56 protein-coding genes, 3 tRNA genes and 4 riboswitches (2 of these 63 running past the window's edge) are annotated in these 56,405 nt (G+C 60.0%); of the genes, 37 read left to right on the top strand and 22 right to left on the bottom strand.

Features of this window, described 5'->3' with window-relative positions:
- The 3 genes from PQQ95_RS15860 to PQQ95_RS15870 form a co-directional block, all read right to left on the bottom strand.
- Positions 1-107: the start of an acyl-CoA dehydrogenase family protein gene (locus tag PQQ95_RS15860; protein WP_408438329.1), read on the bottom strand. It extends 1,093 nt beyond the left edge of the window; the window shows 107 of its 1,200 coding nt (coding positions 1-107); it begins with the start codon at positions 105-107; the stop codon falls past the left edge of the window.
- Positions 108-120: 13 nt separating this feature from the next.
- The gene (locus tag PQQ95_RS15865) at positions 121-1,302 is read right to left on the bottom strand and encodes a lipid-transfer protein (RefSeq protein WP_408438330.1); all 1,182 of its coding nucleotides are present in this window, start codon (positions 1,300-1,302) and stop codon (positions 121-123) included.
- Positions 1,303-1,503: 201 nt separating this feature from the next.
- Positions 1,504-2,646: an acyl-CoA dehydrogenase family protein gene (locus PQQ95_RS15870; RefSeq protein ID WP_408438331.1), complete on the bottom strand. Its 1,143-nt coding sequence runs from the start codon at positions 2,644-2,646 to the stop codon at positions 1,504-1,506.
- Positions 2,647-3,057: 411 nt separating this feature from the next.
- Between PQQ95_RS15870 and PQQ95_RS15875 the strand changes: the two genes are divergently transcribed.
- Entirely contained in the window at positions 3,058-5,760 is a 2,703-nt protein-coding gene (locus PQQ95_RS15875) for a winged helix-turn-helix domain-containing protein (protein ID WP_408438332.1), read from the top strand.
- Positions 5,761-5,873: 113 nt separating this feature from the next.
- On the opposite strand, the gene PQQ95_RS15880 is transcribed toward PQQ95_RS15875, so the two are convergent.
- On the bottom strand, positions 5,874-7,589 hold the full coding sequence (locus PQQ95_RS15880) for an AMP-binding protein (protein ID WP_408438333.1): 1,716 nt from the start codon (positions 7,587-7,589) through the stop codon (positions 5,874-5,876).
- 442 nt (positions 7,590-8,031) lie between these two features.
- Positions 8,032-8,094: riboswitch (Fluoride riboswitch) on the top strand.
- Positions 8,095-8,353: 259 nt separating this feature from the next.
- On the opposite strand from PQQ95_RS15880, the gene PQQ95_RS15885 reads away from it, so the two are divergent.
- The 12 genes from PQQ95_RS15885 to PQQ95_RS15940 all read left to right on the top strand — a co-directional run bounded on the left by PQQ95_RS15885 (position 8,354) and on the right by PQQ95_RS15940 (position 22,419).
- Entirely contained in the window at positions 8,354-9,889 is a 1,536-nt protein-coding gene (locus PQQ95_RS15885; protein ID WP_408438334.1) for a MutS-related protein, read from the top strand.
- Entirely contained in the window at positions 9,886-11,418 is a 1,533-nt protein-coding gene (locus PQQ95_RS15890) for a MutS-related protein (protein ID WP_408438335.1), read from the top strand. The genes PQQ95_RS15885 and PQQ95_RS15890 overlap by 4 nt, the downstream gene beginning before the upstream one ends.
- A 138-nt stretch (positions 11,419-11,556) precedes the next feature.
- Positions 11,557-11,624, top strand: a riboswitch (Fluoride riboswitch).
- 196 nt (positions 11,625-11,820) lie between these two features.
- A complete protein-coding gene (locus PQQ95_RS15895) occupies positions 11,821-12,186 on the top strand; it encodes a DUF190 domain-containing protein (protein ID WP_408438336.1) in 366 nt (121 codons plus the stop codon).
- A 207-nt stretch (positions 12,187-12,393) separates the two neighbouring features.
- Entirely contained in the window at positions 12,394-12,762 is a 369-nt protein-coding gene (locus tag PQQ95_RS15900) for a DUF190 domain-containing protein (RefSeq protein ID WP_408438337.1), read from the top strand.
- A 50-nt stretch (positions 12,763-12,812) separates the two neighbouring features.
- A riboswitch (Fluoride riboswitch) is annotated at positions 12,813-12,883 on the top strand.
- A gap of 245 nt (positions 12,884-13,128) precedes the next feature.
- Entirely contained in the window at positions 13,129-14,076 is a 948-nt protein-coding gene (locus PQQ95_RS15905) for a respiratory chain complex I subunit 1 family protein (RefSeq protein ID WP_408438338.1), read from the top strand.
- 6 nt (positions 14,077-14,082) lie between these two features.
- Positions 14,083-14,763, top strand: coding sequence for a hydrogenase (locus PQQ95_RS15910; RefSeq protein WP_408438339.1), 681 nt, complete (start codon positions 14,083-14,085; stop codon positions 14,761-14,763).
- Between the two features lie 2 nt (positions 14,764-14,765).
- Positions 14,766-16,241 (top strand): proton-conducting transporter transmembrane domain-containing protein, encoded by a 1,476-nt coding sequence (locus PQQ95_RS15915; protein ID WP_408438340.1) that lies wholly within the window; start codon positions 14,766-14,768, stop codon positions 16,239-16,241.
- Positions 16,238-17,725 (top strand): hydrogenase large subunit, encoded by a 1,488-nt coding sequence (locus tag PQQ95_RS15920; RefSeq protein WP_408438341.1) that lies wholly within the window; start codon positions 16,238-16,240, stop codon positions 17,723-17,725. The genes PQQ95_RS15915 and PQQ95_RS15920 overlap by 4 nt, the downstream gene beginning before the upstream one ends.
- A gap of 12 nt (positions 17,726-17,737) precedes the next feature.
- Positions 17,738-18,547, top strand: coding sequence for an NADH-quinone oxidoreductase subunit B family protein (locus PQQ95_RS15925; protein ID WP_408438342.1), 810 nt, complete (start codon positions 17,738-17,740; stop codon positions 18,545-18,547).
- Complete coding sequence (locus tag PQQ95_RS15930; RefSeq protein ID WP_408438343.1) at positions 18,537-20,528, top strand: proton-conducting transporter transmembrane domain-containing protein; 1,992 nt, start codon at positions 18,537-18,539, stop codon at positions 20,526-20,528. The genes PQQ95_RS15925 and PQQ95_RS15930 overlap by 11 nt, the downstream gene beginning before the upstream one ends.
- Before the next feature lie 61 nt (positions 20,529-20,589).
- Positions 20,590-20,656, top strand: a riboswitch (Fluoride riboswitch).
- A gap of 76 nt (positions 20,657-20,732) precedes the next feature.
- Complete coding sequence (locus tag PQQ95_RS15935; protein ID WP_408438344.1) at positions 20,733-22,043, top strand: voltage-gated chloride channel family protein; 1,311 nt, start codon at positions 20,733-20,735, stop codon at positions 22,041-22,043.
- Positions 22,044-22,071: 28 nt separating this feature from the next.
- The gene (locus PQQ95_RS15940; RefSeq protein WP_408438345.1) at positions 22,072-22,419 is read left to right on the top strand and encodes a DUF190 domain-containing protein; all 348 of its coding nucleotides are present in this window, start codon (positions 22,072-22,074) and stop codon (positions 22,417-22,419) included.
- 139 nt (positions 22,420-22,558) lie between these two features.
- Here the strand turns inward: PQQ95_RS15940 and PQQ95_RS15945 are convergent, their stop codons facing one another.
- The 4 genes from PQQ95_RS15945 to PQQ95_RS15960 form a co-directional block, all read right to left on the bottom strand.
- Positions 22,559-23,194 carry a riboflavin synthase gene (locus tag PQQ95_RS15945; RefSeq protein WP_408438346.1) on the bottom strand — a complete coding sequence of 212 codons (636 nt, stop codon included), beginning with the start codon at positions 23,192-23,194 and terminating at the stop codon, positions 22,559-22,561.
- 15 nt (positions 23,195-23,209) lie between these two features.
- Positions 23,210-24,379 carry a bifunctional diaminohydroxyphosphoribosylaminopyrimidine deaminase/5-amino-6-(5-phosphoribosylamino)uracil reductase RibD gene (gene ribD, locus PQQ95_RS15950; RefSeq protein ID WP_408438347.1) on the bottom strand — a complete coding sequence of 390 codons (1,170 nt, stop codon included), beginning with the start codon at positions 24,377-24,379 and terminating at the stop codon, positions 23,210-23,212.
- Positions 24,380-24,451: 72 nt separating this feature from the next.
- Positions 24,452-25,735, bottom strand: a complete 1,284-nt coding sequence (gene hemL, locus PQQ95_RS15955) for a glutamate-1-semialdehyde 2,1-aminomutase (RefSeq protein ID WP_408438348.1) — start codon at positions 25,733-25,735, stop codon at positions 24,452-24,454.
- A 139-nt stretch (positions 25,736-25,874) separates the two neighbouring features.
- Entirely contained in the window at positions 25,875-26,474 is a 600-nt protein-coding gene (locus PQQ95_RS15960) for a hypothetical protein (protein ID WP_408438349.1), read from the bottom strand.
- 248 nt (positions 26,475-26,722) lie between these two features.
- Here PQQ95_RS15960 and PQQ95_RS15965 point away from each other — a divergent pair, with 248 nt between their 5' ends.
- From PQQ95_RS15965 to PQQ95_RS15975, 3 genes are all read left to right on the top strand, one after another.
- The gene (locus PQQ95_RS15965) at positions 26,723-27,943 is read left to right on the top strand and encodes a Bcr/CflA family multidrug efflux MFS transporter (RefSeq protein ID WP_408438350.1); all 1,221 of its coding nucleotides are present in this window, start codon (positions 26,723-26,725) and stop codon (positions 27,941-27,943) included.
- A gap of 210 nt (positions 27,944-28,153) precedes the next feature.
- Positions 28,154-28,381: a hypothetical protein gene (locus PQQ95_RS15970; RefSeq protein WP_074285855.1), complete on the top strand. Its 228-nt coding sequence runs from the start codon at positions 28,154-28,156 to the stop codon at positions 28,379-28,381.
- Positions 28,382-28,486: 105 nt separating this feature from the next.
- The gene (locus tag PQQ95_RS15975; RefSeq protein WP_408438351.1) at positions 28,487-28,891 is read left to right on the top strand and encodes a RidA family protein; all 405 of its coding nucleotides are present in this window, start codon (positions 28,487-28,489) and stop codon (positions 28,889-28,891) included.
- 28 nt (positions 28,892-28,919) lie between these two features.
- Here the strand turns inward: PQQ95_RS15975 and PQQ95_RS15980 are convergent, their stop codons facing one another.
- From PQQ95_RS15980 to PQQ95_RS16000, 5 genes are all read right to left on the bottom strand, one after another.
- On the bottom strand, positions 28,920-29,378 hold the full coding sequence (locus tag PQQ95_RS15980; RefSeq protein ID WP_408438352.1) for a FapB/FapC family functional amyloid domain-containing protein: 459 nt from the start codon (positions 29,376-29,378) through the stop codon (positions 28,920-28,922).
- A gap of 486 nt (positions 29,379-29,864) precedes the next feature.
- On the bottom strand, positions 29,865-31,466 hold the full coding sequence (locus PQQ95_RS15985) for an FAD-dependent monooxygenase (protein WP_408438353.1): 1,602 nt from the start codon (positions 31,464-31,466) through the stop codon (positions 29,865-29,867).
- A 516-nt stretch (positions 31,467-31,982) separates the two neighbouring features.
- Positions 31,983-32,276, bottom strand: coding sequence for a hypothetical protein (locus PQQ95_RS15990; RefSeq protein ID WP_408438354.1), 294 nt, complete (start codon positions 32,274-32,276; stop codon positions 31,983-31,985).
- 45 nt (positions 32,277-32,321) lie between these two features.
- Positions 32,322-32,681, bottom strand: coding sequence for a hypothetical protein (locus PQQ95_RS15995; RefSeq protein ID WP_408438355.1), 360 nt, complete (start codon positions 32,679-32,681; stop codon positions 32,322-32,324).
- Complete coding sequence (locus PQQ95_RS16000; protein WP_408438356.1) at positions 32,674-33,120, bottom strand: hypothetical protein; 447 nt, start codon at positions 33,118-33,120, stop codon at positions 32,674-32,676. The genes PQQ95_RS15995 and PQQ95_RS16000 overlap by 8 nt, the downstream gene beginning before the upstream one ends.
- Before the next feature lie 717 nt (positions 33,121-33,837).
- On the opposite strand from PQQ95_RS16000, the gene PQQ95_RS16005 reads away from it, so the two are divergent.
- The 15 genes from PQQ95_RS16005 (at position 33,838) to PQQ95_RS16075 (ending at position 43,936) form a co-directional block, all read left to right on the top strand.
- Positions 33,838-35,469, top strand: a complete 1,632-nt coding sequence (locus tag PQQ95_RS16005) for a hypothetical protein (protein WP_408438357.1) — start codon at positions 33,838-33,840, stop codon at positions 35,467-35,469.
- Positions 35,470-35,730: 261 nt separating this feature from the next.
- A complete protein-coding gene (locus PQQ95_RS16010) occupies positions 35,731-35,928 on the top strand; it encodes a terminase small subunit-like protein (RefSeq protein ID WP_408438456.1) in 198 nt (65 codons plus the stop codon).
- Positions 35,929-35,935: 7 nt separating this feature from the next.
- Complete coding sequence (locus tag PQQ95_RS16015) at positions 35,936-36,130, top strand: hypothetical protein (protein ID WP_408438358.1); 195 nt, start codon at positions 35,936-35,938, stop codon at positions 36,128-36,130.
- 10 nt (positions 36,131-36,140) lie between these two features.
- Positions 36,141-36,356: a hypothetical protein gene (locus PQQ95_RS16020; RefSeq protein ID WP_408438359.1), complete on the top strand. Its 216-nt coding sequence runs from the start codon at positions 36,141-36,143 to the stop codon at positions 36,354-36,356.
- Position 36,357: 1 nt separating this feature from the next.
- Positions 36,358-36,921 (top strand): hypothetical protein, encoded by a 564-nt coding sequence (locus PQQ95_RS16025; protein WP_408438360.1) that lies wholly within the window; start codon positions 36,358-36,360, stop codon positions 36,919-36,921.
- Positions 36,918-37,343 (top strand): hypothetical protein, encoded by a 426-nt coding sequence (locus tag PQQ95_RS16030; RefSeq protein ID WP_408438361.1) that lies wholly within the window; start codon positions 36,918-36,920, stop codon positions 37,341-37,343. Before PQQ95_RS16025 ends, PQQ95_RS16030 begins: the two co-directional genes overlap by 4 nt.
- A gap of 879 nt (positions 37,344-38,222) precedes the next feature.
- The gene (locus tag PQQ95_RS16035) at positions 38,223-38,663 is read left to right on the top strand and encodes a DUF2280 domain-containing protein (RefSeq protein WP_408438362.1); all 441 of its coding nucleotides are present in this window, start codon (positions 38,223-38,225) and stop codon (positions 38,661-38,663) included.
- Positions 38,648-38,965, top strand: a complete 318-nt coding sequence (locus PQQ95_RS16040; protein WP_408438363.1) for a hypothetical protein — start codon at positions 38,648-38,650, stop codon at positions 38,963-38,965. The genes PQQ95_RS16035 and PQQ95_RS16040 overlap by 16 nt, the downstream gene beginning before the upstream one ends.
- Positions 38,962-39,153, top strand: a complete 192-nt coding sequence (locus PQQ95_RS16045) for a hypothetical protein (RefSeq protein ID WP_408438364.1) — start codon at positions 38,962-38,964, stop codon at positions 39,151-39,153. The genes PQQ95_RS16040 and PQQ95_RS16045 overlap by 4 nt, the downstream gene beginning before the upstream one ends.
- 9 nt (positions 39,154-39,162) lie before the next feature.
- Positions 39,163-39,405, top strand: a complete 243-nt coding sequence (locus PQQ95_RS16050; protein ID WP_408438365.1) for a hypothetical protein — start codon at positions 39,163-39,165, stop codon at positions 39,403-39,405.
- A gap of 367 nt (positions 39,406-39,772) precedes the next feature.
- Complete coding sequence (locus tag PQQ95_RS16055) at positions 39,773-40,018, top strand: hypothetical protein (RefSeq protein ID WP_408438366.1); 246 nt, start codon at positions 39,773-39,775, stop codon at positions 40,016-40,018.
- Positions 40,019-40,816: 798 nt separating this feature from the next.
- On the top strand, positions 40,817-41,404 hold the full coding sequence (locus PQQ95_RS16060) for a recombinase family protein (protein ID WP_408438367.1): 588 nt from the start codon (positions 40,817-40,819) through the stop codon (positions 41,402-41,404).
- A gap of 516 nt (positions 41,405-41,920) precedes the next feature.
- Positions 41,921-42,232, top strand: a complete 312-nt coding sequence (locus PQQ95_RS16065) for a hypothetical protein (protein WP_408438368.1) — start codon at positions 41,921-41,923, stop codon at positions 42,230-42,232.
- A 90-nt stretch (positions 42,233-42,322) separates the two neighbouring features.
- On the top strand, positions 42,323-43,096 hold the full coding sequence (locus PQQ95_RS16070; RefSeq protein WP_408438369.1) for a TIGR02391 family protein: 774 nt from the start codon (positions 42,323-42,325) through the stop codon (positions 43,094-43,096).
- A 96-nt stretch (positions 43,097-43,192) separates the two neighbouring features.
- Positions 43,193-43,936 (top strand): hypothetical protein, encoded by a 744-nt coding sequence (locus tag PQQ95_RS16075; RefSeq protein WP_408438370.1) that lies wholly within the window; start codon positions 43,193-43,195, stop codon positions 43,934-43,936.
- Positions 43,937-44,365: 429 nt separating this feature from the next.
- Here the strand turns inward: PQQ95_RS16075 and PQQ95_RS16080 are convergent, their stop codons facing one another.
- The 6 genes from PQQ95_RS16080 to rph all read right to left on the bottom strand — a co-directional run bounded on the left by PQQ95_RS16080 (position 44,366) and on the right by rph (position 49,637).
- Positions 44,366-45,136 (bottom strand): hypothetical protein, encoded by a 771-nt coding sequence (locus PQQ95_RS16080; protein ID WP_408438371.1) that lies wholly within the window; start codon positions 45,134-45,136, stop codon positions 44,366-44,368.
- Positions 45,137-45,451: 315 nt separating this feature from the next.
- Positions 45,452-46,723: a tyrosine-type recombinase/integrase gene (locus PQQ95_RS16085; protein ID WP_408438372.1), complete on the bottom strand. Its 1,272-nt coding sequence runs from the start codon at positions 46,721-46,723 to the stop codon at positions 45,452-45,454.
- A gap of 162 nt (positions 46,724-46,885) precedes the next feature.
- Positions 46,886-46,975, bottom strand: a tRNA-Ser gene (locus PQQ95_RS16090).
- Between the two features lie 55 nt (positions 46,976-47,030).
- Positions 47,031-48,260 (bottom strand): radical SAM family heme chaperone HemW, encoded by a 1,230-nt coding sequence (hemW, locus tag PQQ95_RS16095; protein WP_408438373.1) that lies wholly within the window; start codon positions 48,258-48,260, stop codon positions 47,031-47,033.
- The gene (rdgB, locus tag PQQ95_RS16100; protein ID WP_408438374.1) at positions 48,257-48,904 is read right to left on the bottom strand and encodes an RdgB/HAM1 family non-canonical purine NTP pyrophosphatase; all 648 of its coding nucleotides are present in this window, start codon (positions 48,902-48,904) and stop codon (positions 48,257-48,259) included. Before rdgB ends, hemW begins: the two co-directional genes overlap by 4 nt.
- Entirely contained in the window at positions 48,897-49,637 is a 741-nt protein-coding gene (rph, locus tag PQQ95_RS16105; protein ID WP_408438375.1) for a ribonuclease PH, read from the bottom strand. The genes rdgB and rph overlap by 8 nt, the downstream gene beginning before the upstream one ends.
- Before the next feature lie 290 nt (positions 49,638-49,927).
- Here rph and PQQ95_RS16110 point away from each other — a divergent pair, with 290 nt between their 5' ends.
- The 5 genes from PQQ95_RS16110 to PQQ95_RS16130 all read left to right on the top strand — a co-directional run bounded on the left by PQQ95_RS16110 (position 49,928) and on the right by PQQ95_RS16130 (position 54,991).
- Positions 49,928-50,851, top strand: a complete 924-nt coding sequence (locus PQQ95_RS16110; RefSeq protein ID WP_408438376.1) for a YicC/YloC family endoribonuclease — start codon at positions 49,928-49,930, stop codon at positions 50,849-50,851.
- An 18-nt stretch (positions 50,852-50,869) separates the two neighbouring features.
- Positions 50,870-51,550 (top strand): guanylate kinase, encoded by a 681-nt coding sequence (gene gmk, locus PQQ95_RS16115; RefSeq protein WP_408438377.1) that lies wholly within the window; start codon positions 50,870-50,872, stop codon positions 51,548-51,550.
- Between the two features lie 141 nt (positions 51,551-51,691).
- Entirely contained in the window at positions 51,692-51,895 is a 204-nt protein-coding gene (rpoZ, locus tag PQQ95_RS16120) for a DNA-directed RNA polymerase subunit omega (protein ID WP_006025620.1), read from the top strand.
- Between the two features lie 119 nt (positions 51,896-52,014).
- On the top strand, positions 52,015-54,369 hold the full coding sequence (locus tag PQQ95_RS16125; RefSeq protein WP_408438378.1) for a RelA/SpoT family protein: 2,355 nt from the start codon (positions 52,015-52,017) through the stop codon (positions 54,367-54,369).
- Between the two features lie 133 nt (positions 54,370-54,502).
- On the top strand, positions 54,503-54,991 hold the full coding sequence (locus tag PQQ95_RS16130; RefSeq protein ID WP_408438379.1) for a phage protein NinX family protein: 489 nt from the start codon (positions 54,503-54,505) through the stop codon (positions 54,989-54,991).
- A gap of 120 nt (positions 54,992-55,111) precedes the next feature.
- Here the strand turns inward: PQQ95_RS16130 and PQQ95_RS16135 are convergent.
- Both PQQ95_RS16135 and PQQ95_RS16140 read right to left on the bottom strand, forming a co-directional pair.
- Positions 55,112-55,188, bottom strand: a tRNA-Arg gene (locus PQQ95_RS16135).
- Positions 55,189-55,277: 89 nt separating this feature from the next.
- A tRNA-Arg gene (locus PQQ95_RS16140) sits at positions 55,278-55,354 on the bottom strand.
- Positions 55,355-55,474: 120 nt separating this feature from the next.
- On the opposite strand from PQQ95_RS16140, the gene greB reads away from it, so the two are divergent.
- Positions 55,475-56,053, top strand: coding sequence for a transcription elongation factor GreB (greB, locus tag PQQ95_RS16145; RefSeq protein ID WP_093639053.1), 579 nt, complete (start codon positions 55,475-55,477; stop codon positions 56,051-56,053).
- A gap of 51 nt (positions 56,054-56,104) precedes the next feature.
- Here the strand turns inward: greB and PQQ95_RS16150 are convergent, their stop codons facing one another.
- A protein-coding gene (locus PQQ95_RS16150; protein ID WP_408438380.1) for a porin crosses the window boundary here: on the bottom strand, positions 56,105-56,405 show its final stretch. It continues 848 nt past the right edge of the window; the window shows 301 of its 1,149 coding nt (coding positions 849-1,149); the start codon falls outside the window, past its right edge — the gene reads right to left on this strand; the stop codon is at positions 56,105-56,107.

Genomic DNA, 56,405 nt, shown 5'->3' on the forward strand with positions numbered 1-56,405 from the left:
ACGCTGCCCACCGGCTTGCCGGCCAGATCGCGCGGCAGATGCTCCCGCAGGAACGCGCGCACTTGCTCGCGAAACGCGTCGAGCCCCGCATCGGGTTGGAAATCCATCGACGTCTCCCGTTCAGTTGCGATACATCGTGACCACGCACGCGCCGCCTATGCCTACATTGTGCTGCAATGCGACACGCGCGCCCGGCACTTGCCGCTCGCCGGCCGTGGCGCGCAGTTGCTGGACGAGTTCGGTGCATTGCGCAAGGCCCGTGGCGCCGAGCGGATGCCCCTTCGAAAGCAGGCCGCCCGACGGATTCACGACATAACGCCCGCCGTAGGTGTTGTCGCCATCATCGATGAATTTTGCTGCACCGCCTTCGGGACACAACTCGAGTGCTTCATAGGTAATCAGCTCGTTGTGCGCGAAGCAATCGTGCAGTTCGACCACGTTCACGTCCTCGGCGCCAATGCCGGCCGTTTCGTAGACCTGCTGCGCCGCGCGCTTCGCCATGCCGTAACCCGCGACATCGCGCAGGTCGTCGCCCTGAAGCGCCTCGGGGCCGTCGGTCGTGAGCGCCTGCGCTGCGATCCAGACACGCGTGTCGAGTCCATGTTTCTTCGCGTAATCTTCGCTGCACAGTATCGCTGCTGCAGCCCCGCAGGTGGGCGGGCAGGCCATCAGGCGCGTCATCACGCCAGGCCACATGAGCTGGTCCGCCATCACGTCTTCGGCTGTTACGACCTTACGAAATACTGCGAGCGGATTGTTCGCGGCGTGGCGGCTCGCCTTGGCACGGACCTTCGCGAAGCTCTCGAACGGCGTGCCGAAACGTTTCATGTGCTCCATGCCCGCGCCGCCGAAAATGCGCAACGCCGGCGGGATGTCGGCCGGCACGCCGAGGCGGTCGCACTGTTTGAGGAAGAGATCCGAGGGCAAGGGCCGGTCGTTGAAATAGCTGCCGAGCGCGCCGGGATTCATCTGCTCGAAGCCGACGACGAGCGCGATATCGAGTGCGCCGGCCTCGATTGCCTGACGCGCCAGGTAGAGACCCGTCGAACCCGTCGAACAGTTGTTGTTGACGTTGATGATCGGCAGGCCCGTCATGCCGACGTGATAGAGGGCGCGCTGGCCCGCCGTGGAATCGCCATAGACGAAGCATGCGTAGGCCTGTTCGATCGCCTGATAGGCCACACCGGCATCGGCCAGCGCAAGGCGCGCTGCCTCGGCGCCCATCAGATCATAGGTTTCGCTGGTGCCGGGCTTGCGGAACGGGACCATGCCCACGCCCGCGACAACGACTTTGCGCGTCATACGTTCTCCTTCATTTGTTATGGTCTCCGATCGGATCGATCAGCACTGGAGCATCATAGGCAGCCGCCCGAAAGAGCGGCAACCCTCGTTTTAAGGGGTGCGCTCCGCCGAAAATGCAATGATGAACCGTAGCCCGGCAGCGCGAGCGTAACGCACGAGAAAGCGCCGGGCAGTGGCAGATGCGTTTGGCGCCCGCTGAACTCAGACAAAGGCTGACACACCCGTCAGCGCTCGCGAGATGATGAGCTGCTGGATCTCCGTCGTGCCATCCGGGATCGGAATGATGATCGCTTCGCGCAACAGTCGTTCCACGTTGAATTCCCTGGTGATGCCGTTGCCGCCGTGCAACTGCACCGCGTCGCGACAGACCTTGACGGCGGCTTCCGTCGCAAACGCCTTCGCCATCGACGCCTGCAGATCGCAGCGAACACCGGCGTCGATCAGACCGAACACACGCTGGCACATCAGGCGTGCCGCGTCGACCATGATTGCCATGTTGGCGATCTTCGCCGCAATAAGCTGGTGCCCCGCGATCACCTTGCCGAACTGCTTGCGCTCCCGGGCGTAGGCAATCGACTCCTCCAGCGCCGCGCGCATGATCCCGACCGAGAGCGTGCCGACGTGAGCGCGCGCGTTCTCGAACACCTTCATCGTGTTGCGCAGACCTTCGCCTTCCTCGCCGATGAGATTGGTTGCCGGCACACGCGCGTCGGTGATGAAAATCTGTGCGGTCGACTGCGAGCCGAGCGCGATCTTGTCGATGTTGCGAGACTCGTAGCCGTGCTCCTTGCGGTCGATCAGAATGTGCGAGAGACCTTTGTCGCCGCGCACCGTGCAGATCAGCACGTCGGAATAGACGCCGTTGGTGATCCACGTCTTCTCGCCGTTGACGATAAAGTGGTCACCGTCGCGCACGGCGCGCGTCTTGATCTCGGCAACGTTCGAACCGACGTCTGGCTCGCTGATGCCGATGGAGCCGAAGATCTTGCCGGCGAGCACGTCGGGCATGTAACGCTCGCGCACTTCCGGCCGTGCCTTGGTCAGCATGGACGCGAGGCCCATGTTGAGCATCACGCACAGCGCGATATCGCACGAACAGGCGACCAGCTCCTCGAACAACATGCCTTGCGTGGCGAACGACCAGCCCATGCCGCCATGCTCGGCGGGAATGGTGCAGCCGGGCAGACCAAACTCGGCGATGCGCTCCGTGAGCTCGCGCATCTTTTCTTTCGGGATGAAGCGGTCGCGATATTCCTTCGCAACGGGCTTGACTTCCGACTGCAGAAATTTGCGAAAGCTTTCGACAGCCAGGTTCTGCTCTTCGGTGGGTAGTTGATACGACATGATATGCATTCCTGAAATAGGTTTCTGGTCAGGCCCGCCTGGACGGGCCGAATGGGTCGCTGTTTTCCCCGGTACCCCACAGACTGCCGCCGTTACCCTGGATCGCGAAGCGCGCACCCCCCACCTGGCGCGACGCCGTATTCGCCGCGCAGCCGCCCGACCGGTTAGACGTTCCGGACAGGGTCGGGCGCGCTGAGGGGAGGGCCGTTCGATGCGTGCGAATAGCTCGCCCGCGCTCCGGCAGGTTGCCGACGTGCCCGGCGTTGCGGTAGTGGTAAGTTAGTTTCCGCGATTTGGATTGGCACCCCTCGTTCTGAGGGGGACACTTGTGGGCGCATATTTGCGAAAGTTCAGGGTGTGACGCATTCGCACCGGCGCGCACACGCCGCATTGCTTCCCCTGGGTGACGATTTGAATCCGCCTTTCCCCAAACACCTGGTTTCCACCAAGTTCTCGCCGCCGCGCATTGGCGCCAAATACGTGACGCGCACGGACCTGCTTGCGCAATTGCAGCGCGATCGCCATTGCCGGCTCGCGCTCGTCACCGGCAGCGCGGGCTATGGAAAGACGACGCTGCTCGCGCAGTGGCGCAAGGTCTGCGTGAAGGCGTCCGCCGAGGTCGCGTGGCTCTCGCTCACGGCTGATGAAAAGGGCTACGTCGACTTCTGCACCGCGCTGTTTGCTGCAATGCAGCGCGTCGGCATTCCGGTGGAGATGGAGTTGCCGCTCGACGGCACAAGCGCGGCGGCCATGGATAGCGCACTCGCGGCCATCGTCGAAGCGGCGGTCGGTCTGCCCAAAGACCTGTACCTGATGATCGACGATTATCACCACGTCGAGGCGCTGCACGCGCACAAGTTCATGCAGAAGCTCGTCGAGCAGGGGCCGGACAATCTGCATCTCGTGATAGGTTCGCGCCTCACGCCGCCCCTGAGCCTGAGCCGTCTGCGGATGATGGACCAGCTCGTGGAAATCGACAGCACCGCTCTGCCGTTCGATCTCGCGGAGACACGCACCTTCGTCGACGAAAACCTCGGCGCTGGAAAAATCAATGTAGACGAACTCACCCTCATTCACGAACTGACGGGCGGCTGGCCATCGTGCATCCAGCTCATCATCATCATGCTCAGGAACCGGCCCGATGCGCGGGCCATGCTCGGTGACCTGATCTGGCGCTCAAGCGATCTGCAGACTTACCTAAGCGAAGAGGTCATGGCGCAGCTTCCTGCCGAGCTATCCGGGTTCGCCGTGGCGCTGTCTATCTTTCGGCGCTTCAGTGCACCCCTCGCCCGCGAGGTAACCGGCAACGACCACGCCGCCGAACTGCTCGAACGCATGGAGGACGAGCACCTGCTGATCACCCGCGTCGATTCGGACGACCGAACCGCGTGGTATCGCTTTCATCCGCTCCTTGGGGAGTTTCTCGCGACCCGCCTCGCGCGCCGCGAAATCGACGCCGTGCGCGAACTGCACCGGCGCGCGAGCCGCTGGTTCGCAGCACACGAGTTGCTGGCCGAGGCGGTGCGCCATGCCAGTGCCGGCGAAGACATCGAGTTTGCCGCGTCGGTCATCGAGCGCGCGGCGCCTGCCACGTGGAGCCTCGACTATCTGGGTCCCACACTCCATCTGCTTGAACGGCTGCCCGAAGAGACGCTGCTCAGCCATCAACGGCTCCTGTTCATCGCGTGCCTGACCGTTGCACTCACGACGCGCGCGGCCAGAGCCCAGGCATGGCTCGCGCACCTGCAGACGAATGCCCGGTCGGCCGATCCGGAGATCGTCCGCAGCCTGCCGTTGATTCACGCCGCCATCGCGTTCCAGCACGACGACACGCAGCGCATGATCGACCTGCTCGAACCGCTTCGCGACGCTGTGATCGACAATCCTTTCCTGCAGTATCTGCTGGTCGCCGAATTGTGTGCGGCCTACGCCGCAGCAGGCCGCTATGCCGAGGCGCGACGTCTCTTCAACCTGCGTCCGGTTCCGCCGGCCGATCGCAACAACGACATGGCGCTTGTCGCGCAGGCGACGCGCGCGTCAACGATACTGCTCGAAGGTAACGTGCGCGGGGCCGAGCGCGAGAGCGCCGGACTGCTCGCGCGCTCGGTTCAGGCCGGGGGCCGTCACTCGATCAGCGCCAACATTTGTGCAAGCGTGCTCGCCGACGCCTATTACGAACTCGACCGCATCGACGATGCCCGCGAAACGATCGCCAATCGCCGAGGCCTGCTTTATGCCTCCGGCCCGGACGTGACGATCCGCGCGGCACTGTGCCGGGCGCGCCTCGAATTGCTCCAGGAGAGCCCCGGCGCCGCGCTCGCTTTTCTGCAGCAGCAGACCGCGCATCTGCGCAGCATGGGCCAGATCCGCGCGGTCGCCCACATGTTGGCCGAACAGGTCAAGGTTTTGCTGCTCAAGCACGACCATGCGGGTGCGTTCGAAACCTTAGGGCTGCTCGAGGAGATCGCGCATGATCATCCAGACGCACAAGGCTCCCGGGCCGAGATTCCCGGTATCGCAGCGCTTGCTGGGGCGCGCGTGCATCGCCATACCGAACCCGCGAAGGCACTGCACGCGCTTCGGATCACCCGCAGTCACGCCGAAGCACACGGGTGCGGCCGGCTAGGCGCGCTCGCCGATCTGCTGTCGGCCATCATTCTGGCGGAACAGGGCAGCGACAATGACGCACACGTGTACTTCGCGCAGGCAGTGGAGGCAGCGCGGCGCCTCGGTCTGGTTCGAACCTTCGTTGACGAAGGCACGGCAGCAGGCAAGCTGCTCGCAAAGACGGTGCGCGAGCGCAAGCTCGAGGGTGCCACGTTGCAATACGCGATCGAACTACTCGAGAAGTTCCCGGATTGTGCCCTTTCCGAAGGTCTTGGGAGCAACACACGCCGCGCTGGCGCGTCGAAATTGCAGCCCGTGCTTACCCCGCGCGAGCTTGAGATTCTGAGCCTTGTCGGCCAGGCCATGTCGAACAAGCGCATTGCTATCGCACTCGATATCACCATCGAAACGGTAAAGTGGAATCTACGGAATATCTTCACCAAATTAGGGGTGTCGAGCCGTTACGACGCGATGGTTTGGGCGCGCAGACAGGACTTGATCCGTTAGTCCTGCGGTGGCCGCCCGCTAACACGAGGTTGTCAGATGCGAGCATGCGAGCCTTTGAGAGGACCGGCTTCACGCTTGGCGCTTACGGGCGGTTTGGGGCACGGCCAGATGCCTCACCCTTTCTCGTCTTTCTGCGTCCCGGCAGCCTGCGCTTCGAGAATGACCGGATGCCCAAGCTCGGCCCACATACGGGCCATCGGCAGATAGTGCTCTTCGATCACGCTGCGCTTGATCTTCATGGTTGGTGTGAGAAAGCCATTGTCGGCGGTCCAGGTATCCTTGACGGCGACAACAAAGGCAAGCTTCTCATGATCTTCGAGCGTGGCATTGACGCTTTCGAGTAGGCTCTGCAATTCCGCCCGCAACGTTTCATTCGCAGTCGCATCCTGACGGTCGCCTCTTGCGGCGGCTGACAACATTAACAACGCGAACGGTTGCGCAAGCGCCGGGCCGGTCACGCACGCGGCATCCACTTTCGGATGGCTCAACTTGTTCTCGATGGGCGTGGGAGCCACGTATTTTCCCTTGCTGGTCTTGAAGATCTCCTTGACCCGCCCCGTGATTTTCAGCCGGCCGATTTCGTCGAGTTCGCCGCAGTCGCCGGTTCTGAAGAACCCGTCTTCAGTCATGCTTTGCGCGGTCAACTCGGGTTGCTTGTAGTAGCCCAGCATCATCGTCGGCGCCTTGAGCAGAATCTCCCCGTTCCCTGCAATCCGGCATTCGACGCCGGGCATGGCCTGACCGCAATACCCAAGCCGCACAAGCCCGGGGCGGCTGTAGTGCGAATACGAAAAGTTCTCCGTCATGCCATACACGTCCAGCAACTCCAGACCGAGCATGCGATACCAATTGATGACTTCCTCGGGTAGCGGCGCGGAGCCGGTGAATGCGAGCCTTGTCGCGTCGAGCCCAAGCATCTTGAGAATCTGCTGCTTGATGGTGTCCGCTTCGGGCGCTGCTGTATGGAGCAATGCCTGCTGGCTTTCAGGCAACTTCGCGCAGACGCCCTGATAAAACCTGGTCCAAAGCCGCGGCATTGAGATAAATACCGTGGGCCGGGCGCGCTGCATGTCCTGAGCGAACGTGGCAAGGCTGTCGTTGAAGAAAACCCGGAAACCGTGACAGAGCGAATTCGATTCGACGAAGGACCGTTCGGCCGTGTGCGCCAGTGGAAGATAGGACAGTACGCAGTCGGCCGGGGTGAACCCGCAGAATTTCCCGGACTGCGTCGCGTAGGCGAAGATCGACGCGAAGCTGTGCATGACACCTTTAGGGCGGCCGGTGCTGCCTGAGGTGTAGATAATGGTGGCCAGTGTGTCCGGTGCCGGCAGGTGGACATCCTGCAACGGCGCCACTTTTGCGACGATATCGTCCCATTGCAGCGCCTCCGGCACGGGCGACATGGGCAGGCCGATCATCAGCGCATGCGGCGGCATGGCTTTGCGGATTTCGTTCCATCCGTCAGTCTTTCCGTCGAGCTTGCCGATGAACACCAGCCGAACGTCGCAATGCCCGAAGATGTACTGCGCGGTGTCGGCGCTCATGGTTGGGTAGAGCGGCACGGAAACGTGCCCCGCCATCCAGATCGCCAGATCTGCGATGATCCAGTGCGCGCTGTTTTTCCCTACAATCGAGATCGCACTATTCGGCGGCAGCTGCAACGACCGCAAATACGCCGCCATGCGTCGAGCCTGATTGCCGGCCTCCGCCCAGCTGTAGTCGACTATCCGCCCGTCCGGCGTCGGCTCGGTCAGCCAGGATGCATCTGGCTGTTCGCGCTCCCAATGCAGGAAGCGATGAACCAGGGTGCCCGAATTCGTACCGCTCATTTCTGTCTCCAGGTATTTTATTGCGGATCGGCAGTGGTCCCCAATCGGTCCCCGTCGGGGTGTTAATTGAGGATGTCCAAGGTTTGCCGTGAACCGCTCGCTACGCCATCGCCATTTTCAACGGCCGTGCTCGAATTCAGAGTAAGCCACAGTACGCAATCGGAGCAATTCATTCTCCCCCCTATTATTGGGGGTGACTTCGCCGCGTAGCCCTTTGCCTGAAGATCCAAGGCATGTCAGGTTTGGTCGAAGGTGGGCAGGTAGCTGATGTGGCGTTTGGCTAGCTGTTTTTTAATTTCAAACGACCCGTCCGGAAAAGCGGCAAAGTCTCGGATTTCCCTTTGCGCCCAGTCTATGGGGAGTGCCGCCGATATCAATACCAGCGCGGCGAGGCTAACTTCGCCAACAACTTGTGTCCCCGTAATGCACGGCGTAGACTAAGAATTGAATTGGAGATGGCATTCCTCCATAACCGCCCGCAAGGGCTAATGATGCCTACAGGCCTGGGCTAGGGTACTGTGGGCACGCCTCGACTCGCTTCGTTTGTCTGAAGCGCGCGCCATCGTCAAGCTGGCGTTCCCTCCCAGTTTTCATCACCGTACCGATCACGTCTGTCCGCCTCGCTGATTGCAGTCGAGCGCGTAACGGGACGTCGGAATCTCTGCTCAGGTTCCATCCCGCCGTGCGAAACCGGTGTCTCTCGCGGTCGACGGAATCTGGTGGCAGGCGCAAGTGTGCGCCTGCCAAACAAGAAGAGGGTACGCATGCTCTTTCACAGCATCCTGTTCGAAAAACCAGAGGATGGGCCGAGGCGCGATGACGTGCCGGAGCCAGATTTCTTTGGTGACCTCAATCTCGACCAGATTGTCTCCTCAGTCACGGCCGGATGGAACGACTACAACCTGAAACCGTTCTTTTACACCGAACTTTCGCGTGAGGAAGCGATCACGTACCGGCACGAGGTCATGCAGGATCTCGACGACGCTGATGTATTCGACAGCATCAATGCTTTTACACACGGCATGCGCAAAATGCGTGAGCACCTGGCACAGGCAGAGAAGCTCCGCTATCAGCGCCAGAAGGCGTGGTGGTTCCTCGAAGCGATCGTTATCTATTGCGAGACACTTGCGACCTTTGCCCGGCGTCTGTCGCTGGCAGCACCCACGTCGAGAGGACTACGGGCGTTTCATGAATACCTGACCGGATATGTTGCATCGGAGCGCTTTCAGTCGCTCACACATGACGCTGACCATATCAAGAAGCATCTCTCGTCGATTCGATATTGCGTGCTCATCAAGGGAAACGCCGTCACGGTACGTCACTACGACGCGGAAATTGACTATAGCGCCGATGTTCTGCGGATCTTCGAAAAATTCAAGCAAGGGGCGGTCAAGGACCATCGCATCGAATTGCGCGACTGGATGGACATGAATCATGTCGAAGCCCACGTCCTGGATTTCGTCGCGCAACTACACCCGCAGGCGTTCACGGAGCTCGCCACCTACTGTGCGAACAACGTGAGCTATCTCGATGCCACGATCCGGACCTTCGACCGCGAAGTCCAGTTCTACTTCGCGTACCGCGGCTACATCGAAATCTGCAAAGCGGCGGACCTGTGCTTTTGCTACCCACGCGTGTCATCCAGCAACAAAGCCGTGCGCTGCGACGAGACGTTCGATCTGGCGCTCGCGCACAAGCTCACGAGCGAAAACGCGTGCGTCGTCCAGAATGATTTTCATCTCGATGCCGAAGAACGTCTGATTGTCGTATCGGGTCCCAACAACGGCGGGAAAACGACCTTTGCTCGCACTTTTGGTCAGCTGCACTATCTGGCGAGGATCGGTTGCCCCGTTCCCGGCCGCAATGCCACGCTCTTTCTGTACGACCGGCTGTTTACGCATTTTGAGCGCGAAGAAAATACCAGGGACCTACGCGGCAAGTTGCAGGACGACTTGATGCGCGTTCATCAGATCATGACGCACGCCACGTCGCGCAGCGTCATCATCATGAATGAAATCTTCAGCTCGACAACGCTGACTGACGCACTCTTTCTGAGCAGGAAAATCATCGGCGAAATTCTGGAGCGCGACGCGTTGTGCGTTTGTGTGACCTTTATCGAGGAACTCGCGCATCTAGGCGAACAGGTCGTGAGCATGGTCAGCGAGATAGAGCCGGGGGATCCGGCTTCCCGCACCTACCGGGTGAGAAGAAAACCCGCTGACGGTCGTGCGTATGCGGTGTCGGTCGCGGAACGCTACGGCTTGACCTATGACCATCTGAAAGAACGGCTCGGGCTATGAAGGCATATCTTCTCTACAGGGACCGCGACTTCAATATGCACCGCGAGGCCGAATGGAACGAGCCGGCGCTGGTACAGGACCTGGACTTGAACACGCTCTATCAGACGATGGCGCAAAGTGATGCGTTTCTCTACGACGTCATCAAGCGGGTCGTCCCGGTCAGCTCGGTCATCCTGGACGAAATTACTTATCGCCAGACCATTCTCAACGACTGCATCGCTCACGAAGCCACGGTGAGACAGATCTACGCTATCGCGATCGGGGCGATCGAAACTGAGCGCAAGAGCCACTACAGTGTCTTTTCATCGTCAGCCAGTTCGGTGTTGTACGGTGCGCGAGAAATGATCCAGCAATTCGCTGGCGTGTTGAAGACGCTGAGGGCCGTTGCGGATTCGCAGGCGGGGCAGTTCCAGTCAGAAGGGTTTGGCCAATTTTTCTCGATGATCCAGCGCGAGCTGACGGACGAGTACTTTGCCACGATCCACCAATGTCTCAAGGAACTCAAGTTCGGCGGCGGCGTGCTGATCAGTGCCGGACTGGGCACGGGCAACAAGGGAATCAGTTACGTGCTGAGAAAGCCGCACGAAAAGGATCCCAATTTCCTGCGGCGGCTATTTGCCAAACGATCGCCCTCGTTGACGTTCCGTATTGCCGATCGAGACGAAAATGGCGCACGCGCATTGGCGGAACTGGAGGCGCGGGGGATCAATCTCGTCGCCAATGCGCTTGCGCAATCAGCCGACCATATTCTCAGCTTCCTCACGATGCTACGCACTGAGCTGGCTTTCTACCTCGGTTGCGTCAATCTGCATCACGAGCTGACACAACGGAGCCTGCCCACGTGCATTCCGGTTCCGCGGCAGCGCATTGAAAGACAGCACGCCGTTGAAGGGTTGTACGACGCGAGCCTGGCGCTGCGCTCCGGGCCCGCGCCCGTCGCCAATGACGTGCACGGGGACGGCAAGGAACTTGTCGTCATCACGGGCGCCAATCAGGGTGGCAAGTCGACGTTCCTGCGAGCGGTTGGGCTGGCGCAGATCATGATGCAATGCGGAATGTTCGTCACGGCGGCCTCGTTCTCGGCGAACGTGTGCGATGGGATCTTGACCCACTACAAGCGAGAGGAAGATGCATCCATGCAGAGCGGAAAGCTCGATGAAGAGCTCAAGCGTATGAGTGAAATTGTTGAACACATCAAGGAGCACTCGCTGTTGTTGTGCAACGAATCCTTCGCTGCAACCAATGAGCGCGAGGGTTCCGAGATCGCGCGACAGATCATCGCGGCGTTGTTGCAAAAGCGCGTGAAAATCGTATTCGTGACACACCTGTACGCGCTGGCTCACGGGCTGCATGAGCAGAGGACGCAGGGCATGATGTTCCTGAGAGCGGAGCGGCGGCCCGATGGAGAGCGCACGTTCAGACTGACAGAGGCCGAGCCCCTGGAGACCAGCTACGGCGAAGATCTGTACAGGCAGATCTTTCTACCTCAGGCTCGCCGCATTTGCGCTTTGCAATGCGCGCAGCGGTGAAGCCCGCGACATTTGTCGCGAGCCGTTTGATCAGAGCTTTGGGTCAGAGGATCAGACAGCTGTGGTACGAGATGCAATCGGGCCTGTAATCGCGGCACAAACCATCGCTGAACCGCCTCGCAGTTTCCTTGCTACACTGAACGCAGTGGAGATGGCATTCCTCCCCAAACCGCCGGTCAAGCCCGGCTGATGATGCCTGCGAGTTCCTGGGTCAGGAGGTCGTGAGCATGTCCCTGCGTCCTGCTGTCCAGATTGGTACGTCACTCGAATCTGGTTTCCTATGCTTATCATCATTGCAATGAGGTCGTATGTGCGTATCACGCGGCGCATCCGTGTGTATCGTGACGTGCCCGGCTCTCAGCGACGGGTTATGCATTCCTCGGGAACCAATTGGAGCGCCTCATGAAAGGCAGTCAATTGACGCTGTTCGCCGCCAATCAGAGCCACCGCAAGAGTCACATGACCGTTGTCGAGTGGATTCTGCGAAAGACGAAAGAAGCCGGTATTGAAGGCGCAACGGTGATCGAAGTAAGCGAAAGCATCGACGCGCATGGCAAGTATCACGCGGCGCGTTTTTTTGAATTGGTCGACCAACCCGTCGTGGTCACCGTGGCCGCGGAAGACGCACTCATCGACGCGCTGCTCGATAGCCTCCGGCACGGCGGTGTCCAACTCTTCTACACGCGTTGTCCTATCGAATACGAGGTGCTGGGCGCAGACGTGACAGGCGGCGGGGAGCACGACGATGGGCACGTTTGCAGCGATTGAGCACATTACCGCGGACGAAGTGCCTGTTTTGCGGACGCGATGCTGCAGGGCACAATCAGGTGTTGCGGCGGCTGTGAACTAGAATGAATCAAGCGGTGGACGAGCGGGCCTGCCCCGGTCTGGCAACGCGGTGTTACTCCGGTAGTGGACGCAGCCCGTGCGCGTCACCCGGAGCTGCAAGGACCCGATGGGCGGCGGAGATGTGCGATGAACGGCTATCAACTGACGTTCTATACCGAGCAGAAGAGGAAGCACGGTCATCAGACCGTGTGCGAATGGCTGCTGCATGAGGTTCGCCAACTCGGTATCGGTGGCGCGACCGTCATCAATTGCGCCGAAGGCATCGGCCACGCGGGTTCGCATCATGCGGCCCACATGCTCAGGCTCGACGATCAGCCAGTGCAGATCATTCTTGCCGTGACTGAAAAAGAAGCCGAACAACTTCTGGATCTCGTACGCGCCGAAAACGTGCACGTTTTCTACATGCGGTTCCCGATCGAGTTCGGTGTGATCGGCGATGACCACCCGCACAAACCGCCGAAGCATTTTTCCCTGTTCGGCCGCTCGACGGGATAGGAGGAAACACGGAGCTTGCAAGCATTGGCGCGTCACCTATACTCAAAACTGATTTCTGCGGAGATGGCATTCCTCCCTAACCGCCGCTAGCAGGTTTGCGGCTAATGATGCCTACAGGGTCCCCGGGCGCTTCGGGGCCGGTAGGCATTTTCGGCCGGCTCGCCTTTTCGAGCATCCCGGGCATATCGTTGCCTACAAGAACGCAAAAAACATGGGATGCGTGAGCGAGTCGCCGTGCAGCAATGATTGCCGCCCCCGTCCATACGCTTCGCAGCGCCGTCGCGTAGCGATTTGCGCGTGCGTTAAGCCGCGGTCCCCGCGGTCCCAATACGTCGTCCGTCGGCCCTTCGTCTTCGCGGAGGGGGCGTGAACACGCGCGACGTCACCCTCCAGATTGCCCAGGTGGTGACCGTCATCGCCCTGTCACCGCTTCTGCAAGGCGTCATCCTGCAATGGGAAGAGCGTGTGCAACGCGCACGCGGCCCTGGCATTTTTCAACCCTATCGGGACCTGTGGAAGCTTTTCCACAAGCAACTCGTCGTGCCCAACTCCGCTTCGTGGATTTACTGGACTGCGCCGGTCGTCGCGTTCACCTGCATGCTCACGGTGCCGATTCTCATCCCGGTGCTCACGGACTTTCCACTGCCGCTTTCCGACATGGGCGACATCCTTGGCGGTGGCCTCATTCTGACATTCGGGTCGTTTGCAGTCGTATTGGCAGGTCTGGATTCGGGAAGCGCTTATGGCGGCATTGGCGCGAGCCGCGCGGTGATGCTCGGCATTCTCGCGGAGCCCACGCTGATCCTCGTGCTGGTCGGTATCACGCTGCTCGCGAAGGCGATGTTGCCGTTCGTCGTGAACCATCTGCTTGTGGCACAGCCATCCGTGTACTGGAGTCCGGCCCACCTGTTTCTCGTTTTCGCGTTTTTCGTCCTGCTACTGGTCGAGACGGATCGCTTGCCGATTCATTCGAGCACGCACATCGAGGTGTACATGATCGAGGAGGCGCGCATCCTCGAGTATTCGGGACCGCTTCTGGCGCTCCTCAAATGGGCGTCGATGATGAAGCAGTTCATTCTCTACACCATTTTCTGTAACGTGCTGACCCTGCCGTGGGGACTCTCGCAGCACGGCACGGCGCTGGGGGCATTGGGTGCGGCGATCGGTTTGTTCCTGCGGATGTTGCTGGTCGTGCTCGTGGTAGTCGTTGTCGAGACGGCGCAATCCAGGTTGCGTTTTTTCCGGTATCAGGAGCCGCTTGCGGCGTCGTTCATGCTGGCGGTGCTGGCGATCGCCGCTAACCAGCTTCGGTGACCTGTCATGCTGCTCGCCCACCTGAGTCCGCTCGCCGCATCGCTCTTCAGCCTGCTGGCGATTGGCAGCCTGCTGCTTGCGTTTGTGATGCTGGGTTCTCGCTGGCTGAAGGACTATCTGCTCGCGTTCATGGCCGAATCGTGGCTGATCGCGGGGCTCTCCGGTGCGGTGGGCTATTACGGCAACTACCACGAGCTGTATCTGATCGCGCTACTCACCGTTTTTTTCCGGGGCATGGTGCTGCCTTATCTGATCTGGCGAATCATCATCCGGCTGGAAGTCGAGCGGGAATTGCATGTGATCCTGCAGCCAAGCTCGAGCATCGTGCTGGGGGCGCTCCTGGTGCTCTTTGCCTTTGTCGTGTCGAACCATCTGGGCAACGCGCTGGGCCTGGGCGGCACCGTGGTGGTGCTGGCGCTCACGGTGATGCTCTCGATGAAGCTCATCGGCTTTCTGATGCTCGCGGTGCGTCATGAGGCGATCAGTCAGGTGCTGGGCCTCCTGATTCTGGAGAACGGTATCTTCCTGGGCTCGCAGATTCTCGTGCCGGGCATGCCAATGTTGATCGAACTGGTGCTGCTGTTTGATCTGCTGGTTATCGTCGTGAGCTTCGGCGTACTGGTTCGCTATCTGGTCGCACATGTCGGCAGCACGAGCAGCCGTGAGCTTAGACGGCTGGTGGGGTGAATATGATCGAGACATGGAGCGTCGTGATCGTTGTCGCACCAGTCGCAGCAGCGGCAATCTGCGCGGCGAGCCGGCGCGCGCGCGTCGCCGAGTATGCGAACCTCGCCGCATCGATTGTCTGCGTGATTGCGGCGGTTTTGCTCGTCTGCACGGTCAAGGATGGACATCGCTTTCTGCGCGACTACGTTGTGGTCGATGCGCTGGCCGCCTGGACCCTTGTTTGCACTGCGCTTGTGTATTGCCTCGCTTCGATCTATGCGGTGGGCTATATGCGGCTGCTAGCCGAGGAGCGTGAGCGGCTACCGAACTTCTATGCGCTCTTCGCGCTCTTCGCGGCGACGATGATCTGTGGGCCGATCATGAACAACATCGGTGTCTACTGGATCGCGATCGAGCTGACTACGCTCGTCAGCACGTTCCTCGTAGGCTTCGAGCGCGGCCAGGAAGCGATCGAAGCGGCATGGAAGTACATCATCGTCGTTTCCGCGGGCATCAGCCTTGCATTGCTCGGAACAGTGCTCTTCTACTGGGCGGGCAGCCTAGTCATCGGCCCGACCTACGACATGACCTGGGACACGCTGCGCCGTGCGGCTCCCAGGATGAATCCGGCGCTGGTGCAGATGGCGTTCCTGCTCGTGCTGGTCGGCTATGGCACCAAGGCTGGCCTCGCACCGATGCATACATGGCTGCCGGATGCGCACAGTGAGGGGCCGGCGCCCGTGTCCGCGATGCTCTCCGGTGCGCTGCTGAATACGGCGATGCTTGGCGTCGCGCGCTTCCTGACGATCACCGATGCCGCCAGTTCATCGCTGTTGCCGCGCACCGTGCTGGTTGCGTTTGGCGCGTTTTCGCTTTTTGTCGCCGCGTTGTTCATCGTGCGTCAGGAAGGCGTCAAGCGGTTGATGGCGTATTCCAGCGTCGAGCATATGGGTGTGCTGGCGCTCGGACTGGGATTTGGCGGCCCGCTCGCGATTGCCGCTGTGCTGTATCACATGCTCAACCATTCGCTGAACAAGTCGTTGATGTTCTTCGGCGCCGGCAACGTCATGCGCGTGTTCGGCACCAAGGACATGGGCGAAATTCGCCGCGTGTGGGATCGCTTTCCTGTCACCGGCGCGTTGTGGCTGGCCGGCGCGGTGGCGATTACGGGGGCGCCGCCGTTCGGTTTGTTTCTAAGCGAATTGACGCTGATGCGTGCCGGGATGGTGAGTTCGAATGTTTGGGCCGTGATGGTGATGCTGCTATTGCTGATCGTGATCTTCATCGGCTTTCTCAACCACTTCCGGGCTATGTACTTCGAAGCCCGGCGAGCGGGGCCGAGCGGGGCACCGGAACGCACGGCGACTCCGGGCGCATGGATGACGGTTCCGATGTGGCTTGCCTTTGTGCCGGTATTGGTCCTCGGTGTGTGGTGGCCGCAAGCTTTATGGCGTTTCTTCGAAATGGTTGCCGCGGATCTGGGAGGGCAGACGCGATGAACAACTGCACGCTCAAGGAAGTCACGCTTGCCGGACTCGGCGCGGCCGCCGACGCTTTGCTCGATCGCGGTGGACGCATGCAGACCGCGTACGCGTGGTTCCCGCGGCCGGACGCTCCGGAAATGCGCTATATCGCGACAACACCTGGCCGGCGCGAGTTCGAGAGCTGGCGCGTTGCAACCGGCAACGCGCCGGTTCCCAGTCTCGCCAGTCGCTGCCCGCTGCTCGGCTGGTATGAGCGCGAGATCATGGAAATGAGCGGTGTCGCGTTTGCCGGACATCCGGAACCCGAACGCCTCGTCACCGCATTTTTGCCGCCGACACCGCGCGGCCCCCTCGAGCCGATGGATGCGTCGCAGGCCAGCGTCGCGGGCACGCTGGCCGCCCCGACACTGCCGCAAGTATCAGGCAAGCACGTGCAATTATTGCCGTTCGGCCCCGTGCGTGCCGATGTCGTCGAGTCGGCTCAATTCATCTTTTACTACGTTGGCGAAGGCATTCTGCACTATCACCCGAATCTGTTCCTCAAACATCGCGGGATGGAAAAGCAGTTCGAGGGGATGCGTATCGAGGAGGGTGTTCTGCTCGCGGAGCGCGTTGCGGGCATCGATAGCGTGGCACACGCGCTCGCGTATGCGCAGGCGCTCGAAGACGCAGCGGACTGCATCGTGCCGCCGCGCGCACGTTGGTTTCGCGTGATCGCGGCGGAGCTTGAGCGCGTCTATAACCATCTGCATTACCTCGGCCATTTGTGCCACACGACCACGCTGAAGGTCGGCGAGGCCCAGGGCAAGCTGCTTGAGGAGCGCGCCAAGCAAATGAATGCGCTGGCCTGCGGCAGCCGGTTATTGCGCGGCGTGGTGTGGCCAGGCGGTGTGCGCCGCGATCTGGACGTGGTGGCGATTGCCGAGGGCGTTGCGGCGCTGCGACCCGAACTGGAGCGATATGTCGACCTGATCGAGCGGACCACCAGTCATCTCGACCGGCTTATTTCCACGGCGCCGCTCAGTCAGCAACTCGCCTTCGATCAGGGCGCGACTGGACCGGTCGAACGGGCATCAGGTGTAGACCGGGACCTCAGACGGGATCACCCTTATGCCGCGTACGACGAATTGCAGCCCGCTGTCGCGACCCGGAGCGAGGGTGACGCCTTTGCCCGGATGAAAGTGCGGATCGCGGAACTCCGGACGAGTCTGGTGCTGCTCGACGACGCGATCATGCGCGGCATTCCTGCGGGGCCACTGCTGGAGTCTTGTCACTGTGCGCCGAACGCCGAGGGGCTCGGCTGGGCCGAGTCGTCACGGGGCACTGTGCTCTATGCGCTGCATCTCGATGACACGTCACGTATTGCGCGCGCGAAGCTCAAGTCGCCATCGTTTTCCAACTGGCGAGTGTTTCCCTTCACCGTGCACGACAGCAACATGATGGATTATGCGATCAACGAAGCGAGTTTCGGTTTGACCATTTCGGGTTGTGCGCGATAGGGCGGAGCGATTATGTCTCTATGGACCTGGTTTGGGCTGACGAGCGGCAGCGCAAGTACTGAATGGCCGCTCAAGGGCGATGCGCACGGCCAGCAGGGCGTGCTCGGCATGCCGCGTTACGATCCGGCCAGGTGCCAGGAGCGTTGCGACGCGTGCGCAAAGGCATGTGTCACGCATGCGATCACTTTCTCTCACGAGCGGGGCGCGCACGTTCCTCCGGAGGTGGATTGGGGCCGTTGCATCGTCTGCCAGCGCTGTACCGAAGCGTGTCCGACTGGCGCCTTCTCGCCATCGGCGGACTGGGCGGTGGGTGTGACGAATCGGGACGACCTTGTGCGGGACGAGGCGGCGGCTTCCCGCGTGCCACGCGAGAGGGTCGAACGGACGCGCCGCACATTCCGCCGCAGTCTGCATATCCGCCATGTCGACGCGGGATCGTGCAATGGTTGCGAGTCGGAACTGCAGGCGTTGAACAATCCGTTCTACAACCTCCACCGGCTTGGCATTTTCTTCACGGCATCGCCGCGTTTTGCCGATGTTCTGCTCGTGACCGGCCCCGTGACACACGCGATGCGTGCGCCGCTGCTGGCGACGTATGAGGCGATGCCCGATCCGAAGTGGGTCATCGCGACAGGGACATGTGCAGTGTCAGGTGGCGTCAGTGGAGGAAATTACGCTTGCGGCAGCGGCCTCGACGGCGTCTTGCCAGTCGACGTCTACCTGCCGGGCTGTCCGCCTAATCCTGCTGCGATCATTCACGCGTTGCTGCTGATAACGGGGCGCGCGGAGCAACGGATGCGAGGAGGGCAACTTGAGCGTTGACCTGATTCTGGCGGCGAGCGTCCTGTGGCTCGCCACCGCCATTCTGTCGCCGATGCGCTCAGTGCGGGCGTGGCTCCGCTATTTGCTGGCGGCCGGCTGCGTGCTCGGCGTCGCCGCGTGTCTGACTGCTTTGCCCACCGCAACGCCTCGCGTTGAATTTCCGTTTGCGCTTGCTTCGCAGCGCATTGCCTTCGCGCTTGAACCGTCAGCGCTCTGGCTGCTCGGCTTTGGTCTGGTACCAGCCATCTTTGCCTGCGGGCTTGGCTCGCCGCTCTCAGGCCGTTCTGGCACGTGGTGGGTGGGGGCGTCGCTGAGCCTGCTTGGCGCACTGGGTGTGTTCGGTCTGCAGGATGGTATGTCGATGCTCGTCGCCTGGGAGGTGATGAGCTTGGGGGGCGCGGTGATGCTCGCGGGCGAGCGCGCGCGTGAGGCCGACGGCAAACCCGTGCTGCTCATGCTCGCGCTGCTCGAAGTGGGCGCGATTTCACTGGTCTTCGCGATTCTGCTACTCGACCACGCGTCGGCCGGCATCGGTTTCGGCGCGTTCGGCGCCCATGCGCCGCAGACGCCGGCAATTCTGTCGTGGGCGGCCGGTATCGCGCTGCTCATCGGCTTTGGTGCGAAGCTCGGCCTCATCCCTTTCTACGAGTGGTTTCCGCGTGCGTACTCGAGCGGCAGTGGTGCGACGGGCGTGCTGTTCTCCGGCGTCGTGCTCAATGCGGCCTATTTCGCGCTGAGCCGCGGCTGGAACAGCTGGCTCGGCGTTGCCAACGACAGCGGCACGGCGTTCGGGCTCGGTGTGGTCGCGATCGCGATAGGCGTTGTCAGCGCGGTGCTGGCGATCCTGTTTGCTTTCCAGCAGGACGATTGGAGAGCGTTGCTCAGCTATTCGTCCGCGGAAAACGCGTCGGTCGCGGTGGCGATGCTCGGCGTCACACAACTCTTTCGCAGCGACCATCTGAACGATCTCGCCGGTCTCGCGTGGACTGTCGCGTTGTTACATCTGGCCGGCCATTCGCTCGCCAAAGGCGCGCTCTTTCTGGTCGCCGACGGCATCCAGGCGTCGACGGGCAATTACGATATCGTGCCGCGCGGCTGGATCAGAAACAGTGGGTTCATGCTAGGTCTCGGCGCACTTTTCGCGGTGATGAGCCTGGCGTCGATTCCCCCGCAGGCGGGGTTTGTTAGCGAGTGGTACGTGTTCCAGTCGGTATTTCAAGGCTTTCATTTATCGGCTTTCACCGGCCGTCTTGTGCTGGTGCTGGCCGGTGCGGGCCTCGCGCTAGCCGCTGCGGTGGCGCTTGCCACGTTTGTCAAACTATTCGGGCTGGGGCTGTTGGGCATGCCCGACCCGGACTATCAGCATCCTGTGCCTCGCCGCAGTGCCGTCGCGGTCGGCGTACTGGGACTTTGCGTGCTTGCGGTGGCCGTTGGTGCGCCGTTGTGGCTCAACGCGCTGGCCAGCGGTGCCCAGACGCTGTTTCAGGCCAACAGTCCCCAGGCGATGGTATCGGGATGGCTGCTGGTTCCGCTGACCGACAAGTTTGCCTTTATCTCGCCGTCGAAGCTCATCATCGTGATGCCGTTGTTGGCGCTTATCCCACTCGCCTTGTTGCGGTTCACGAGAACGCGTCCGGTACGGCGCACGGCGGTCTGGTTTGGCGGCATGACCCAGCATGGCCGCGACGCGATGACTACGCCGCTGACGTTCTCGAATGCGATGCGCACGTTCTACAGCTTCGTGTATCAGCCGACCATGAGCACCGAGCGCGAACATGAGCAACGCGAGTACTTCATCAAGCGGCTGGTGTTTTCCGAGGGGGTGACGGACCTGTTCGAGCGGCATCTCTTCGAGCCAGCAGTCCTGTTCGTGACGTGGTGTGCCGACAAACTGCGCGCATTGCAGTCCGGCAATCTGAACTTCTACCTCGCGCTGATCGGCGGTCTGCTAGTGGCGATACTGGCGTTGACGCTCGTATAGCCCGGCTTCGAGCGAACGATTGCTTAATTCTTGCGCAACGCAGTGTTCCTCGATTAAAATCACGCCCGCTGGAGATGGCATTCCTCCAAACAACCGCCGATCCCTCGGCTGATGATGCCTACGAATTCCTGAGTGCAGGAGGTCGTAGGCCGTCCACGCGACGTCCTGTCGCTCAGGTTTGATGTTCTATCGAACCTGAAAATCATGAAACATCTCAAGTCTGTTGAGCAGTTCGCCATGGTGCCGTATCTCGCGCGCTGGCTGCTGCTTTCGTGCGTGTTGGGCACCCTGGCCGGCTCCGCCTCCGCACTTTTTCTCTTTGCGCTGGATCGCGCAACCGATACACGCGTGGACCATCCGTGGCTCATCTGGCTGCTGCCATTCGCGGGATTTCTGACGGGCTGGGTCTATCACCGCGTTGGCAGGAGCGTGGAGGGCGGTAACAATCTGCTGATCGACGAAATTCACGATCCGCAGAAAATTGTGCCCAAGCGCATGGCGCCGCTCGTGCTGGTGGCCACGGTGATTACCCATCTGTTTGGCGGCTCGGCTGGCCGCGAAGGCACTGCCGTCCAGATGGGCGGGGCACTGGCCGATCGCGTCACGCAACTCTTCGGCCTCGGGCGCGAAGAGCGACGCATTCTGTTGATGGGCGGCATCGCGGCGGGTTTTTCGTCGGTCTTTGGCACGCCGCTCGCGGGCGCGATCTTCGGTCTCGAGGTGCTTGCAATCGGCCGCTTGCGCTACGACGCGCTGCTCGCCTGTCTCGCTTCGTCCGTGATGGCCGATGTGGTGTGCCGTCTTTGGGGCATTCACCACACCGTCTACACGGTCCCGTTCGTACCGCCTCTCACCGCTCTTGGGATGGGATCTGCGATCGTCGCGGGAATAGCCTTTGGTGTAGTCGGGATGCTCTTTGCCGATTCAACGCATGCGTTGTCGGCGCTCATCAAGCGCAAGATCGCCTATGCGCCGGTCCGGCCGTTGATCGGCGGTGCTGTTGTGGCGATCCTCGCCACGGTCTTCAATGTTCCGCAATTCCTGGGTCTCGGCATTCCGACCATCGTTCAGGCTTTTAACGGTTCGTTGCCGGTGTATGACTTCGCGGGCAAGTTCGGCTTTACGGTGGTGACACTCGCGTCCGGATTCAAAGGCGGGGAGGTGACGCCGCTTTTCTATATCGGCGCGACGCTAGGCAATGCGCTGGGCCACGTGCTGGCGTTGCCGGTGCCGGTGCTCGCCGGGCTCGGTTTTGTTGCGGTATTTGCCGGCGCGGCGAATACTCCGATCGCGTCGACCGTGATGGCGATCGAACTCTTTGGTCCGCAGATTGGTGTGTACGCAGCCTTGGCCTGTGTCGTTAGCTACCTCTTCTCCGGGCATACCGGTATCTATCGCGCACAGCGGGTTGGTCACGCCAAACATCCACTCCTGCCTGCCGGCATGCGCCTCGCCGAAATCCCCGCGCTGCGTCGCGCAGCCCGCAAGGCCGCAACCGCTTCCGCGCAATCCTGAACACTTCGAACTTTCGCTGATTGACACCATGACCAAGCTGATTTCGCTTCGCCTGTATTTCCACCATTCGGAGCGGGCTCGTCCGACGCGTTTCTGGCATCGGGTGTCGCGCCCAAGCCTCGCCTCACATTTACTTCGCCATGCGAAGAACGCTGGCATTGAGCAGGCGCTACTGCACCGTGTCCATGCGGGCTATCTGAAAGGCGACCGGCTGCACCACGAACACATCGAGGTTGCACATCACCGTTTTCCGCACTGCATCGAACTCATTGACCTGGAGGCCAAAGTGCGTGACTTCTGGCATGTGCACGGCAAGGGACTCGACAATGTCAGGGCGATTTTCCTGCCGTGCGAAATACCGACTCAGGTGATCTGACCGACAGGCCGCACCATCGGAATCGACGATGAACTCGTACATCAGGCTGTGCCTGACGGGCGAGTTCTCTCTGCCGGGATTCGCGTTACCGGCGACCGGGGCAATGGCCTGGGGGCTGTCGATTTTCCTGGAAATTTAATTATTTCAACGGTGTAGAGCTATCCTGATTCGCACTGAGCATCCGCTCCACGTACCGCGCAATCAAATCAATCTCCAGATTCACCTGTGAACCCTCGCGCAAATTCTTCAGCGAGGTCACCTGCACCGTGTGCGGAATCAGGTTGATCGAGAATTCGCAGCCGTCGTTACGATCCTCAACCGAGTTGACCGTCAGACTCACGCCGTTGACCGTGATCGAACCTTTATAAGCCAGATAGCGGCCGATCTCGCGCGGCGCCAGCACGCGCAGCTCGTGCGATTCGCCGACCGGCGCGAAACGCGTGACCGTGCCGAGTCCGTCCACGTGGCCGGAGACGATATGGCCGCCGAGCCGGTCGTGCGCGCGCAACGCTTTTTCCAGATTGACTTCGCCCGGTTCGCCGAGGCCGACTGTGCAGTTCAGGCTTTCGCGCGACACGTCCACGTCGAACGAATGCGCGGTTTTCTCCACGACCGTCATGCAGGCGCCCTGGATCGTGATGCTGTCGCCGAGCTGGACGTCTTCGAGATCGAGGCCGCCGGCTTCGACGCTCAGGCGCACGCCCGCGTCGCCATCCGTGCCGAGGGGTTTGACTGATTCGATGCGGCCCACCGCCGCGACGATTCCTGTAAACATCGTGCTAGTCCTTGATCAATTCGAAGTTGGTTGGGGTGCGGGCTCGGTGCCGGCTTCGGGTGCCGACTGCGGCACGGCGCGGGGCACGAAGCGAGCGAGAATCCGCAGATCGTCGCCGATCCGGTCGACTGTGTGGAAATTCAGTTGCGTGCGGCCGTCGAGCGTTTCCGGCGCGTTCAGATTGAACATGCTCATCGAGTCTACGCCGAGAAGGCTGGGCGCGAGATAGACCAGCAGTTCGTCGACGCAGCCTTCGCGCAGCAGCGACCCGTTCAGCTTGTAGCCTGCCTCGACGTGCAGTTCGTTGACGTTACGTTCGCCGAGTACTTTCAGCACGGCGGGCAAATCGACCTTGCCGGACGGGTTCGCCAGTTGCACGATTTCCGCGCCGCGATCGCGCAGTGCGGCGGCTCGCTCGGTATGACGTTCGTCGAGATTGCCGCAGAAAATCAGCGTGGGTGCGCCGGCCAGAATCTGCGCGTCGGGCGGCACGTCGAGCTGACTGTCGATCAGCACGCGTTGCGGCTGGCGCGGGGTGTCGACGGCGCGCACGGTCATGCGCGGATTGTCTTCCCTGACGGTGCCGATGCCCGTCAGAATCGCCGACGCGCGGGCGCGCCATGCGTGGCCATCGGCGCGCGCCGCTTCGCCGGTAATCCATTGACTGACGCCCGACGGCAAGCCGGTGCGGCCGTCCAGCGAGGCGGCCACTTTCATGCGCACCCACGGGCGGCCACGCGTCATGCGCGACACGAAGCCGATGTTCAGTTCATGCGCTTCGTTGGCAAGCAGCCCGCAACGCACTTCAATGCCGGCATCGCGCAGCATCTTGAGGCCACGCCCGGAGACTTGCGGATTGGGGTCTTCCATCGCCGCGACCACGCGCTCGACCTGCGCGTCGATCAGCGCATTCGCGCACGGCGGCGTGCGGCCGAAATGGCTGCACGGTTCGAGCGTGACGTAGGCGGTGGCGCCGCGCAGGTCATGGCCGCGTGAACGCGCGTCCTTCAACGCGCGCACTTCGGCATGATCCTGGCCGGCCGGTTGCGTGAAGCCTTCGCCGATCACCTCGCCGTTCTTGACGAGCACGCAACCCACCCGCGGATTCGGGTCGGTCGTGTACATGCCGCGCCTGGCCAGCGCGAGCGCGCGTTCCATATGAACGAAGTCGGTTTGCGAAAACATCGGTGTCCGGTCGGGTACGGTGGCTAGGCAGTATTGAGCTTGGGTTTCGGTGGCGTATGCGTCTCGCCGGCTTCAGGCGGCGAGCGAGGCAAACGCGCCGCGCGCCGCGTCGATCGTGGCGTCGATAATCGCGTCGTCGTGCACGATCGACACGAAGCCCGCTTCATACGCCGACGGTGCGAAGTACACGCCCGCGTCGAGCATCTTGTGGAAGAACGCATTGAAACGCGGCACGTCGCTCTTCGTGACTTCGGCGAAGCTGGCCGGGACCGACTCGGTGAAGTACAGGCCGAACATGCCGCCGAGCGAATCGGCCGCGAACGGCACCTTCGCTTCGCGCGCGACATTCGCGAGTCCTTGCGCGAGACGTGTGGTGCGTGCGGCGAGCGTGTCGTAGAAGCCCGGCGCCTGGATCAGTTGCAGCGTTTTCAGGCCCGCAGCGACCGCGATCGGGTTGCCGGACAGCGTGCCCGCCTGGTAGACGCCGCCGAGCGGCGCGAGGTGAGCCATGATGTCGCGCCGACCACCGAAGGCCGCGGCCGGCATGCCGCCGCCGATCACCTTGCCCAGACAGGTCAGATCCGGCGCGATGCCGTAGACCTCTTGAGCCCCGCCCAGCGCGACGCGGAAACCGCACATCACTTCGTCGAAAATCAGCACCGAGCCGTACTCGGTGCACAGGCGCCGCAACGTTTGCAGGAATTCCGGCGTGGCGCGCACGAGGTTCATGTTGCCAGCCACCGGCTCGACGATCACCGAGGCGATCTCGTTGCCGAACGCCTTGAACGCTTCTTCGAGTTCCGCGACGTTGTTGTACTCGAGCACCGTGGTGTGCTTGGCAATATCGGCCGGCACGCCCGCCGACGTCGGATTGCCGAACGTGAGCAGACCCGAGCCGGCTTTGACGAGCAGGCTGTCCGCGTGGCCGTGATAGCAGCCTTCGAACTTGACGATGCGGCTGCGGTTCGTGAAGCCGCGCGCGAGACGCAGCGCGCTCATGGTCGCTTCCGTGCCGCTCGAGACCATGCGAACCTGTTCGATAGACGGCACCAGTTTGCAGATTTCTTCGGCGATTTCGATTTCGGATTCCGTCGGCGCGCCGAAGGAGAAGCCGTTGGCCAGTACGCGCTGAACTGCTTCGAGCACTTCCGGGTGGACGTGGCCGAGAATCATCGGGCCCCATGAGCCGATGTAGTCGATATAGCGTTGGCCGTCCGCGTCCCAGAAGTACGGGCCTTCGGCGCGCTCGATGAAACGCGGCGTGCCGCCGACCGAACGGAAGGCGCGAACCGGCGAGTTCACGCCGCCGGGGATGGTGCGCTGCGCGCGTTCGAAAAGGGTCTGGTTTTTGGACATGATGATGGCTGGAATTTGGGTTGCGCAGCGGCGCGGGCGGCCTGGAGGCGGCTGACGCGGCGCTGGGATGGGTAGAGAAATTGTACCGGAGTCAGCGTCAACAGGTTTTGTGCCTACGCCTGCCGGGCGGTGGCCGCTCCTAGCTTTCGTGCACGCGCTTCGTGGGCGCCTTTTTTGGCGTTGCCTTTGGTCTGGCCGCCACGTGACCCTGCGCCGCGTTTTTTTCCGCCGCCGCCGCCGCGTGGGCCGATACCTTGCTGGACCGTATGGGGCCTTGCTGGACGTCGAGTTTCGGCGGTTTGCGTTTACCGGTGAACTCGGCCCAGCGCTTCTCCAGCGCGCCTTCCGCAATCGGCTTGATCACGGTGCCCGAACTCTGCGCATCCCATGTCTGGACCGAAAACGGATGCGTGCGCAACATCTCGCGTGGAATCACGACGCCCTCGTGGGCGTCGACCACCCAGTCGTACACGAAGTCGATGCACAACCGGTAACCGCGCTTCGTCGCCGGGTCGGGGACTTCGTACGGCGCGCGCGTTACGTAGCCGGAGCCGAAAATACCCTTGGGTTCCTGGGCGACGCGATGCAGGAACACGCGGTCGCCCGGCAGGATACTGCGGGCAAATCCGCAACCCCACACGTCAGCCACCGCTACGCCCGCGGCGACCCGCTTCGCCACGTCGGGCAACTCGGGCCACGGCCATTTCTTGGGGCTCCAGATCAACAGGAAGGCGGTCATAACGACGTTGGGACGGCAGGGTTGAAGGGCGCAGCGGACAGATTCGTGTCATGCCGCGATGCGTTCTGGCGGCAGCTTAACCGATTGGTGGCGCGGCTGTCGCGGCGCATGAATAGCGCAGGGCTACGCAAGCCCGGACGGGGCGGATGGTTTAACCGTCGCGTACAATTGGGGTCGTCAAGTTGCTGCTTTCCCCGTTTCACCGCGTTTCGCTGCCACTGAGGGCGCGGCGCTTCATCTGGATTCCCATGTCTCACGCTACGCAAAGCCGGCCCGATGGCCGGCTGATTCTATTGCTCGGTGCGCTTGCCGCCTGCGGGCCGATTTCCATCGATATGTATCTGCCGAGCCTGCCGACCATTGCGCAGGCTTTCGCCATCAGCACCGGCGCCGCGCAAACCACGCTCACCAGCTTCATGTTCGGCTTTTCGATCGGCATGCTGCTCTATGGTCCGCTGTCGGATACCTATGGCCGCCGGCCCGTGCTGCTCGGCGGCATCATCATGTATGCGCTGGCAAGCGTGGCCTGCGCGCTGTCGTTTTCGATCGGCTCGCTGGTGATGTTCCGGTTCGTGCAGGCGCTCGGCGCGGGCGCCGCCTCGGTGCTGGCGCGCGCGATCGCCCGCGACGCGCACGGGCCGACCGACGCCGCGCGCGTGCTGTCGATGCTCGCCATCGTCACATCGATCGGCCCGTTGCTCGCGCCGCTAATCGGCGGCCAATTGCTGTTGCTCGGCGGCTGGCGGGTCGTCTTTATCGTGCTGACGCTGTTCGGGACGGTGTGCGCGGTGACCGCGTTCCTCAAGGTGCCGGAAACGTGGCCGCCCGAAAAGCGCGCGCATTCGGCGCTGCTGAAATCGTTCGGCGCCTATGGCAAGTTGCTGCGCGATCCGGTCGCGTGGGGGCTCATGCTGTGCGGCGGCATGGCGTTCGCGTCGATGTTCGCGTACATCACCGCGACGCCGTTCGTGTACATCGAATATTTCCATGTCTCGGCACAGCATTACGGCTTTCTGTTTGCGCTGAATATCGTCGGCATCATGTTCGGCAACTTCATGAACACACGTCTGGTCGGACGGCTGGGTTCGCTGCCGATCATCTCTTTTGCCGCCACCGTGAGTTGCATTGCGTCCCTGTTCGTCTGTCTTGTCTCGCTGACGGGGTGGGGCGGCCTGTGGTCGATCGTCTTCGGTCTGTTCTTCGTGGTCGGGGTCGTAGGTCTGTTGTCCGCTAACTGCACGACCGATCTGATGCATCGGTATCCGGTGAATGCCGGCGCCGCGGCCGCCGTGTTCGGCGCCGTGCAGTTGGCGCTCGGTGCGCTGTCGAGTCTCGCCGTCGGGCTCTGGCAGGACGGTTCGCCCAAGGGTATGGGCATCGTCGTGGGCGTCGCTGGTGTGCTGTGTTACGTCGGGCGAATTCTGGTGGTCAAGTGGCACGGAATGAAGGCGCCGGTCGCTGTCGTTTGAGGCCGCGTGAAGCGGATAAGTGGGGCGTCCGCTGGGGGCATCCACTGCTAAAGGCGGATCATTGTTCCTTAGCCGAAACGCGCGGCGCGCTTGCTTCTTTATCGTGCGCGAACCACGCATCTACGGAAAACACCAGGTGTTGCGCGCGCGCGACCGTGCGTTTCAATTTGCATTGCTATGATGGAGTCACTGTTCCTCGGAGCGGCAATCATGGCGATCAGAGATTTGATGAATGGCGAACGGCAACATGCCGCTTTCGCCGAAGCGCAGAAGCTGGCAGACAGCGGCGCCTATCACGACTACACAGACATCGAATACGTCTTGCGCTTTGATTATGGTTTGTCTGATGTATCGGCGCTGCTCGACAGCCAGTTGATGCATCGCGACCTGAATCGCCGCTGCGCCGATGCGCGTGAGAAGCTGGATGCGCTTGCCTAGCATGTGACATGTGACACGTCGTGTGACACACACGCGTGAGTGATAGGCAGCGTCCGGCGCGTAGCCCTGCGCCGTGAAGGCGCTATCTCTTCTGGAGTTGTTTTCATGGCTGTGAGCCAGCACGACCCGCATCTGCCGCACGTGGACAATCCCGTTGCTTTGGCAAAACCGGGCGGACATTACAGTCACGTCGCGATGGCGAATGGCTTTGTTTTTGTCTCGGGACAGTTGCCGATCACCGCACAGGGCGAGAAACTTGCCGACGCTTCGTTCGAGGTTCAGGCCGAGCAGGTGTTGGCGAATGTTCAGGCCGCGCTCGAAGGCGCCGGCAGCAGCATTGCGCAACTGGTGCAGGTGCGCGTCTATATCGCCGATGTCGAACACTGGGCGAGCTTCAACCAGATCTACGCGCGTTGGGCAGGCGAGGCACGGCCGGCGCGGGCCGTCGTACCGGTTCCTCACCTGCACTATGGATTGAAGGTCGAGGTCGAGGCGACCGCGCTGGTTTAAGTTCGTTGCGGTGCCGGGGTGTTGCGGCTCAGTGAATGATGAGGCCGTTGAACTGGGCATTGCCCACGCCGGACGCGATATTCACGCCGACATTGCCGCTCACCGCAGCCAGTGATCCTGCGCCCAGTTTGGCGGACGCGCCGCCCGTCATTTGTGCGACGGAATGCACATTCTGTTGTGAGCTGATCGTGGCTTGTGGCGTGGTGATGAGGATGATCTCGTTGGCCTGAGCATTCAACGCACCGGCTGAGACATTTACGCCGATGTTGCCGCTTGCGCCTCTCAGCGTGTTGGCGCCCAGGGTAGCGGCGGACGCGCCCGCTTTCGCGCTGCCGCCGACGTCCTGCAGATTCGACAGCGTGGCTGAGCCGAATACCGCCGCGCTATCGGCGTCGGAAAGCGCCGTTGACGTGCCCGCAAGCGCGGACGATACGCCCGTGCTTGCGGCGACCCAAATCAGTGCAATGGCTAAAGTACGGACTTTCATGAGCAGCTCCCTCGCGTGCTGGCGGCACAGATAGTCTTGATATCGACCATGGGAGCGAGAGGTTGAGGGAGGGGTTCCCCTTAATGCGGACGGTGCCGAGAATTTGACCGATACGAACTTGGCCACGAACGCGCCTGGCCGGAAACTACCACCTCCCGCGGCCGCCGTAATAACCGCCGACGCCTACACCCACGCTGACGCTCGGGGCGGCGTAGTAGCCGGGCGCATATCCGTAGGCCGGTGCATAGCCATAGGGCGGTGCAACGACACACCCGGAAAGGCCTGCTGCGATGCTTAACGCTAACAGTAACTTGACCATGGTTCCTCCGTCTTTGTGAGTTGGAGAAACCGTGGGCCGCATTCGTTCGGGCCGCCTTGTGACAGCAAATTACGACGCGCCGGTCTGATCGGGCTTCATTTACAGTTGCTTACTCCCTCGACGCGTTGCGCATTCGCTGGTTGGAAATGAAAGCCACCTGCCTCAAATCAATCGACCTGTATCGAGCGCCGCAACCATCCTTTCACCGCCTCTTTCGAACAGGACGGGCCACGCCAACCGATATGCGCGTCAGGCCGCACGCCCCACACTGTGCCGCCTGGGGCACGAAATGCGATAGCGAATTCGTTTGCCGCATCGGTTAGCACGGTGAACCGCTCATTGGGCGGCACTTCACATCCCGGCGCCGCGACCAGCACCGCAGACGCCAGCGCATGAGGCAGGGCATCGAGCGCGGAGCAACCGTCGACGAACGCATCGTATTGCGCGCCGGGGGCATCGATATAGCCGAGTAAGACATGCCGGCCCCGGCCGACATATTCATGCAGGCGCAGTGCATGGCCGACGAACGTCTGCTGCAAGCCTCCCACTTCGGGAACACGGTCGCCAGGTGCGGGTGAAGCCGCATCTATCCCGGGACACTCGTCCGCGACGATGCGGCTGCCTCGATAGGTGACGAGCAACTGGGTTTCGCGCATGGCCGGTGTCGCCGCCGCGCGGGCGAACACCGCATTCAGCGCCGCGCTCGTCGACTGGACGACGTCGACCCCAACGGGATGCCGTTCTTCCGAATAGCTCTCAAGCAGGTCGGGCTGTGCGAGGCCTTTCGCGGCGAGCGATAGCTTCCACGCCAGATTGTGTGCATCCTGCAATCCCGTATTCATGCCCTGACCGCCCACCGGAGGATGAATATGCGCCGCGTCGCCGGCAATGAACACGTTGCCCTGGGCATACGCAGGCACGATCCGATGGCTGACACGGTAGACCGACGACCAGCGCATCGACGACAGTCGCGTGTTATCCGGTAAAGCCGGCTGAAGCAGCGCGCACATCGTATCGAAATCGGGCGACGCGGTATCGGCGAGCGCCGCCGCCTTGTCGTCGGGCACGATCACCGAGAGCCGGTAGCGTTGCTCCGAGCCGCGCACGGGAACCGCCGCGAGCGACGTTTTCGGGCGCGCGCCCGCACTCCAGTCGAAGCGATACATGGGCCCACGGGGCAGGTTCCACTCCACGTCGAGATCGGCGAGCGCGAATGTTTGCGGGTATTGACCGCCTTCGAACGCAAGACCGAGCGTCGAGCGAACCTTGCTGTGCGCGCCATCGCAGCCCACGAGCCAGCGGCAACGGATGGTGTGCGTTTGTCCGTTGGAGTCGGTGAGTTGCGCGTGGACCGCACCCTCGCGCTCTTCGAAAGCGATCAACTCGACGCCATATTCCACCTGTCCGCCCTGCGCAGCGAGCGCGGCTTCAAGCAGGCGTTCCGTTTCGAACTGCGCAAGCGACAACGAGCCGTACGGCAGACCTTGCATCTGGATGCTCATGCTGCGTTCGGGGACAGGCGTGCCGTCCTGCCAGGTTTGCACGCCGGTGAGCCATACGCCGGCCTCGATCGCCCGTTGGGCAATGCCGATGTCTTCGAAAATCTCGATGGTGCGTGGGGTAACCCCGAGCGCCTTGCAGTAGAAAATCCGACCGGGCATACGGTCGACGAGGCGCACATCGACGCCGTCGCGTCGCAGCTCTGTCGCGAGCAATAAACCGACCGGGCCGGCGCCGACGATCAGTATGTCTGGGGCATCATTCGGCATGTCAGTTAATCCTCAAAAGTGAGCGGCGGGACAACGGCCCGTCACGCCGGACTATCGATTTCACATACAAATTGCCGAGATGAGCCGGTTTGCAGAGGCGGCGCGCTTTCATGCTCGCGTAAGCGTCGGACGACTGCGGCAGCTCATGCAAATAGCTTAGACGCATATCGGGAGTGTCATCCGCCAGTTTCGTCAGAATGCAGTCTGGATTTCAGGCGGTTGTGCGCGTTTCTGATTGCCGGGAGGAATAGCGGGCAGGCCGTGATAGCTCTGTGTACGGGTTTTTATCGGCGACACGCCGCTTTGGTCGCCGCAAAGCCTTGCTGTTCTCGGCTTTGCGGGATTTGGTGAAAACTGCTGAATGTAATTCTGGCGGAGGCGGTGAGATTCACAATGAACCTTGTTGGCCTCTACCAGCTTGGCTCTGTCGTTTTCACGCTACAAGTTACCCAGTTTATTACCCAGTTCGATTCACGCTATCCGACGAACTTGAGTTCGTTTTCACCCGCGATGCAATCAATTGCAGAGCAGACCAACCAGAGTAGCCAGCGCTCCCAGCACCGTAGACGCTATCGTCCACAACGCTGCGCGCCGATTCAGCGCCGACATTTGATCGTTCAATTTGAATTGCGCCACGATCCAAGCTTGATTACTTAGCCCGATATTTCCCGCTGGTTCGATGGTAGTAACTCCGTCCCAACCGGGATCGGGTTGAAGGGCGGTAGCGTTGAGCAACAACACGGCGGCACGCACACCCGCAGCGGCGGCCAGCAGGGCGAGAGCGCCTACAACAATAGTAGAAGTGGTCATTTCACCGGCTCGCCGCTTGCCGGTAGCGTCCCAGGCCCTCTGCTCTCAAAATGGATCATCATTAATGATGTCGTCAAGCACTTCATCCACTCCGAATAGCTTTTCCTTTATGGTTGTATAAAGTTCATCGAACGTCTCGCTGGCTTCACGGGTACCGATCTCGCTCGACCTGTAAGTAACCATTTCAACGTCTTCCCACTCTTGGTGGTGACTCCTGCCGACCAACTCTTCCAAGGACTCTGCACGCGGATAAAACCAGAGCAAAGTGTCATCGTCCCGTTTGGCGATGGACCAGTGATACTTGCCGTTGTACGTAAAAAATATTTCCTTATCACCGGAGGTCACATCTGTAATGAGATTTTTTCGCGAAATCATTACATTGGCGGCTTGAACTATCTTACTCATGATTCACTCCTGCAATTGATTCAACATTTTCAATAGAAATGTTCTTTAAGCGCTCGCGTATTTCGCTGACCAGTGATCTTTTGTGAGTTTCTAAAATCGTTTTTGCGCTTCCCATGCGCTCGATTTTTGCGAGTAAATCAGCAAACGGTGTTGCGAGGCGAGAGTTTCCCCTAATTTGGCCAGCCATTTCATGGAGAATATATTTTATCTCTGGAACGTCCTGTGCATCCGTCGCCTTATACTCACTCAATCGCTCCACTTTGTCTTTAAGCTCGCCCAAGGTGGTGTGAAAAGAGTAATTAAGCAGAAGGTCAACGGCAGCAGATATTTTCTTTCTATTTTTGAAAAATACGTAGATCGCAATGGCTGATGCAATGATCACAAGCACGTTCGCCACATCCGCCAGTATTTCACCCAAGATTTTGAAAAAGGTTTCCATGCGCTTTTTGATTGGTTATCTGCTTTTAACCTTCGATTTGCTCCGCCTCCGCCCCCGGCACGGAACTACTGATGCGAATTCTACACCAGCCCCGTAGGCATCGAATTGCGTGTGTTTCCATCGAAGGGGCCTTCACAGCCAACCAAGTTTGTGCATCTCCCGTTCGACCTCAGTCTACACGCAGCGGCTTTTTTATCTAAAAAACCCTAATAGGGAAAATACCTAGTAACGAAAAAGTGTGATTTTCGCGGTTCTTTATCGAGTTGAGATTTTCTCTGAAAACGCGTTTCCGTACGTGTCCTAGACTTCCCTTGTCGGTGGCTGGCTACCTCGACAACGTGACATGTGGGCAGTACCGAACCTCAGACAGATCGTTTTTGAAGGGTGAAGGTGGTGCAGTTCCGTCCCACATGCGGAGCTTCACCATGGTCCGCCAGACCCGCCCGCCAAAAGCGCTTTAGCTGAGGTTTTTTTGTTGGTGCAGGACCGATCCGCCAGAAGGCGGACGAACAAGAGTAGTACTCGGCAGCAGTAAAAAAGAGCGGCCCCCCAAGGGCAGCTAAATACAGACTCGGCAAAGAAAAAGGCCCGATCTTTTGGAACGGGCCTTGAAATTCCTTGGCGTCTTAGCAGGACGACCGAGGCTGTCATGAGGCTTTTAGTTTACGCCCTTCATGACAGTCCTTCAACCGGGTCTGTATGTCATGAGGTAGCGAAATGTCGAATCACTCCCCCGCCGAAACGCTGGCCGTCGCCAGCACTTCGCAGAATACTGAGCAAGTTTCTGCGCAATTGATTGCGCCAGCCGCGCCATTCATCACTGGCCCATACGATCCGGCCAAGCATCCTAGCGGGCCGCGTATCCGACGAGCGAAAGACAGCACCAACACGCGCGCACTTGTCCCGCCACGCGATCACGAACCGTACGTAAGACTCTATGCCTCCAACGTGGACGCGCTGGGCTTGCTGGGGTCCGTGGTGTTCGACTACATCGCTGACTGGTATCAACCGAACGTCAAGACCGGCAAGGCAAAACTCAAGGCGCGCGATTGTCACGGCGGCTATTGGGTGGCCTGTTCGTACGACGACCTTAAAGAACACACCGGCCTGAAAAAGCGCGATGCTGAGCGGGGTATTGCTGACTGCGTGGAGGCCGGTGTATTCGAAACCACGGTCATGAAGTTCGACGGCAAACGCATGCTTCATATCAGGATCACCGCAGCCGGTGGACAACCGACATTGAAGGGTCCGCTTATCGTTGGCTCGACCGCTGGGCAGACACCAAAGCACACCGGTGTGCTTAAGAATGATTCTCAAGCACCTATGTGTGCTTTGCTAGGGGACCAAAGCACGCCGGTGTGCTTTCCATATACATCACCTATTTCTTCATCGCCTATTTTAGTCACATCCTTAGATTCTGCGGCGGCTTCGCCTGCCACCAAACCCGAGCCGGTTAATTCCCCAGAGCAAGCAGGGAAGGTCAACCCCAAAGTCAAAAGCGACACCCCAACTCCTGACGCCGTTGCAAGTGCCCCGAAATTTGATAACAGCCTGTTGAGCAATGGTAAGCGACCCCTGACGTTTGCCCGAGAGTGGCAACAACTCTTGAAGGAGCAAGGCAAGCTGGTTACGTTGACACGCATTGAAGGCAGACTTCTTTCTATCGCACGTAACAAGCTGTACGAGGCAGGAGTGGAGGGTGGCTTTACCCCGAGTGAGATTCTGCGGCTTGTGCTGGAGAAATGGGTCCACTTTGCTTGCCATGCGCGTGACGAAACACAGTCTGGCTTTGCGAAGCTGGAACCCGAGGTAGCGTATTTCACGAAATACCTGAGTTCGGCTATCAGCTTCAGGACAAAGAAGCTGACGGAGCAGGCGGCGGATGAAGCGCAAAAAGCCGCAATGATTATGGCCAATGCGGAAATCGAAGCATTGCAAGCCGCGAAGGCAGCAGAGCCACCGAAACCGAAAAAGAAAAGCAAAATTGCCCAACTCGTTGCCGATGAAGCCGCAGCGAAGGCCGCGCAGCAACCTGTACACCAGCCCGCACCCGCCGTTGGTCTGAGCTTCGAGGAAGCATTTGCGCTTGTAAATCAGGCCGCCACGCCCGCCGTTGATGCTTACCAAGAGGCTGATATGCCCGCGCCCGCCGAACCGGCTGCAGAGCCTGCTGTATGTCCGGCCATCGTCCACCAGGTGAAGGAGACGACACCACTGCACGTACTCGACGCTGACGAATACGAGGTGGGAGCGTGGCACGAACCGACGCCGGAACAGATTCGCGCATGGATGGCGACTGCCACCAAGCCCGCTCACGTCAATCCGAACAAGCTATACAACGTGAAATAGCCAATAGCGCTGGCGTACAGACTTTTGTCGGTCATGACAAAGGGGCATTGGTACGCGAGTAAGGGTAAGCAATGCGAACGGGTAACAGAGCGATTTTTTGATGACAGTCTGCGCAATTGATTGCAGGAGTCCTAATGCATATTAGACGATGTTTAGGATTGCGTTATAAACACCTTGCGTGACAGTGGCTCAAAAATGATACTGAGATTGTAGTCTCACCGTTCGATCAAGCCGACCATGCACACCGACGACGAAAGCCCGATGACTCTTTGGCCGCAAGCGACTATTGACGCGGTACTTGAAGATATCGCACGCGGTGCAAGTGTTGAGCGTGCATGTGCCCGTCCAGGTGCGCCGAGTCGTGCAACGCTGTTCCGGTGGATCGGTTCGAACGCAGACCTTGCAGAGAAATACGCGGACGCCGTGCGGGCACAAGTCCACTCCAGATATGTGAAATGAGCAAGCCATGTTGACCGTACCCGCCGTCATGCGACTTATGGAAGCCCAAGTCGAACAGGCGGGATTGGCCGCATGTCCGCTCGACGGAAAGATTTTTGCAAAGTTGAATCGTGCTGACGATACGGTTTTCTGGATCGTTGGTGGTCACAGAACCGCACGCCATGTAGTTGAGCGGCTCTTGTGTGAGCGCAACCAGCATTGAAGGAGCAGACATGCTGAACATAGCCGACACCATGAATTTAATGGAAGCCGAAGCTACCGAGGTGGGAATTGCCGCATGTCCGCTTAATGCGGAAATATATGCACGGAGGGAAATTGTCTGGATCAAGGCCGGTTCCAGAGTAGGACGTGACGAGGTTGAACAGGTGCTGCGCGAGGCATCCGGTTTTGCACCAGAAGTGCCGAACCCTTATCGGAGAGGAGATTGACATGGCTATTCGCAATCGCGCAGCTTGGGACATGTCCGCTGCGGAAATCGACCGCCGCGCCAAAGAGGTGAAAGTCGATAACTACTTTGCGCGCCAGCAACCGCAGCAGGTACGTGCAGATAGCGCCGCCGCAGCAGATAAAGCTATCCTCGACGCGCTGAGCAAAACCATGTCGCCCGACCAACTGCGCGACACCGTTCTGGCCTACAGCCGCGCTATCGAACGTGGTGAGAATTTTGATCTAGCCAGCTTTGTCCGTGCCGACGCCGTGAACGTGAGCCAGTCCGATGGTCTGCGTCAGATCGTCAATTACGACCAGATGGGCCGACCGCACAGCTACACGTACGAAAACACTACTGGGCGCAAATTGTGGCTCGACAAATACCGTGCACCTCTCATGGAGATGGTGCAATTGAACAAATATTGCATCCCGCAGGATCGGTTTCCAGAAGTCGAAGCACGCTGGAGAGCAGATCGTGAGAGGAAAAATCAGATTGCCCGCGATCTTGCAGCAGGTAAAGACGTGCGATTCACCGATTTTGAATCAGGGGAGCGCATGAAATGACCGCCCTACAAGACCCGAGAGTCACCGCGCAATTCGAAGCCGTCACGTCCGAATTCACCGCACCAATTCAGGCCGCTGGCCTGCCGACAACGGCTCTCAATCCGAGTTGGTACGACACGCCGCTCGACTATCGCCGTGCGATGGTTACGAAGTTGCAGAAAACCTTACCCCAAAACACACCCGCAAGCATTCGCGGCACGCTCTCGCCACAGGCAACCGCCGACATGGTGGGCACGACAGCGGAGCGCGTGAAGACCGCCGTCATGCAGGCCGCCAGTGCGGGGCCGACTCTGAGGGCGATGGTTCGACAAGATGCAACGGGCCGGGAAATCACGGAATTTGTGGGCGCTAAAAAAATGTGGATGCAGCAGTACACCGCGCCCGCCATGTTGATGAAACGAATTGGCGACGCCAAGTATTGATGGTGATCGACATGATAAAGCCGCTTACCAAGCAATGTGCAACGTGCAGGCATATCAAGCCGCTCGTTTCATTTGGTCGGTGTCGCAGTAGGGCAGATGGGTTTCAGCCGCAGTGTAAAGACTGCCGGTCAGAATTGATGGCAGCGTATTACGCGCGACACAAAGAAGTACTTCAGGCTAAAAGCCGCGAGTACGCCCGTAAGTACCAGAACCAGCGACGCGCAGAACGTAGGGCACAGCAGCAAGGGGAGCAGCAATCATGAGCGCCGGTCAGAAAATTGGTTCCCGCCGTGTCGGCTGGCTACAGCGCTCGCCGGTCAAGCCACGTCGCAGCGATCCGCCAGCGGGTTCGACGTGGGTAGAAAAATATTGCACCGAACAGCGACAGCGAGAAATCGAAGCGGGACCGAAGCGGAGAACGAAATGAACGCACCTATCGACACTGCACAGATCGGTATCTTGACGTCAATTTTTGTCGATATCGTTGGTGAGCGAATTCCCGCCTTATAACGTGCATGTAGTAGTTACCAGTCCCGCAGGCAGCAGCACGACCGTCACTGCCGGGGGGCTTGCACAGTAACTAGCCCCGCATAAAAGGCTTTAGTTGCGTTTTCATCCATATGTACTACTGATTGGAAATATCATGGCTAATTTCAACGGTTCGAATGTCGGCAGCGACACAGGCGGGGGCATTACAAACACAGGTTCAGATACGCGAGACCTCTACGCGCAAGGCACTGCCGCAGAACAGCATGCCCGCGCCCGACGCATGCTCAACAGCCCGCCACCGACAACAGGCGCAGGCCAGCGCGCGAGCGAGCAGCAGGTACGTGCAGCATGCGCGAAGGCCCGAGCAGCACGCTAACAGGGGAGAACATCATGGCCGTGGCAATCGTGAAGCCGAGAAGCGAGCAGCAACTATTAACGCTTGTCGTAAAGAGGGCCATTGTGAAACTCAATGCCGAGTACGCGGGGCCGACTGAGATTGTGGAACGGATAGCCGAGGAGTTCGGAATAAAGATTCCTTACTCACTGGTCTACCGATACAACCCGGATTTTGCAGCCGGATTGACTCTGAGTTCAGAGCTAAAGGACGAGTTTTATGCAGCCCGCCGAGCGTTCGCTGACGAACTGAATGCTGTTCCGGGATCGGTGCGGGCGACACGGATGGCACGGCTCGACAGCATCTATCACATGGCAATGAAGAAAGGCGATTTGAAGGCCGCGATTGCCGCAAACGAGGCACTACGGAAAGAAATGGACACGTTTGAATTCTTTAACGGTGGCGATGGAGGTGTTGAAACATGGCCCGCCAACTAGTTCCCAAAAAGGTTTTACGCGCGAAAGACCTCGAAGGCACCAGCTTGCTGGAATTGAATGTTTCTGGTGGGCTGACCGAAGGCGTTAGCGAACTACGCACCAAGCTGGAAACGCTTGTTCCGGAGATTGGATGCACGCGACGTGTGTACGTGCGGGGTGGTCTGCTAAATGAACTAGCAGGCGAACGCATGACCGCCGACGAACGAGCGGCCCATGACGCGGCAATGTACGGGGCAATTTTTGGCGCTACCGGAAAGTCTGCAATAGGAACAGGCAACACACCAGCCGAGGAGCAATCATGAACACCAACAACGGCACCAACAAAGACGATCCATGCGCGACCGCGCCGATGGCATCAGGCAACCAGAAGATAACCGACTTTTCCGCCGACAGCGCGAAGGCCAAAGCCGACACCGCGCGGGATCGTGATAGCCGCTCGCTGGTGCGAAATCTGCCGCTAGGGCCGATGAAACCAGCCAACGCCAAGTAGAGGTAAGCCGTGAAAACCGTTGAGGAGTTACTAACCGAAATGGAGACGCACGTGGCGCAGGCCGCGCCCGCGAGAGGCCACTATTTTCTCGTGTCGGGCGTCACCAGAATTGAAATCGAGCAGCACAAGGGCGTGACCCGCTGGCTAGTCAATAACCGCGTGTGTGACCGGGAATGTGCGGGCAGGGAACTTGAACACGCGAGAGCCTACAAATACCGGGTGTTCGTTGATTATCCGCCGAAGAAGGGATGATCTTGGATCAGCCGCCGACACAACCGCCGACACAACCGCAGCAGCTAAAGCGGTGCACGAAGTGCCACGAGAGCCGACCTATCGAGCAGTTCCACTGGAACGCAAAAACGAGAGATGGACGTACCCCATGGTGCAAGTCCTGTTGTGCGAAACAGCATCACGACCGGTGGAATATCGAAACACCGCTGACGCAGGCCAGAACAGACAAGCCACGCGAACCAACGCCGCCACCTTTGGTAGCTAAGTCACTCGCGCCACCACTATCAATCGTCAGTCACTTTCTGGCCGACGCGCCCGCACTCGCGCACGCGGTAGACCCTGAGCGCTACACGTGTCGGATGGTAATCGACGGGCATGAGGAGTAACGATGGAACGCCAACGCCTGCACGTGCTGACATGGCGTGATCGAATGAACGCCTATGAGTACACAGAAGCCCCCGCAGGATGCAGGCCGAAGAAACGCCCGAAGCACACCAGCGGTCTGAGCGGCAGCGGACTGACCCGCCACCAGTTAGGCGAAGCACTCAGGCTGGGCAAGATCGTGAGGCCGCTTGCAATCAATTGCGCAGCACGCGCGCCCGCACTCGCACGTCCCCTCTCACCATTCGACTGAGAAGCGCCGGAAACCCCTGAAAGCAGGCCAAATTGGCATTTTTTTTGGGCGGGGGCCGCGTCAGCGGCGAGAGAGATTTTGACTTATCGAATTAGACGTACCGAAGACGCTTACCCGCTATCAGGACGTACGAATCAGCACAAGGTCCAAACAGAACAGCACACCAGCCGGAAATCGTCCCCTAGGCAGTTCCCCCCAGCTTGCGCAACCAGCAAGGCCACCAGCGTGCACATACTCAGGCAGTTCCGCACACCCATGGTAGTTGTTTGTCCAGAATAACCAACCTTTCCCGCGTGTGCGAGCGCAGATGAATCCTGTAGCTAGTAGGTGAGGAGACACCTTTGCTACATGGTCCACTTGTGCACATGGCTACATTGGCTCACAGGGGAAGCGCCTCCCTCGCCCGCGTGCGCGTGAAAAATATTAACCGGACGGTACAAAATTGGTTGAGTGCGCAACTACATGAAATCGCCAGCGAATCGCTGTTTATCACGTCACCCACGCCGATCCCAGCCAGCCGCTTTTTACACGTCATCCCACGTTTCAGGCGTGAGCAGCAGAATGCTCGACGGCCAGCGCAGGCGATGCAGGTTTTTGCGCAGCTACAGCCCGTTATTCGTCAAGGTCAGGATTTTCGAAGGTGGACGGGGCCTTGCGCTGTTCAGACCGATATGGGCTAAAACGACCGGTTAAGCCCATATCCGGTACTGCCTTTTAGCACAGGTCATTAAAATAGCCTTCTGAAGTTAAGCACATGGGCTATAATAGAAGAGCGTTTTAGCCCATATGGAGTAAGTCATGAGCCGCGTATTCGCCTACTGCCGGGTATCCACCGCCGACCAGCAGGCAGAGAACCAAGTACAGGAAATACGGGCCGCTGGGTTCGACGTACAGCCTCAACGGGTAATTAGCGAGAGCATTAGCGGGTCCATTGCTGCGGAGGCACGTCCGGGCTTTACCAAGCTGTTGGAACGTCTTGAAAGCGGCGACGTGCTGATTGTGACCAAACTCGACCGGCTGGGCCGCAACAGCATCGACGTACTGGAAACCGTGCAGGCGCTAGAAGCCGGTGGTGTGCGCGTCCACTGTCTGGCCTTGGGTGGCGTAGACCTCACCTCACCGGCTGGCAAGATGACCATGACCGTGCTGGCGGCAGTAGCCGAATTTGAGCGCGACCTGATTATTGAACGCACACAGGCCGGTCTACAGCGAGCCAAGGCAGAGGGTAAGAAACTGGGCCGTCCATCGGCACTGACAGATCAGCAGCAGACCGAGATACTGGGCAAACTGGCAGCAGGTAGTACTATCTACGCACTGGCAGCGGAATACGCGGTAGACCGCCGTAGTATCAGGCGTGTACGCGATAGCGCCAGCGCCGCCACCTGAGCCGTGCACCCGAAGGGCCACGCAATCAATTGCGTAGAGTTGTCCAAACAATCCGCAACAAACTAGATTAGAATCTTTTCACCGGCAGGCACTAGCCACGGACTGATGCGGACCTCAATCAAGTCATTGATTTTCATAGGTTTTCGCTGGTCTAGCCTGTTCGGAAACGAAAAGCTCCCGACTAAGTTCTGATACTTGGCGGGGGCTTTTCGCGTTTACACCTACCGCTTTTTGAGGTTCAGATGAAAAACTATGGGAGCAACGATGACTTTGTGTTCGTAGGGTTCGGCATGAGTCTTCGCATTCCGTCCCCATCTCAGAGGGTTCGAGATATCGCTGTGCTGGCACTTACGGCTACGGCGATAGCAATTATGGGTGCGTTAGCCTATAACCAGTTGTCTGGTCCGGACAACAGCGATTGAGCGGCGATTGCGCATGGTTACCGACGACCCCGACGAGCGAGCTAGGGCGGCGCAGTAGAATGCCGACGATCAACCATCGACAGGGGAGCGCGGCATGAGCGCCAAGGAATTCAGGAACGACGATAAGCGCTATCTCGCTTGGATCGACCAGCACCCGCGCGGATTCGTGTTGAACCGCCGCAGTGCCGGGAATTCAGCGTCGTACATGGTGCTGCACAGCTCGACCTGTCGCACGGTCAGCCAGCTATCTGGCAACGGCAGTGAAGGCGGATTCACTGGGCGTGCGTACATCAAGGTGTGCGCGCCGGACAGGCAGGCACTGGCAGACTACGTGCGTGCTAACGGAAGGCCGGATGGATCATTTTCGAAAGAATGCTCGTTCTGCAAACCAAGCGCCGCCATCTGATCGCTGCGCAATCAATTGCGCAGGCCTCCCTCGTGGCAAGACCTGACCGTCTGCCGTTATGATTGCGGTAACAACTACCAGAGGTAGGCCATGACAAAAACGGGAACGCTTACGCCCGCCCAGATGCGCGCAGCAATATCCCGTCTTAAACTCAGGCTTGATGACTTGGCAAACTTCCCCGCCACAGCTATTTACAGTGTGACTGACCCACGTATCACGGCATTAGAAGCGAAGCTGCACGATACGCTTACCGAAATCTTTGGCCATAGCGGCAACAACTGGGAAAGATTCAGACCACAGGCTCTTGTGCCTGCTGTAATGGTATTGGGTCGGGAGCGTCCGTCGAGTACCAAACTGCATGATGCCCTTCATAACGGCGTGTATCGTGAGCAAACCAACCTGACGACGATCATCGAATTGTTTGAGGAAAAGCTCGCCCATGTGCAGGCCGATCCGGCAGATCGTGCCCGCCGCGCATTTGGTGACCTCGATTTACATCCGGATATCGCGCAGGAATGCACCAAGCTTTTTGAAGACGGTCACTATTCGCAGGCGGTCGAGACTGCATGCAAGGTGCTGGATATGCTGGTGCAGCGGCGAAGCATGAAGAACGACTTGACCGGCACGCCGTTAATGCGCTCAGTGTTCAGTCCCAAGACCCCGATGCTCAAATTCAACGATCAACAGAATGATTCAGAGAAAAGTGAGCAGGAAGGCATGATGCATTTGTTCGAAGGGGCGATGCTGGCGCTTCGCAACCCGCGCGCCCACGGAATCACGCAGGATCACCCGGAGCGCGCCGTGGAGTATCTGAGTTTTCTGAGCATGCTGGCACGTTCGCTCGACCGCACCGAACGCGTTTAACGCGCGTGTTCGTCCTGCCGCGTCCGTGGTCGCCGGTACGTGTGCCTTGACAGCGATACCCGCGCCGTGGAATATCCCCAGCAATCCGGGGGCAAAATGAATGAAAAACTGGGGGTTACAACGGCGGTCAGTTTGTTCGGGCTGGTTGTTGCTACGATCTACCTCATAAGCTACTGGGGATCGTTCGACATTGATATTTTCCAATACGCTGGTTTAACCGATTTTGTGAAGCTGGCAATTTACCCGCTCGGTCTGGCGTTGCTTGGACTTGTTATGGGTGTGGCTGTAACCACAATTTCCTTTCCATTCGAGAAGTTAACCCGCGCGACAGCCTCGATAAAGATCGAATCTCTACCGGTAGCGTTAAGAATTGTTGCAGTGATCGGCTTGCTTGTGGCGCTGGCAATTAATGTACTCGCACACGGTCAGTGGAAATGGTTTGCCACTGTCATGATTTTTTCACCCGCTGCTAGTTATGTATGTTTTCATGAGAAAATTAAAGAACGGATTCCCAGTCTGGCAACACGTTTCCACTTCGTGCTCTTGTGCGTGTTGATTCCATTATTTGCTGCGATGGTGGGTTCATCGCGGGCGCAAAACTTAAAAGACGGTAATGCTCACGTTATTGTTGATAACACTGGGGTGGCAGCGGGATTAAAGGCCACTCCCGAGCATCCCCTTATGTTTATCGGTTTTGTTAGCGATACGTTCGTAATTTACGAGACGCAGACCCGTAGTGTCGTGCTGATAAAACAATCCGATACCCTGCCGTTTGTGTTGAAACCAAACACCCGGAGCAAGGATGACATACGCTCCGCGCTCAGAAATATATTTTCCTGACTACCTTGCGCGCCGGTCTGCTACACACCCAGCACACCAGCCAATAACTACATGGCAGCAGCGCCAGCCGACGACGAGCAGGTAAGTGCTGTTCATGACTCACCCGCTGCGCGTGCGTACGGCCTGATAGTGCTGGTGAGCCAGAAGGGCATACGTCCATCCCGACCATCGGCGGCTGGGTAGCGCCCGCTTTTGATGCCATCAAAGAACGTGCTTTTTCCGACCTTCAGCACCCGTAGCACGTCACTGACCCTGAGTCGTTCATCACTATCCAGATTGATGACTCGCGCTCTTGCTGCTTTTGCGTAACCGTCCATCAGTACACCTGTATCGCATGTCCGACTCCATTCGGTGGTTAGGGAGAGGGCACGCCCCGAAGGGCGCGCGTAGCTGCACACACGCAGTGGCCTTGCGCACTTGATTGCGCGGTCATTCGCCTGCTGGCGCGAGCAGTTCATCGGGGAACAACTCCCCAAACAACTCACGTACTGTGTCAGCGCCAGCCGACTTCATAAGCTGTTTCAGCAATAAATGCTTGTCGTCGGATTCAGCGTGTTGATCGTCTTGTGCGGGCTGTTCGTCGTCAGTGCTTTCGGTTTCCACATCTTCATCAGCACCGCCGCCAGCTGGTTCAGATACCGGAGTGCTGGTATTGAATGACGAGGGTTGTACGAGACTCAGAGCCGCTGTCTGTGAATTGGGCTGTTCTGGTACGAACTTGAGTTCGTTATCGAGCGCGCGGACGGTCATGGCCTTACCTGCCGCTTTGGCAACCCAATCCGCTGCATTTTCTGCCGTGAGTTTTTGGGCGTTCACCAGCAGACGCAGCTTGGTCCATCCCAGCAGTTTTACCGTCGCCCACGAAATCTTCTTGTCTGTGAGGTATCGGTATGTCCGCATCAGGTGTTGCGCCTGACGAACGTCGAAACCGCAGGTTACGCGCACGAATTCAGGAAACGACTCGAAGTCGCCATACCAACCCATGTTACTCATGGCTTCCAGTACGCCGCCGAGGCAGAAGTCCAACTTCCCGCCATGCTCCACCATCGCGCTGACGAGCGTCAGAGCCGACGATTCATCAAGCGCCGCAATCTTCGCAGCTATATCACCAAGGGGGTTATCTGAATTGAAAGCATTCAGCAGTTTGCAGGTGGAAAGCGTTGCGCTTTCACTGGATTCAATTTGAAGAACGTCCGTCATGATCAACTCCATTTGATCTTGGAGACGCAGACGTGACTGCGCCGCCGTTGAGTAAACCGGCGGCAACCAATTTCAGGGGGATATGGGCGCGCCGGAACAATCGTTACGCCGTCCTTTTCAGACAGCAAACAATGGTTCCGTCACGCGTGAGTCTGCTCACAGGCATGGCGGTCCTACGGCTCTAACATACATACTTCGCGACTACACGAACCTGCTTCTGCCCGCTATGCGGGTCAGGTAACCGCGTATAGGCCACCGTAGGCCAATGGGGGCTCAGGCCCCGTGAATTCCAATATACTCCGACTAACTCCAGAGTCAAGCCGATGGGGTGGTTTGGTCTACAAACGTAGATTTGTGTAACAGCGAATCCAGATCGTTGGCCCACCAGTACATCATATCGGTGCGCTGTGGCAAATACAGCGCGCGGTTATACGCCGCCGCAACCTCATTCGTAGGCACATGTGCCAGTTGACGCTCGATCCAGTCCGGCTGGAACCTGTTCGATTCGTGCAGCGCGGTAGACGCGACAGCACGGAACCCGTGACCGGTCATCTTGCCTCTGTAGCCGAGGCGGTAGAGCGCGAACAGCATCGTGTTATTGCTGATTGGTCTGCTAGGAGTACGACCGGGCAGCACATACGGACTGTCACCCGCCAGTATCTTTAACTCGTTCAGCACGGTCACCGACTGCGGGGCCAGCGGCACCATGTGCGCCTTGCCGCCCTTCATCCTCGACGCGGGGATAGACCACATCGGGCCGCACTCGCCGGATGGCAGATCGAGCGGTGCGTCAAGATCGAATTCATCCCACGTCGCGCCAATCAGTTCGCTGGTGCGGACAAACGTCAGCGCGAGCAGTTGCAGACCGAGCCGGGTCTGCGTCTCACCGTTGATGGGTGGCTTGTCGTACGCGCTGATATCACGCAGTAGCTGCGGCAGTTGTTTGGCCTTGACTGCGTGCTGATTGTTCTTCACGTGAGGCGTGAGCGCCCCGCGCAGGTCTGTGGTGTGGTCACGCTTGCCCCTGCCGGTGGCGACGCCATAGCGCAGCACCTGGCCGACTACACCCATGACACGGTGCGCCAGATCAGTTGCGCCGCGATGCTCGATCTTGCGGATAGCCGCGAGTATTTCAGGTGCGTCAAGATCGGCTATCGGACGCGCGCCGAGCGTCGGATATATGTTGGTTTGCAAACGCCGTTTCACATCGAGTGCATGCGACGCCGCCCACGTATGGACCTGTTTGTCGTACCACTCGTTGGCGACAGCTTCGAAGGTGTTGACGGCGGATAACTTCGCCGCGACTTCATCGGCTTTGCGCTTTGCCGATGGGTCTACGCCGTCACTAAGCTGTTTAAGGATCGCCTGCCGTTTCTTGCGCGCGTTCGCCAGCGTCTCTTTGGGGTACACGCCGAGAGACAGCGATTTTTCCTTGCCGGTCCAGAAGTACCGCATACGCCAATATTTGCGACCATCGGCATAGACCCATAGGTATAGGCCGTCGCCGTCAGGCAGCTTGCGTATGGCCTTGCCCTCGCTGGTAGCGCTCTTGCACTGGGCATCGGAAAGGAGGTTGGTAGCGGCCATTGTGGTAACTCCTAGGCGCGTTCTGAGTTACCCCGGAAGTTACCACGGCAGTTACCCGGATTCCATTGGAGTAGACCGGAGTCAGATGGAGTCTTGACATCCCTGATACTCACGTCTGGCGGGGATTTTGCCGCTTGAAACCCTTGCTGGATAAGGGTTGGGTGGCGGAGGCGGTGAGATTCGAACTCACGGAAGGATCACTCCTTCGCCGGTTTTCAAGACCGGTGCCTTAAACCGCTCGGCCACACCTCCAAGCCCTAAATTGTAACCTGAAAAATCCTTGTTGCGGCGCTTAGCGGGGCTGCAATTACTGCGGATCTTTCAGAAACAGCGCCTGCAGATCATTCAGGAAGGCTTGGCCAAGCGGCGTCGGCGCGATCTTTTCATGGTCGCGCGTAATCAGCTTGCGCCGTTCCGCCTCCTGCAAAGCCGGTTCGATCGAGGTCATCGACAGCCCCGTGCGCTCGATGAAGCGATGCACCGGAAATCCTTCCACCAGCCGCAGCGCGTTCAGCATGAACTCGAACGGCAGATCGCGCGTCCCGACCTCATTCTCTTCCTGCACAGCCGTACCAGCCAACGCCTGCTCGATGAAGGTGGTGGGGTGCTTGTAGCGCACCTGACGCAGCACCCGGTTCGGAAACGACAGCTTGGTATGCGCGCCCGCGCCGATGCCGAGGTAGTCGCCGAAGCGCCAGTAATTCAGATTGTGCTTGCTCTGCCGATGCGGCTGCGCATACGCGGATACCTCGTAGCGTTCGTAACCGGCGGCCGTCGTGCGCTCGTGAATCCAGTCCTGCATATCGGCGGATGCATCGTCGTCGGGAAGCGCGGGCGGGAATTTCGCAAACAGCGTATTCGGTTCGAGCGTGAGGTGATACAGCGATAAATGCGGCGGTGCGAACGACAACGCCGTCTCCACATCAGCCTGGCATTCCGCGAGCGTCTGCTGCGGCAGCGCGAACATCAGATCGAGGTTGAAGTTGTCGAAGGTGCTTGCGGCCACTTCGACCGCGTGGCGTGCCTGCGTCGCGTCGTGAATCCGGCCGAGCGCCTTCAGATGCGCTTCATTGAAACTCTGGATGCCCACCGACAGGCGATTCACGCCGCTCGCGCGAAACTGCGCGAACTTGGCGGCTTCGAAAGTGCCTGGGTTCGCTTCGAGCGTGATTTCCGCATCGGCGTCGAGCGGCAGCAGCGCGCGCACGTCGGACAGCATGCGGTCGAGCCCGGCCGCCGACAGCAAGCTGGGCGTACCGCCGCCGATGAACACCGTATGCACCTGGCGCCCCCACACGAGCGGCAGCGCCATCTCGAGATCGGCGCGCAGCGCGTCGAGATATTCGGTTTCCGGGAACGTGTCGCCTTTCCATTCGTGCGAGTTGAAATCGCAGTACGGACATTTGCGCACGCACCACGGAAAGTGCACGTACAACGCCAAGGGCGGCAACGACGTCAGGCGAATGCTGCCCGGTGACGTAAAGGCCTTGATGACGCCGTTGCCGATATCCGCAGGCGCCGGTTTGATCGGAATCACGCTTCCTCCGTCAAACGCGCGAGCAGATGGCGCAAGGCAATCGCGCGATGACTGCTGGCGTTCTTTACCGCTGGTTCGAGTTCCGCGGCGCTCGCGTTCAGCGACGGCAGGAAGAAGTACGGGTCATAACCGAAGCCATGCGCGCCGCGCGGCGCATCCAGCATTTCGCCATGCCAGCGGCCTTCGGCGATCAGCGGTTCGGGATCCTCCGCATGACGCACGAGCGCCAGCACGCAGTAGTAATACGCGCGACGATCGGTCTCACCCTGCAAGGCGGAAACGAGCTGCGCATTGTTCGCTGCATCGCTTTTCTCGCCGCCGGCGAGTTGCGCGTAGCGCGCCGAATAAACGCCGGGCGCACCACGCAGGGCGCGCACGCACAAGCCGGAATCGTCGGCGAGGGCGGGCAGGCCGGTGAGTTTCGCCGCGTGACGTGCCTTGGTCAGCGCATTTTCGACGAAAGTCGGATACGGCTCTTCCGCTTCCGGCACGTTCAACTCGCCTTGCGGAATCAGCTCGATGCCGGCCGCGCCGAGCAGCGCCGCGAACTCGCGCAGCTTGCCCGGGTTGTTCGAAGCCAGCACGACTTTCCTCAACGGCGAGTCAGACGCCACAGCACCGTTGGTTTGACGAACCTCACTCACTCTTTTGCTCCAACGCTGCTTTCTGCTTCGCGATCAGCGTGTTGATGCCGTCGCTCGCCAGATCGAGCAGCGAATTCATTTCGTCGCGCGAGAACGGCACGCCTTCGGCCGTGCCCTGAATTTCGACGAAGCCGCCCGCGCCCGTCATCACCACGTTCATGTCGGTGTCGCATTGCGAATCTTCGTCGTAGTCCAGATCCAGCACCGGCAGACCGTCGTACACGCCGACCGAAATCGCCGCGACGTAATCGGTGATCGGCGAGCTTTCGATGCGGCCCGTGGCCAGCAACTTCGCCACCGCGTCATGTGCGGCCACGAACGCGCCGGTGATGCTGGCCGTGCGCGTGCCGCCGTCAGCCTGGATCACGTCGCAATCGATATGCAGCGTGCGCGCGCCGAGCTTCTCGAGATCGAACACCGAGCGCAGCGCGCGGCCGATCAGACGCTGGATTTCCTGGGTGCGGCCGGTTTGCTTGCCGCGCGCGGCTTCGCGGTCGCTGCGGGTATGCGTGGCGCGCGGCAGCATGCCGTATTCGGCGGTCAGCCAGCCCTGGCCGCGGTCGCGCAGGAACGACGGCACGCTCTCGGCGATACTCGCCGTGCAGATGACCTTGGTGTCGCCGAACTCGATCAGCACCGAGCCCTCCGCATGCTTCGTGTAGTGGCGCGTAATGCGCACGTCGCGCAGCTGATTGGCCTGGCGGCCGCTGGGGCGTTGGGTGTTGTCGGTCATGTTGGGATCGGTCTGGAAGAAAGCAGGAGGGAAACCGCGATTTTACCGCCGATCGCGCCGGACGCGGCGCGGTCTGTCCGGTGCACGCTTCCTCGCATGTGCCGAGGCTTTGCGGGAGGCAGCACGTCGCCCGTGGCGGTGCTCGTGTTGCCCGGTTGCTGGCCGCCTACGAAGCGGCCTCGTCGGTAAAAATGGGATAATACGGTTTCTCCGCCCCGCGTCTCGTACACGCCGGGCGATTCGACTCTCCGGCCATCGTCAAACGCATGGCCACAATCGCGAGAAATACGATGATCTACAGCATGACTGGCTATGCGAGCGCCACGCGCGAACTCGTCCCGGCCTCGGGCACAGGCGGCGTGAGCGTATCGGTCGAACTGCGCACGGTGAACTCGCGCTTTCTCGATCTGAACTTCCGGATGCCGGAAGACGTGCGCGTCTGTGAACCGACGCTGCGCGAAATGCTGATGAACAAGCTCTCGCGCGGCAAGGTCGATATTCGTATCAACCTGCAACGCAGCGAACAGTCGGCTAACGCGGGTTCGGTCAATCGCGAGGCGCTGACCCAACTGGCGCTGCTCGAGCGCACGGTGTTGTCGACGTTCCCGGAAGCCGGGCGTCTGCGCACCGGTGAAATTCTGCGCTGGCCCGGCGTGCTGGCCGAGACGGGTGTGGCGCCGGACGTGCTGCGCGACGCCGTGCTCGCCTGCGGCAAGCAGGCGATTGTCGATCTGATCGACGTGCGCGCTCGCGAAGGCGCGCAACTGGCGGCGGTGCTGCTCGCCAATGTCACCGAGATGGAAGCGATCGTTACGAAGATCACGCCGCTCGTGCCGGAACTGATCGCGCGGCATCAGCAGAAGATCGTTGAACGTTTGCAGGAAGCGCTGGGTATCGCTGCGCCCGATACGGCGGCGACGATCGTTTCGCGCGAAGAAATCAACGAACGGATTCGCCAGGAAGTGACGATGTACGGCATCCGCATCGACATCGCCGAAGAACTGTCGCGCCTCACGGCTCACCTGAACGAAACGCGTCACGTGATCGAGAAGGGCGGCAAGGTCGGCAAGCGGCTCGACTTCATGATGCAGGAGCTGAATCGCGAAGCGAACACGCTCGGCTCGAAGGCGGCCGCGAAGGAACTGGCCGATTCGTCGATGACCCTGAAGCTGCTCATCGAACAGATGCGCGAGCAAGTACAGAATCTGGAGTAAGGCAGGAGCCCCGAGAACATGACCGACCACACACGCGAAACCAGCGCACCGCGCAACCCTTACGCCGGTGCTTATCCCGGCAACCTGTTCATGGTGGTCGCGCCTTCGGGCGCGGGCAAATCGACGCTCGTGAACGCACTGCTCGCCGGCGACGATGCGATCCGTCTGTCGATTTCGTACACGACGCGTCCGCCGCGTCCGAAGGAACAGGACGGGGAGCACTATCACTTCACGACCGTCGACGATTTCCTGACGCGTCACGCGGCCGGCGAGTTTCTGGAAAGCGCGGAAGTGCATGGCAACTACTACGCGACCTCGCGTGTGTGGATCGAAGAGCAGATGAAAAGCGGGCATGACGTGCTGCTCGAAATCGACTGGCAAGGCGCGCAACAGGTGAAGAAACAGTTTCACAACGCAGTCGAAATTTTCATCCTGCCGCCGTCTCTCGACGCACTCGAAGAGCGCTTGAAAAAGCGCGGCCAGGACGAGCCGAACGTGATCACGCGCCGTCTGCTCGCAGCCGGCAGCGAGATGGCGCACGCGGCCGAAGCGGAGTACGTCGTGATCAACGACAACTTCGATCGCGCGCTCGGCGAACTGCAGTGCCTCGTGGCCGCGACGCGTTCGCGCTTCGCCTCGCAATACGCGCGCCACACGCAGCTTTTCGTGCAGCTCGGCATTCATCTGCCACACGCGTGAACGCGGCGGCATGTCGAGCACATAAGGTAGAATAAGCAACATCAATTAACGCCCCCAGACCTGTCGCTTCGCGCCAGGCCCCCCGAGGGCAACAAGAAGACTTGGGGCGGCCCAGCGTTTTCTGGAAAGAAGGAACCCAACATGGCCCGCATTACCGTCGAAGACTGCCTCAAACAGATTCCGAACCGTTTCGAACTCGCGCTTGCCGCGACCTATCGCGCGCGTCAGCTCGCACAAGGTCACACGCCAAAGATCGAAAGCCGCGACAAGCCCACGGTCGTCGCACTGCGCGAAATCGCAGCCGGCCAGGTTGGCGTCGAAATGCTGAAGAAGGTGCCGGTTTAAGGCGCACTGTTCCGTTTTCGATTGCGCATTTACCCTACGCGTTTGCCCCATCCGTTTGCAACGCGTAATTGCATCAACGTACAGACCGGCGTCCAACCCTAACCGCTACGGAGGCGAAAATGAGTGCTACCCCGCCCACCGCCACGGAAGTGGAACACGACGCCGATTCGCCCTCGTCTGCACGGAAGTACATCGACGCGGTCCTCGAACAGTCGTTTCGCCATCTGTTCGGGCCGACCGCCACGCCGGAGCAGCCGCGCCGGCATGACGTCGTTTCGATCGCCAAGCTGACTTCCGTTCTGTCCGGCTATCTGCAGCCGGAAGAGATCAAGCAGATCAAGGCGGCGTTCCATTTCAGCGACGAAGCCCACCTCGGCCAGTATCGCCAGAGCGGCGAACCCTACATCACCCATCCTGTCGCCGTCGCGGAAATCTGCGCCGGCTGGAATCTCGACGACCAGTCGATCATGGCGGCGCTGCTGCATGACGTGATGGAAGACCAGGGTGTGACCAAGGCCGAACTCGCCGAGCGATTCGGTGCGAAGGTCGCGGAACTGGTCGACGGGTTGTCGAAACTGGACAAGATGGAGTTTCGCAATCGCGAAGAGGCGCAGGCGGAAAACTTCCGCAAGATGCTGCTCGCAATGGCGCGCGATGTCCGCGTGATTCTGGTGAAGCTCGCCGACCGGCTGCACAACATGCGCACGCTGGGTGCGGTGCCGCATGAAAAGCGCCGCCGTGTGGCGCGCGAAACGCTGGACATCTACGCGCCGATCGCCCACCGGCTTGGCCTGAACAATACCTATCGCGAGCTGCAGGACCTGAGCTTCGCGAACTTCAACCCGCATCGCTACGCCACGCTCGAAAAAGCCGTCAAGGCCGCGCGTGGCAACCGGCGCGAAGTGGTCGGCAAGATTCTGGAGTCGGTGCAGCGCGCGATTGCCGACGCGAAGCTCGACGCCGAAGTTACCGGCCGCGAGAAAACCATCTTCAGTATCTACAAGAAGATGCGCGACAAGCAGTTGTCGTTCTCGCAGGTGCTCGACGTGTACGGCTTCCGTGTGGTGGTCGAAAGCGCGCTCGAGTGCTACACCTGCATCGGCGCGCTGCATGCGCTCTACAAGCCGGTGCCGGGCAAGTTCAAGGATTACATCGCGATCCCGAAGGTGAACGGCTATCAGTCGCTGCACACCACGCTGGTCGGTCCGTTCGGCGCGCCGATCGAGTTCCAGGTGCGCACGCGCAAGATGCACGAGATTGCCGAAGCGGGCGTTGCTGCGCACTGGTTGTACAAGAACGGCGGCGCGGATCTGAACGATGTGCAGAAGCGCGCGCACCAGTGGCTGAAGTCGTTGCTCGACATTCAGAGCGAAGCGGGTGATTCGAGCGAATTCCTGGAACACGTCAAGATCGATCTGTTCCCGGACGCGGTCTACGTGTTTACGCCGAAGTCGAAGATCATGGCGCTGCCGCGCGGCGCCACCGCGCTCGACTTCGCGTATTCGATCCACAGCGACCTGGGCAACCAGTGTGTCGCAGTGAAGATCAACAATGAGCTGCTGCCGCTGCGTACCGAGCTAAAGAGCGGCGATATCGTCGAAGTCATTACGGCGCCTTATTCGAAGCCGAATCCGGCCTGGCTGGGTTTCGTGCGTACCGGCAAGGCCCGTTCGGCGATCCGCCACTATCTGAAGACTATGCGTCTGAACGAGTCCGTGCAACTCGGCGAGCGTCTCGTCGACCAGGCGCTGAAGGGTTACGGGCTGGCGCTGTCGGACGTCACGCCGGAAGCGTGGGAAAAGCTCGTGCAGTGGACGGGTAACAAGAATCGTCAGGAAATCTTCGCGGATATCGGTCTTGGCCGCCGCGTCGCCGCGGTCATGGCCAAGCGCATCGAAGTGCTGATGAGCGGCCGCGATGCGGACGACGACGGTTCACGCGATGGCACAACGTCGCATGCGCCGCCGGTCGTCATCACCGGTACCGAAGGCATGTCGGTCCAGTTGTCCGCGTGCTGCCGTCCGATTCCGGGCGACGACATCATGGGCTACATCGGCATCGGCCTCGGCATGGCGATCCACACCACGGATTGCCGCGTCGCACAGCGTATCCACCGCCGCGATCCGGGCCGCTGGATCGACGTGGCGTGGGCGCCGCAGCCGGGGCGTCTGTTCGACGTCGCGGTGAAGGTGCTGGTCAAAAATACCAAGGGCGTATTCGCCCGCGTGGCGGCCGACATCACGTCGGCGGATGCGAACATCGTCCACATCGCGATGGACGAAGACCTGTCGCAGGAATCCACGGTGCTGCGCTTCGTGATCCAGGTGAGCGATCGCGTCCATCTCGCCAACGTCATGCGCCGTGTGCGTACGAATCCGGACGTGATGCGTATTGCGCGCGAACGTCCGAGCGAGGAGGGGCATCACCGTCACGACGGCGGGATGCGGATCGACCGCGAACGGGCGGATTACTGACCTTCTGACGCGGCTGGTGAGTCTGTCGACGGAGGCCGCGTCTACTGGCCTCGGGCACCTTCAGGCGGCTTTCGTTCCAATCTGAACGCACCCGCCGCCAGCGAGTCTCACCGGAACCTCAGGGAGAACGCTTATGAACGTAGCTGACCTCGCCGGCGTGGCGCTCGATTATTGGGTGGCCCGCAGCCTGCACGACTTCGTGCGCGAAATCTACTTTACCGATGGCGGCGAAACCGTCTCGATCCGCGGCAATGACCGTGGTCGCCCGTGGGATGGCCGTTTTACGCCGTCCACGTCGTGGGAAGCGGCTGCTGCGGTGCTGGAACGCGCGCAACGGCTGGAGGTGCGTGAGCGGACCGATCGTGGCGCGGCACATTGCATCGCGGAGTTCGAAGGCGCGCATCGAACCGTCGAAGGGCGGGGCGACTCGTTGCGGGTTGCGCTGCTGCGGGCGTTCGTCGAAAGTCGCTTCGGCGAGCGCGTTGACGATGTGTTGCGGCAGGCGCAGGCGGTCACTGGCGATCGCGCGGAGCCGATCGGCGAGGAATCGGTGGGAAGTTCATTCGAGGATCTGCCGAGTCCTGACGGGCGCATCGGCGATATTCAGTCGGCACCGCGATAGTAGCGGGGGCGGCCCGCCATGGCCTTCAGGCTCGGCGGGACGGATGCGCTGAAGCACGACGACGCTCAAAATCGGCCACGCAAAAACAAAGGGCCTTCCGATTGGAAGGCCCTTCATAGGTGGTGCGGCTGGCAGGATTCGAACCCACGACCCCTTGGTTCGTAGCCAAGTACTCTATCCAACTGAGCTACAGCCGCACGCTAAACAGGTGACGCTAAATACGATAGTACTGCAATGAAACCGGGTAAAACGTAAGGGCCTCCCCGGAGGGAGGCCCTCGAATAAGTGGTGCGGCTGGCAGGATTCGAACCCACGACCCCTTGGTTCGTAGCCAAGTACTCTATCCAACTGAGCTACAGCCGCACGCAGAAACGAGATTATAGCAAAGGTTTTCAAAAAGGGAAGCATGTAACTGCGATTTGTCTCATTGCCCTGATCGTGTACCCTTGATAGGCAGTCGCTTGCTGCAGTTAACGGACCATCATGAACAAGGCCTTTGTCAAAGAGTCGAGTGAAGAGAATGACGACGATCTCGACGTCGCCCAGCCCGAAATCCCGCCGGGTACGAAAAACTACATCACGCCCGCCGGCTACCGGCGCATGCGCGACGAACTGCTGCATCTGATCGATGTCGAGCGGCCGGAGGTGGTCAGGCTCGTGTCGTGGGCGGCCTCGAACGGCGATCGCTCGGAAAACGGCGATTACATTTACGGCAAGCGCCGTCTGCGAGAAATCGACCGGCGGATTCGCTTTCTGACCAAGCGCCTCGATATCGCTGAAATAGTCGACAGCAGCAAACAGGAGAACGTCGATCAGGTTTTCTTCGGCGCGACCGTCGAATACGCGACGGAAGACGGCGAGGTGCATACGCTGACGATTGTCGGCGTCGATGAGGTCGATCTGGATGTCGGCCATGTGAGCTGGATTTCGCCGATCGCGCGGGCGCTGCTCAAGGCCAAAATTGGCGATACGGTGACGTTGTACACGCCGGCCGGTCCGCAGCCAATCGACATTCTGGACGTCAAGTATCCGCCGCCCGATACCGGTGGCGGGGCGGCATAAAAAAAGGCGCCGCGAACGGCGCCTTCGATACTGCAGGTGTTGCCAGCTGCTTTAGAAGCGGTGACGCAGACCTGCGGTCACAGCGATTTGCTTGTTGTTGTTCGAAGCGCCCAGACCGTTGATGTCGGCATCGACGATGGCGTTTTCGTTGACTTGCTGGTATTCGCCTTGCAGGTACACGTCCGTACGCTTGGACAGCGCGTACGCGGTTTGCAGGTTGAACTGGTTCCAGTGCGGACGCGTGCCGGCCAGGCTCGCACGCGTGTACGTGTACGAACCGGCGATGCTCACTGCCGGCGTCAGCGCGTAGCGAGCGTTAGCTTCGAAGTTCTGGAAGTGAGCGCTGCTGCCG

The sequence above is a fragment of the Paraburkholderia caffeinilytica genome (assembly GCF_046030355.1).
Taxonomy (GTDB): Bacteria; Pseudomonadota; Gammaproteobacteria; order Burkholderiales; family Burkholderiaceae; genus Paraburkholderia; species Paraburkholderia caffeinilytica_B.

Coding starts and splice junctions, on each gene's coding strand:
- PQQ95_RS15865 (WP_408438330.1), bottom strand. CDS start 1,302: ATGACGCGCAAAGTCGTTGTCGCGGGCGTGGGCATGGTCCCGTTCCGC.
- PQQ95_RS15870 (WP_408438331.1), bottom strand. CDS start 2,646: ATGTCGTATCAACTACCCACCGAAGAGCAGAACCTGGCTGTCGAAAGC.
- PQQ95_RS15880 (WP_408438333.1), bottom strand. CDS start 7,589: ATGAGCGGTACGAATTCGGGCACCCTGGTTCATCGCTTCCTGCATTGG.
- PQQ95_RS15885 (WP_408438334.1), top strand. CDS start 8,354: ATGCTCTTTCACAGCATCCTGTTCGAAAAACCAGAGGATGGGCCGAGG.
- PQQ95_RS15890 (WP_408438335.1), top strand. CDS start 9,886: ATGAAGGCATATCTTCTCTACAGGGACCGCGACTTCAATATGCACCGC.
- PQQ95_RS15895 (WP_408438336.1), top strand. CDS start 11,821: ATGAAAGGCAGTCAATTGACGCTGTTCGCCGCCAATCAGAGCCACCGC.
- PQQ95_RS15900 (WP_408438337.1), top strand. CDS start 12,394: ATGAACGGCTATCAACTGACGTTCTATACCGAGCAGAAGAGGAAGCAC.
- PQQ95_RS15910 (WP_408438339.1), top strand. CDS start 14,083: ATGCTGCTCGCCCACCTGAGTCCGCTCGCCGCATCGCTCTTCAGCCTG.
- PQQ95_RS15915 (WP_408438340.1), top strand. CDS start 14,766: ATGATCGAGACATGGAGCGTCGTGATCGTTGTCGCACCAGTCGCAGCA.
- PQQ95_RS15920 (WP_408438341.1), top strand. CDS start 16,238: ATGAACAACTGCACGCTCAAGGAAGTCACGCTTGCCGGACTCGGCGCG.
- PQQ95_RS15925 (WP_408438342.1), top strand. CDS start 17,738: ATGTCTCTATGGACCTGGTTTGGGCTGACGAGCGGCAGCGCAAGTACT.
- PQQ95_RS15935 (WP_408438344.1), top strand. CDS start 20,733: ATGAAACATCTCAAGTCTGTTGAGCAGTTCGCCATGGTGCCGTATCTC.
- PQQ95_RS15940 (WP_408438345.1), top strand. CDS start 22,072: ATGACCAAGCTGATTTCGCTTCGCCTGTATTTCCACCATTCGGAGCGG.
- PQQ95_RS15945 (WP_408438346.1), bottom strand. CDS start 23,194: ATGTTTACAGGAATCGTCGCGGCGGTGGGCCGCATCGAATCAGTCAAA.
- ribD (WP_408438347.1), bottom strand. CDS start 24,379: ATGTTTTCGCAAACCGACTTCGTTCATATGGAACGCGCGCTCGCGCTG.
- hemL (WP_408438348.1), bottom strand. CDS start 25,735: ATGTCCAAAAACCAGACCCTTTTCGAACGCGCGCAGCGCACCATCCCC.
- PQQ95_RS15960 (WP_408438349.1), bottom strand. CDS start 26,474: ATGACCGCCTTCCTGTTGATCTGGAGCCCCAAGAAATGGCCGTGGCCC.
- PQQ95_RS15965 (WP_408438350.1), top strand. CDS start 26,723: ATGTCTCACGCTACGCAAAGCCGGCCCGATGGCCGGCTGATTCTATTG.
- PQQ95_RS15970 (WP_074285855.1), top strand. CDS start 28,154: ATGGCGATCAGAGATTTGATGAATGGCGAACGGCAACATGCCGCTTTC.
- PQQ95_RS15975 (WP_408438351.1), top strand. CDS start 28,487: ATGGCTGTGAGCCAGCACGACCCGCATCTGCCGCACGTGGACAATCCC.
- PQQ95_RS15980 (WP_408438352.1), bottom strand. CDS start 29,378: ATGAAAGTCCGTACTTTAGCCATTGCACTGATTTGGGTCGCCGCAAGC.
- PQQ95_RS15985 (WP_408438353.1), bottom strand. CDS start 31,466: ATGCCGAATGATGCCCCAGACATACTGATCGTCGGCGCCGGCCCGGTC.
- PQQ95_RS15990 (WP_408438354.1), bottom strand. CDS start 32,276: ATGACCACTTCTACTATTGTTGTAGGCGCTCTCGCCCTGCTGGCCGCC.
- PQQ95_RS15995 (WP_408438355.1), bottom strand. CDS start 32,681: ATGAGTAAGATAGTTCAAGCCGCCAATGTAATGATTTCGCGAAAAAAT.
- PQQ95_RS16000 (WP_408438356.1), bottom strand. CDS start 33,120: ATGGAAACCTTTTTCAAAATCTTGGGTGAAATACTGGCGGATGTGGCG.
- PQQ95_RS16005 (WP_408438357.1), top strand. CDS start 33,838: ATGTCGAATCACTCCCCCGCCGAAACGCTGGCCGTCGCCAGCACTTCG.
- PQQ95_RS16010 (WP_408438456.1), top strand. CDS start 35,731: ATGACTCTTTGGCCGCAAGCGACTATTGACGCGGTACTTGAAGATATC.
- PQQ95_RS16015 (WP_408438358.1), top strand. CDS start 35,936: ATGTTGACCGTACCCGCCGTCATGCGACTTATGGAAGCCCAAGTCGAA.
- PQQ95_RS16020 (WP_408438359.1), top strand. CDS start 36,141: ATGCTGAACATAGCCGACACCATGAATTTAATGGAAGCCGAAGCTACC.
- PQQ95_RS16025 (WP_408438360.1), top strand. CDS start 36,358: ATGGCTATTCGCAATCGCGCAGCTTGGGACATGTCCGCTGCGGAAATC.
- PQQ95_RS16030 (WP_408438361.1), top strand. CDS start 36,918: ATGACCGCCCTACAAGACCCGAGAGTCACCGCGCAATTCGAAGCCGTC.
- PQQ95_RS16035 (WP_408438362.1), top strand. CDS start 38,223: ATGGCCGTGGCAATCGTGAAGCCGAGAAGCGAGCAGCAACTATTAACG.
- PQQ95_RS16040 (WP_408438363.1), top strand. CDS start 38,648: ATGGCCCGCCAACTAGTTCCCAAAAAGGTTTTACGCGCGAAAGACCTC.
- PQQ95_RS16045 (WP_408438364.1), top strand. CDS start 38,962: ATGAACACCAACAACGGCACCAACAAAGACGATCCATGCGCGACCGCG.
- PQQ95_RS16055 (WP_408438366.1), top strand. CDS start 39,773: ATGGAACGCCAACGCCTGCACGTGCTGACATGGCGTGATCGAATGAAC.
- PQQ95_RS16060 (WP_408438367.1), top strand. CDS start 40,817: ATGAGCCGCGTATTCGCCTACTGCCGGGTATCCACCGCCGACCAGCAG.
- PQQ95_RS16065 (WP_408438368.1), top strand. CDS start 41,921: ATGAGCGCCAAGGAATTCAGGAACGACGATAAGCGCTATCTCGCTTGG.
- PQQ95_RS16070 (WP_408438369.1), top strand. CDS start 42,323: ATGACAAAAACGGGAACGCTTACGCCCGCCCAGATGCGCGCAGCAATA.
- PQQ95_RS16075 (WP_408438370.1), top strand. CDS start 43,193: ATGAATGAAAAACTGGGGGTTACAACGGCGGTCAGTTTGTTCGGGCTG.
- PQQ95_RS16080 (WP_408438371.1), bottom strand. CDS start 45,136: ATGACGGACGTTCTTCAAATTGAATCCAGTGAAAGCGCAACGCTTTCC.
- PQQ95_RS16085 (WP_408438372.1), bottom strand. CDS start 46,723: ATGGCCGCTACCAACCTCCTTTCCGATGCCCAGTGCAAGAGCGCTACC.
- rph (WP_408438375.1), bottom strand. CDS start 49,637: ATGACCGACAACACCCAACGCCCCAGCGGCCGCCAGGCCAATCAGCTG.
- PQQ95_RS16110 (WP_408438376.1), top strand. CDS start 49,928: ATGATCTACAGCATGACTGGCTATGCGAGCGCCACGCGCGAACTCGTC.
- gmk (WP_408438377.1), top strand. CDS start 50,870: ATGACCGACCACACACGCGAAACCAGCGCACCGCGCAACCCTTACGCC.
- rpoZ (WP_006025620.1), top strand. CDS start 51,692: ATGGCCCGCATTACCGTCGAAGACTGCCTCAAACAGATTCCGAACCGT.
- PQQ95_RS16125 (WP_408438378.1), top strand. CDS start 52,015: ATGAGTGCTACCCCGCCCACCGCCACGGAAGTGGAACACGACGCCGAT.
- PQQ95_RS16130 (WP_408438379.1), top strand. CDS start 54,503: ATGAACGTAGCTGACCTCGCCGGCGTGGCGCTCGATTATTGGGTGGCC.
- greB (WP_093639053.1), top strand. CDS start 55,475: ATGAACAAGGCCTTTGTCAAAGAGTCGAGTGAAGAGAATGACGACGAT.